The organism is Paenarthrobacter sp. CAP02 (genome assembly GCF_040137855.1).
Classification (GTDB): Bacteria; Actinomycetota; Actinomycetes; order Actinomycetales; family Micrococcaceae; genus Arthrobacter.
Window position 1 is genome coordinate 1 of the sequence record NZ_JBEEII010000009.1, and the last position, 54,321, is coordinate 54,321.

The 54,321-nt window shown below is 64.4% G+C and carries 55 protein-coding genes, 2 pseudogenes and 1 riboswitch (1 of these 58 only partly in view); of the genes and pseudogenes, 31 read left to right on the top strand and 26 right to left on the bottom strand.

Features of this window, described 5'->3' with window-relative positions; all coding sequences use genetic code 11:
- Positions 1-232: 232 nt before the first annotated feature.
- From ABHM97_RS15610 to ABHM97_RS15640, 7 genes are all read left to right on the top strand, one after another.
- On the top strand, positions 233-955 hold the full coding sequence (locus tag ABHM97_RS15610) for a TetR/AcrR family transcriptional regulator (RefSeq protein ID WP_349471407.1): 723 nt from the start codon (positions 233-235) through the stop codon (positions 953-955).
- A 23-nt stretch (positions 956-978) separates the two neighbouring features.
- Positions 979-1,770 (top strand): oxygenase MpaB family protein, encoded by a 792-nt coding sequence (locus ABHM97_RS15615; protein WP_349471408.1) that lies wholly within the window; start codon positions 979-981, stop codon positions 1,768-1,770.
- Positions 1,763-2,656: a DUF817 domain-containing protein gene (locus tag ABHM97_RS15620; protein WP_349471409.1), complete on the top strand. Its 894-nt coding sequence runs from the start codon at positions 1,763-1,765 to the stop codon at positions 2,654-2,656. Before ABHM97_RS15615 ends, ABHM97_RS15620 begins: the two co-directional genes overlap by 8 nt.
- 331 nt (positions 2,657-2,987) lie before the next feature.
- The gene (dnaK, locus tag ABHM97_RS15625) at positions 2,988-4,853 is read left to right on the top strand and encodes a molecular chaperone DnaK (RefSeq protein ID WP_349471410.1); all 1,866 of its coding nucleotides are present in this window, start codon (positions 2,988-2,990) and stop codon (positions 4,851-4,853) included.
- Positions 4,854-4,855: 2 nt separating this feature from the next.
- Positions 4,856-5,515: a nucleotide exchange factor GrpE gene (locus ABHM97_RS15630; RefSeq protein ID WP_235517783.1), complete on the top strand. Its 660-nt coding sequence runs from the start codon at positions 4,856-4,858 to the stop codon at positions 5,513-5,515.
- Between the two features lie 164 nt (positions 5,516-5,679).
- Positions 5,680-6,660: a DnaJ C-terminal domain-containing protein gene (locus tag ABHM97_RS15635; protein WP_235517782.1), complete on the top strand. Its 981-nt coding sequence runs from the start codon at positions 5,680-5,682 to the stop codon at positions 6,658-6,660.
- A gap of 10 nt (positions 6,661-6,670) precedes the next feature.
- Positions 6,671-7,099: a heat shock protein transcriptional repressor HspR gene (locus ABHM97_RS15640; protein WP_235517781.1), complete on the top strand. Its 429-nt coding sequence runs from the start codon at positions 6,671-6,673 to the stop codon at positions 7,097-7,099.
- Here the strand turns inward: ABHM97_RS15640 and ABHM97_RS15645 are convergent.
- The gene (locus tag ABHM97_RS15645) at positions 7,096-7,494 is read right to left on the bottom strand and encodes a nuclear transport factor 2 family protein (protein WP_349471411.1); all 399 of its coding nucleotides are present in this window, start codon (positions 7,492-7,494) and stop codon (positions 7,096-7,098) included. The genes ABHM97_RS15640 and ABHM97_RS15645 overlap by 4 nt on opposite strands.
- A 19-nt stretch (positions 7,495-7,513) precedes the next feature.
- Positions 7,514-7,906 (bottom strand): hypothetical protein, encoded by a 393-nt coding sequence (locus ABHM97_RS15650; RefSeq protein WP_235517779.1) that lies wholly within the window; start codon positions 7,904-7,906, stop codon positions 7,514-7,516.
- 256 nt (positions 7,907-8,162) lie between these two features.
- On the opposite strand from ABHM97_RS15650, the gene ABHM97_RS15655 reads away from it, so the two are divergent.
- Positions 8,163-8,465, top strand: a complete 303-nt coding sequence (locus ABHM97_RS15655) for a DUF3040 domain-containing protein (RefSeq protein WP_257369463.1) — start codon at positions 8,163-8,165, stop codon at positions 8,463-8,465.
- Positions 8,466-8,493: 28 nt separating this feature from the next.
- Here the strand turns inward: ABHM97_RS15655 and ABHM97_RS15660 are convergent, their stop codons facing one another.
- From ABHM97_RS15660 to ABHM97_RS15670, 3 genes are all read right to left on the bottom strand, one after another.
- Entirely contained in the window at positions 8,494-8,916 is a 423-nt protein-coding gene (locus ABHM97_RS15660) for a hypothetical protein (RefSeq protein WP_257369464.1), read from the bottom strand.
- Between the two features lie 87 nt (positions 8,917-9,003).
- Positions 9,004-9,654 carry a CG0192-related protein gene (locus ABHM97_RS15665; RefSeq protein ID WP_349471412.1) on the bottom strand — a complete coding sequence of 217 codons (651 nt, stop codon included), beginning with the start codon at positions 9,652-9,654 and terminating at the stop codon, positions 9,004-9,006.
- Between the two features lie 10 nt (positions 9,655-9,664).
- On the bottom strand, positions 9,665-10,330 hold the full coding sequence (locus ABHM97_RS15670; protein ID WP_235517775.1) for a TetR/AcrR family transcriptional regulator: 666 nt from the start codon (positions 10,328-10,330) through the stop codon (positions 9,665-9,667).
- Positions 10,331-10,412: 82 nt separating this feature from the next.
- On the opposite strand from ABHM97_RS15670, the gene ABHM97_RS15675 reads away from it, so the two are divergent.
- The 6 genes and pseudogenes from ABHM97_RS15675 to ABHM97_RS15700 all read left to right on the top strand — a co-directional run bounded on the left by ABHM97_RS15675 (position 10,413) and on the right by ABHM97_RS15700 (position 16,848).
- Entirely contained in the window at positions 10,413-11,471 is a 1,059-nt protein-coding gene (locus ABHM97_RS15675) for an agmatine deiminase family protein (protein WP_235517774.1), read from the top strand.
- Positions 11,471-13,167, top strand: a pseudogene (locus tag ABHM97_RS15680) (amidase). The gene ABHM97_RS15675 and the pseudogene ABHM97_RS15680 overlap by 1 nt, the downstream one beginning before the upstream one ends.
- A gap of 205 nt (positions 13,168-13,372) precedes the next feature.
- Positions 13,373-13,714 carry a hypothetical protein gene (locus ABHM97_RS15685; RefSeq protein ID WP_235517772.1) on the top strand — a complete coding sequence of 114 codons (342 nt, stop codon included), beginning with the start codon at positions 13,373-13,375 and terminating at the stop codon, positions 13,712-13,714.
- A gap of 423 nt (positions 13,715-14,137) precedes the next feature.
- Positions 14,138-14,938, top strand: coding sequence for a GNAT family N-acetyltransferase (locus tag ABHM97_RS15690; RefSeq protein ID WP_349471413.1), 801 nt, complete (start codon positions 14,138-14,140; stop codon positions 14,936-14,938).
- A 69-nt stretch (positions 14,939-15,007) separates the two neighbouring features.
- Positions 15,008-15,673 carry a GntR family transcriptional regulator gene (locus ABHM97_RS15695; protein ID WP_349471414.1) on the top strand — a complete coding sequence of 222 codons (666 nt, stop codon included), beginning with the start codon at positions 15,008-15,010 and terminating at the stop codon, positions 15,671-15,673.
- Complete coding sequence (locus tag ABHM97_RS15700; RefSeq protein ID WP_349471415.1) at positions 15,670-16,848, top strand: MFS transporter; 1,179 nt, start codon at positions 15,670-15,672, stop codon at positions 16,846-16,848. Before ABHM97_RS15695 ends, ABHM97_RS15700 begins: the two co-directional genes overlap by 4 nt.
- Positions 16,849-16,856: 8 nt before the next feature.
- Here the strand turns inward: ABHM97_RS15700 and ABHM97_RS15705 are convergent, their stop codons facing one another.
- The gene (locus tag ABHM97_RS15705; RefSeq protein WP_349471416.1) at positions 16,857-20,303 is read right to left on the bottom strand and encodes a DEAD/DEAH box helicase; all 3,447 of its coding nucleotides are present in this window, start codon (positions 20,301-20,303) and stop codon (positions 16,857-16,859) included.
- Between the two features lie 165 nt (positions 20,304-20,468).
- On the opposite strand from ABHM97_RS15705, the gene ABHM97_RS15710 reads away from it, so the two are divergent.
- Positions 20,469-21,317, top strand: coding sequence for a DMP19 family protein (locus tag ABHM97_RS15710; RefSeq protein WP_349471417.1), 849 nt, complete (start codon positions 20,469-20,471; stop codon positions 21,315-21,317).
- A 24-nt stretch (positions 21,318-21,341) separates the two neighbouring features.
- Here ABHM97_RS15710 and ABHM97_RS15715 read toward each other — a convergent pair whose 3' ends face one another.
- Both ABHM97_RS15715 and ABHM97_RS15720 read right to left on the bottom strand, forming a co-directional pair.
- A complete protein-coding gene (locus ABHM97_RS15715) occupies positions 21,342-21,542 on the bottom strand; it encodes a hypothetical protein (RefSeq protein WP_235517766.1) in 201 nt (66 codons plus the stop codon).
- A gap of 118 nt (positions 21,543-21,660) precedes the next feature.
- Positions 21,661-22,206: a COG4315 family predicted lipoprotein gene (locus ABHM97_RS15720; RefSeq protein ID WP_235517764.1), complete on the bottom strand. Its 546-nt coding sequence runs from the start codon at positions 22,204-22,206 to the stop codon at positions 21,661-21,663.
- A 142-nt stretch (positions 22,207-22,348) separates the two neighbouring features.
- On the opposite strand from ABHM97_RS15720, the gene ABHM97_RS15725 reads away from it, so the two are divergent.
- Positions 22,349-22,846: a sigma-70 family RNA polymerase sigma factor gene (locus ABHM97_RS15725; RefSeq protein ID WP_211713707.1), complete on the top strand. Its 498-nt coding sequence runs from the start codon at positions 22,349-22,351 to the stop codon at positions 22,844-22,846.
- A complete protein-coding gene (locus tag ABHM97_RS15730) occupies positions 22,843-23,517 on the top strand; it encodes an anti-sigma factor family protein (RefSeq protein ID WP_235517763.1) in 675 nt (224 codons plus the stop codon). The genes ABHM97_RS15725 and ABHM97_RS15730 overlap by 4 nt, the downstream gene beginning before the upstream one ends.
- Before the next feature lie 3 nt (positions 23,518-23,520).
- Here the strand turns inward: ABHM97_RS15730 and ABHM97_RS15735 are convergent, their stop codons facing one another.
- From ABHM97_RS15735 to trmB, 3 genes are read right to left on the bottom strand one after another with little or no spacing between them, the layout of a single operon-like run.
- Positions 23,521-24,009, bottom strand: a complete 489-nt coding sequence (locus tag ABHM97_RS15735; RefSeq protein ID WP_349471418.1) for a type II toxin-antitoxin system RatA family toxin — start codon at positions 24,007-24,009, stop codon at positions 23,521-23,523.
- A gap of 1 nt (position 24,010) precedes the next feature.
- The gene (locus tag ABHM97_RS15740; RefSeq protein WP_349471419.1) at positions 24,011-24,403 is read right to left on the bottom strand and encodes a hypothetical protein; all 393 of its coding nucleotides are present in this window, start codon (positions 24,401-24,403) and stop codon (positions 24,011-24,013) included.
- A gap of 21 nt (positions 24,404-24,424) precedes the next feature.
- Complete coding sequence (gene trmB, locus ABHM97_RS15745; protein WP_235517760.1) at positions 24,425-25,330, bottom strand: tRNA (guanosine(46)-N7)-methyltransferase TrmB; 906 nt, start codon at positions 25,328-25,330, stop codon at positions 24,425-24,427.
- Positions 25,331-25,504: 174 nt separating this feature from the next.
- Here trmB and ABHM97_RS15750 point away from each other — a divergent pair, with 174 nt between their 5' ends.
- Both ABHM97_RS15750 and ABHM97_RS15755 read left to right on the top strand, forming a co-directional pair.
- Entirely contained in the window at positions 25,505-26,065 is a 561-nt protein-coding gene (locus ABHM97_RS15750) for a pyridoxamine 5'-phosphate oxidase family protein (RefSeq protein WP_349471420.1), read from the top strand.
- A gap of 70 nt (positions 26,066-26,135) precedes the next feature.
- On the top strand, positions 26,136-27,413 hold the full coding sequence (locus ABHM97_RS15755) for a CynX/NimT family MFS transporter (RefSeq protein ID WP_349471421.1): 1,278 nt from the start codon (positions 26,136-26,138) through the stop codon (positions 27,411-27,413).
- A 72-nt stretch (positions 27,414-27,485) separates the two neighbouring features.
- Here ABHM97_RS15755 and ABHM97_RS15760 read toward each other — a convergent pair whose 3' ends face one another.
- Together ABHM97_RS15760 and ABHM97_RS15765 are read right to left on the bottom strand one after the other, a co-directional pair.
- Entirely contained in the window at positions 27,486-28,778 is a 1,293-nt protein-coding gene (locus ABHM97_RS15760; RefSeq protein ID WP_235517757.1) for an MFS transporter, read from the bottom strand.
- Positions 28,779-28,809: 31 nt separating this feature from the next.
- Entirely contained in the window at positions 28,810-30,027 is a 1,218-nt protein-coding gene (locus ABHM97_RS15765; RefSeq protein ID WP_349471422.1) for a M20 metallopeptidase family protein, read from the bottom strand.
- Positions 30,028-30,166: 139 nt separating this feature from the next.
- Here ABHM97_RS15765 and ABHM97_RS15770 point away from each other — a divergent pair, with 139 nt between their 5' ends.
- The 3 genes from ABHM97_RS15770 to ABHM97_RS15780 are packed head-to-tail and all read left to right on the top strand — an operon-like array spanning position 30,167 to position 32,255.
- On the top strand, positions 30,167-31,204 hold the full coding sequence (locus ABHM97_RS15770; RefSeq protein WP_349471423.1) for an Lrp/AsnC family transcriptional regulator: 1,038 nt from the start codon (positions 30,167-30,169) through the stop codon (positions 31,202-31,204).
- A gap of 57 nt (positions 31,205-31,261) precedes the next feature.
- Complete coding sequence (locus ABHM97_RS15775) at positions 31,262-31,675, top strand: hypothetical protein (RefSeq protein ID WP_349471424.1); 414 nt, start codon at positions 31,262-31,264, stop codon at positions 31,673-31,675.
- Entirely contained in the window at positions 31,665-32,255 is a 591-nt protein-coding gene (locus ABHM97_RS15780; protein ID WP_349471425.1) for a hypothetical protein, read from the top strand. The genes ABHM97_RS15775 and ABHM97_RS15780 overlap by 11 nt, the downstream gene beginning before the upstream one ends.
- 197 nt (positions 32,256-32,452) lie before the next feature.
- On the opposite strand, the gene ABHM97_RS15785 is transcribed toward ABHM97_RS15780, so the two are convergent.
- From ABHM97_RS15785 to soxR, 3 genes are all read right to left on the bottom strand, one after another.
- The gene (locus tag ABHM97_RS15785) at positions 32,453-33,181 is read right to left on the bottom strand and encodes an SAM-dependent methyltransferase (protein WP_349471426.1); all 729 of its coding nucleotides are present in this window, start codon (positions 33,179-33,181) and stop codon (positions 32,453-32,455) included.
- Positions 33,182-33,244: 63 nt separating this feature from the next.
- On the bottom strand, positions 33,245-34,591 hold the full coding sequence (locus tag ABHM97_RS15790) for an amidohydrolase (RefSeq protein ID WP_502921300.1): 1,347 nt from the start codon (positions 34,589-34,591) through the stop codon (positions 33,245-33,247).
- 119 nt (positions 34,592-34,710) lie between these two features.
- Entirely contained in the window at positions 34,711-35,235 is a 525-nt protein-coding gene (gene soxR, locus ABHM97_RS15795; protein WP_349471427.1) for a redox-sensitive transcriptional activator SoxR, read from the bottom strand.
- Here soxR and ABHM97_RS15800 point away from each other — a divergent pair.
- Both ABHM97_RS15800 and ABHM97_RS15805 read left to right on the top strand, forming a co-directional pair.
- A complete protein-coding gene (locus ABHM97_RS15800) occupies positions 35,234-36,649 on the top strand; it encodes an MFS transporter (RefSeq protein ID WP_349471428.1) in 1,416 nt (471 codons plus the stop codon). The two genes, soxR and ABHM97_RS15800, sit on opposite strands and share 2 nt — an antisense overlap.
- A gap of 424 nt (positions 36,650-37,073) precedes the next feature.
- Positions 37,074-38,792, top strand: a pseudogene (locus ABHM97_RS15805) (DEAD/DEAH box helicase).
- Positions 38,793-38,937: 145 nt separating this feature from the next.
- Here ABHM97_RS15805 and ABHM97_RS15810 read toward each other — a convergent pair.
- The 5 genes from ABHM97_RS15810 to ABHM97_RS15830 all read right to left on the bottom strand — a co-directional run bounded on the left by ABHM97_RS15810 (position 38,938) and on the right by ABHM97_RS15830 (position 42,242).
- Complete coding sequence (locus ABHM97_RS15810; RefSeq protein WP_349471429.1) at positions 38,938-39,588, bottom strand: MBL fold metallo-hydrolase; 651 nt, start codon at positions 39,586-39,588, stop codon at positions 38,938-38,940.
- 4 nt (positions 39,589-39,592) lie between these two features.
- Entirely contained in the window at positions 39,593-40,597 is a 1,005-nt protein-coding gene (locus ABHM97_RS15815) for an aldo/keto reductase (RefSeq protein ID WP_349471430.1), read from the bottom strand.
- 210 nt (positions 40,598-40,807) lie between these two features.
- Complete coding sequence (locus ABHM97_RS15820) at positions 40,808-41,173, bottom strand: DMT family transporter (RefSeq protein WP_255773722.1); 366 nt, start codon at positions 41,171-41,173, stop codon at positions 40,808-40,810.
- 2 nt (positions 41,174-41,175) lie between these two features.
- On the bottom strand, positions 41,176-41,490 hold the full coding sequence (locus tag ABHM97_RS15825; protein WP_349471431.1) for a DMT family transporter: 315 nt from the start codon (positions 41,488-41,490) through the stop codon (positions 41,176-41,178).
- A 9-nt stretch (positions 41,491-41,499) separates the two neighbouring features.
- A riboswitch (guanidine-III (ykkC-III) riboswitch) is annotated at positions 41,500-41,565 on the bottom strand.
- A gap of 56 nt (positions 41,566-41,621) precedes the next feature.
- A complete protein-coding gene (locus ABHM97_RS15830) occupies positions 41,622-42,242 on the bottom strand; it encodes a HutD/Ves family protein (protein WP_349471432.1) in 621 nt (206 codons plus the stop codon).
- A gap of 97 nt (positions 42,243-42,339) precedes the next feature.
- Here ABHM97_RS15830 and ABHM97_RS15835 point away from each other — a divergent pair, with 97 nt between their 5' ends.
- Together ABHM97_RS15835 and ABHM97_RS15840 are read left to right on the top strand one after the other, a co-directional pair.
- The gene (locus ABHM97_RS15835) at positions 42,340-42,936 is read left to right on the top strand and encodes a phosphoribosylanthranilate isomerase (protein WP_257369723.1); all 597 of its coding nucleotides are present in this window, start codon (positions 42,340-42,342) and stop codon (positions 42,934-42,936) included.
- 137 nt (positions 42,937-43,073) lie between these two features.
- Entirely contained in the window at positions 43,074-43,475 is a 402-nt protein-coding gene (locus tag ABHM97_RS15840) for a YccF domain-containing protein (RefSeq protein WP_211713733.1), read from the top strand.
- On the opposite strand, the gene ABHM97_RS15845 is transcribed toward ABHM97_RS15840, so the two are convergent.
- From ABHM97_RS15845 to ABHM97_RS15855, 3 genes are read right to left on the bottom strand one after another with little or no spacing between them, the layout of a single operon-like run.
- Entirely contained in the window at positions 43,472-45,232 is a 1,761-nt protein-coding gene (locus ABHM97_RS15845; protein WP_349471433.1) for a sialidase family protein, read from the bottom strand. The genes ABHM97_RS15840 and ABHM97_RS15845 overlap by 4 nt on opposite strands.
- A gap of 49 nt (positions 45,233-45,281) precedes the next feature.
- The gene (locus ABHM97_RS15850) at positions 45,282-46,046 is read right to left on the bottom strand and encodes a 2-phosphosulfolactate phosphatase (RefSeq protein ID WP_349471434.1); all 765 of its coding nucleotides are present in this window, start codon (positions 46,044-46,046) and stop codon (positions 45,282-45,284) included.
- Positions 46,043-46,912 carry a DUF4031 domain-containing protein gene (locus ABHM97_RS15855; RefSeq protein ID WP_349471435.1) on the bottom strand — a complete coding sequence of 290 codons (870 nt, stop codon included), beginning with the start codon at positions 46,910-46,912 and terminating at the stop codon, positions 46,043-46,045. Before ABHM97_RS15855 ends, ABHM97_RS15850 begins: the two co-directional genes overlap by 4 nt.
- Positions 46,913-47,212: 300 nt before the next feature.
- On the opposite strand from ABHM97_RS15855, the gene ABHM97_RS15860 reads away from it, so the two are divergent.
- Genes ABHM97_RS15860 through ABHM97_RS15875 form a run of 4 tightly spaced genes read left to right on the top strand, consistent with a single transcriptional unit; the run spans position 47,213 to position 50,351 of the window.
- Positions 47,213-47,623, top strand: coding sequence for a TOBE domain-containing protein (locus ABHM97_RS15860; protein ID WP_235517734.1), 411 nt, complete (start codon positions 47,213-47,215; stop codon positions 47,621-47,623).
- A complete protein-coding gene (gene modA, locus ABHM97_RS15865) occupies positions 47,620-48,411 on the top strand; it encodes a molybdate ABC transporter substrate-binding protein (protein ID WP_349471436.1) in 792 nt (263 codons plus the stop codon). Before ABHM97_RS15860 ends, modA begins: the two co-directional genes overlap by 4 nt.
- Positions 48,412-48,468: 57 nt before the next feature.
- The gene (locus tag ABHM97_RS15870) at positions 48,469-49,281 is read left to right on the top strand and encodes an ABC transporter permease (RefSeq protein ID WP_349471437.1); all 813 of its coding nucleotides are present in this window, start codon (positions 48,469-48,471) and stop codon (positions 49,279-49,281) included.
- Positions 49,278-50,351, top strand: a complete 1,074-nt coding sequence (locus ABHM97_RS15875; RefSeq protein ID WP_349471438.1) for a sulfate/molybdate ABC transporter ATP-binding protein — start codon at positions 49,278-49,280, stop codon at positions 50,349-50,351. The genes ABHM97_RS15870 and ABHM97_RS15875 overlap by 4 nt, the downstream gene beginning before the upstream one ends.
- Before the next feature lie 4 nt (positions 50,352-50,355).
- Here the strand turns inward: ABHM97_RS15875 and ABHM97_RS15880 are convergent, their stop codons facing one another.
- Positions 50,356-50,973, bottom strand: coding sequence for an MSMEG_1061 family FMN-dependent PPOX-type flavoprotein (locus ABHM97_RS15880; RefSeq protein ID WP_235517724.1), 618 nt, complete (start codon positions 50,971-50,973; stop codon positions 50,356-50,358).
- A 147-nt stretch (positions 50,974-51,120) separates the two neighbouring features.
- On the opposite strand from ABHM97_RS15880, the gene clpB reads away from it, so the two are divergent.
- Positions 51,121-53,781, top strand: a complete 2,661-nt coding sequence (gene clpB / locus ABHM97_RS15885) for an ATP-dependent chaperone ClpB (protein WP_349471439.1) — start codon at positions 51,121-51,123, stop codon at positions 53,779-53,781.
- 12 nt (positions 53,782-53,793) lie between these two features.
- On the opposite strand, the gene ABHM97_RS15890 is transcribed toward clpB, so the two are convergent.
- On the bottom strand, positions 53,794-54,321 hold the 3' portion of the coding sequence (locus tag ABHM97_RS15890) for a septum formation family protein (protein ID WP_349471440.1). 183 nt of this gene lie beyond the right edge of the window; 528 of the gene's 711 nt are visible here — the last part of the coding sequence; its start codon lies beyond the right edge, outside the window; the stop codon is at positions 53,794-53,796.

Consider the following 54,321-nt stretch of genomic DNA (forward strand, 5'->3'; position numbering starts at 1 on the left):
TGCAACCAACTAAGTTGCACTCAGCAACTAAGCGAGCAGAGGAAGGGCAGCGATGTGGCCAACGGGCCCTGCTCCTGTGACGACGTACATGGTGGCCTTCTTTCTCATTCTTCCAGCGGATTTCAAAACAAGAGCAGTGCTCTCTGAATTCAGAATGACGGCACTTTGTTCTTAAGTCAAGAGCAGTGCTCTTGTTTGTTGACGCCGCTCTCCTTTGTGGCAAGCTAGGGGCATGACGTCAGCTGCGACCAAGGCCAAGCCCCCAACTCCCAGAGAGCGCGCCCGCGCCCAAACCATTGCGGACATCATCCGGCTCGGCCGTGAGCACCTGGCCCTCCACGGCGCGGCGACACTGTCCCTCCGGGCGGTGGCCAGGGATCTCGGAGTCGTGTCCTCAGCCGTCTATCGCTACGTCGAGAACCGCGACGAGCTCCTCACGCTCCTGCTCATCGACGCGTACAACGAGCTCGGCGACCATGTAGACGCCGCCGTGGAGGCTGTTCCTGGCGCCGATTTCGCCGGGCAGTTCCGGGCGCTTGGCAACGCTGTCCGATCGTGGGCCCTTCGTGAACCGGCAAGCTACGCGTTGCTTTTCGGTAGCCCCGTCCCCGGCTACCAGGCGCCGGGCGAGCGCACCACCGTCCCTGGAACCCGTGTCATCGTCCGTCTCGTGGGCATCTTTGATGCCGCATACCGAGCCGGAGCCATGAACGCCGAGGTGAGTCCCGCCGTCGTCGTTCCTCCAGCCCTGGCCAAAGACCTGGCGGCCATCCGCGAGGACCTTAACCTCGCAGCTCCTGACCACTCCCTGGCGCGGGGCGTGCTGGTCTGGACGTCCGTGTTCGGGGCCGTTAGTTTCGAGGTCTTTGGGCAGTATGGTGCCGATACCTTTGCTGCCCGGGATGAGCTTTTTGAACACCAACTGAGCGTCCTCCAGGGTGTCGTGGGGCTCTAGGCCGCGAACGGTAAAGTATTCAGATGGTTCGTGGACTGGCTGACATCGGGGCGGAGGGCGTGCTCCTCGCCGGAGCGGGCCGCGCAATTCTCCTGCAGATCGCCGACCCCAGGGTTGGCCATGGCGTGGCTGAGCACAGCAACTTCGCCGAGCGCCCTATGGACCGCCTCCGTGCCACCATGACCTACGTGTACGCGGTGGTGTACGGCTCGGAAGACCAACTCAAGGCCGTCCGACGTTCCGTTAATCGTGCCCATGCCCCTGTCCGGCGCGGACCCGACTCCACCTCCAGCGGGTACAGCGCCTTCGACGCGGAGTCCCAACTCTGGGTGGTCGCCACTCTTTACGACACCGCAGTCACCGTTTACGAGCAGGTCCACGGACCGCTCGACGACGGCGATGCCGACCGGATCTACCGCGAGTATGCGCGGATCGGGACAGCCCTGCAGCTCCCGGCGGGCAGTTGGCCGGCCGACCGGGCCGCCTTTGCCGCCTACTGGGACTCCCGTGTGAGGGGACTTCAACCGGACGACAAAGCGGTCAGGGTTGCGCGGGACCTCCTCTACCCGGCAGGCGGCCCACAACTCCTGCGCCTGGCGATGCCGCTGGCCCGGTTCCTCACGGCCGGCCTGCTGCCTGATGATGTGCGTGCCGGTTTCGGGTTCGACTGGGGGCCGGCCCGAGCCCGGCGTTTCGAGCGGACCATGCGGATGGTTGGCCGTCTCTACCCTCGGCTGCCCCAGCGGATCCGGCATTGGCCGCGCGACTACTACCTGGGCCAACTCGGAGCCGCTCCGAAGGGTGGCAATGCGTAACTCCACACCTGTTGAACAGGCTATCGACAACCTCGCCCACCGGTATCTGGACGGCAGGAAGGGCAGCCGCCTGCAGTCCGGGCTCACCGAGTTCGTGGTGTTCGGGCTGAAGCAGGCCTGGGCTTGCGTGTTCGGCGCCGCCCTGCTCGCGGTGATCATCGCCGTCCGTCTTTGGTACCCAGAAAACGCCGCTCTCGCCCGGAACGACTTCCTCACCCTTGCCGCCGTCGTCATCCAGGTCCTAATGATCACGTTCAGGCTGGAGACGCTCCGGGAGCTGCGGGTCATCCTGTTGTTCCATGTGGTGGGAACGGTCATGGAGCTGTTCAAGACCGATGTGGGCTCGTGGGCCTATGAGGCCGAGGGCGTCCTTCGGATCGGTGCGGTCCCGTTGTTCAGTGGCTTCATGTACGCGGCAGTGGGCTCTTATATGGTGCGCGTTTTCCGCTTGTTCGACCTTCGCTTCGACAGGTATCCCCGCCGGTGGATCACGGCTCTGGTTGCTGGGGCGATCTACGTGAACTTCTTCTCGCACCACTACATCGTTGACCTGCGCTGGGTGCTGCTGGCCGCCGTCGTTCTTGTCTACGGACGGTGCGTGATGCACTTCCGGGTGTTCCGGCGTCGTTTCCGTATGCCGATCCTGGTGTCCTTCCTGCTGGTGGCGCTGTTCATCTGGTTCGCCGAGAACATCGGCACGTGGTCCCGTGCGTGGCTTTATCCGAACCAGCTGAACGGCTGGCAGGCCGTCTCGATCGACAAGCTCCTGGCGTGGTTCCTGCTGATGATCATCTCGGTGGTGCTGGTGGCGTGGGTGTACAAACCCGAGCCGCTTGGCGGTGCCGCTGACGCTACCCAAGCGGCTGACGCCACCCAAACGGTTTGACGCCACCCACATTCAGTCGTGACACCCAAATATGGGCGTCGCCACTCCGGCTGAGTGGCACAGTGGATTTTGCGCGTCGTGAGGCTTTGCTGGCAGTTCACCGAGGGCGAAACAGCCCTTCTGGCGCGGGATTCCGGGGATTTTCCTCAGCCTGAAAGTAAAGTTGAGTGCACTCGACTCAACTTTGGATTGACATCTTTCTGAGCCTGAGTACAGTTGAGTGCAGAACGCTCAACTAGCCGATTGTTGAGCAAGCTCCCGGCACAGGAACCGCCCAGCGGACCGATGCCGGACGCAATCTCCAACATCGGCCATTGAAAGGAAACAAGATATGTCACGTGCAGTAGGTATCGACCTCGGAACAACCAACTCCGTGGTCTCTGTTCTCGAAGGTGGCGAGCCCACCGTCATCGCCAACGCTGAAGGCGGCCGCACCACGCCGTCCGTCGTTGCGTTCTCCAAGTCCGGTGAAGTCCTGGTCGGCGAAATCGCCAAGCGCCAGGCCGTCAACAACATCGACCGCACCATCGCTTCCGTCAAGCGCCACATGGGCACCGACTGGACCGTCGCAATCGATGACAAGAAGTACACGCCGCAGGAAATCTCCGCGCGTATCCTCATGAAGCTCAAGAACGACGCCGAGAGCTACTTGGGCGAAAAGGTCACCGACGCTGTGATCACCGTTCCGGCCTACTTCAACGACGCCGAGCGCCAGTCCACCAAGGAAGCCGGCGAAATTGCAGGCCTCAACGTCCTCCGCATCGTCAACGAGCCCACCGCGGCTGCACTGGCATACGGCCTGGACAAGGGCAAGGAAGACGAACTCATCCTGGTCTTCGACCTCGGTGGCGGAACCTTCGACGTTTCCCTCCTGGAAGTTGGCAAGGACGAAGACAACTTCTCCACCATCCAGGTCCGCGCAACCGCCGGTGACAACCGGCTCGGTGGCGACGACTGGGACAACCGCGTAGTCGAGTGGCTCCTGGGCCAGCTCAAGGTCAAGGGCATCGACCTCTCCAAGGACAAGATCGCCCTGCAGCGTCTGCGTGAAGCTGCGGAGCAGGCCAAGAAGGAACTGTCCTCCTCCACCAGCACCAACATCTCCCTCCAGTACCTCGCCGTCACCCCCGACGGCCCGGTCCACCTGGACGAGCAGCTGACCCGTGCCAAGTTCCAGGACCTCACCAAGGACCTGCTGGACCGCACCAAGAAGCCGTTCAACGACGTCATCGCAGAAGCCGGCATCAAGGTTTCCGACATCGACCACATTGTGCTCGTCGGTGGCTCCACCCGTATGCCTGCTGTCTCCGAGCTCGTGAAGGAACTCGCCGGCGGCAAGGAGCCCAACAAGGGCGTCAACCCGGATGAAGTTGTAGCCGTCGGTGCTGCACTCCAGGCCGGTGTCCTGAAGGGTGAGCGCAAGGACGTCCTCCTCATCGACGTCACCCCGCTGTCCCTGGGCATCGAAACCAAGGGTGGCGTCATGACGCACCTGATCGAGCGCAACACCGCTATCCCCACCAAGCGTTCGGAAACCTTCACCACCGCTGACGACAACCAGCCGTCCGTGGCCATCCAGGTCTTCCAGGGCGAGCGTGAATTTACCCGCGACAACAAGCCGCTGGGCACGTTCGAACTGACCGGCATCGCTCCGGCGCCGCGTGGTGTTCCGCAGGTCGAGGTCACCTTCGACATCGACGCCAACGGTATTGTCCACGTGTCCGCCAAGGACAAGGGCACCGGCAAGGAACAGTCCATGACCATCACCGGTGGCACTGCACTGTCCAAGGACGACATTGACCGCATGGTCCGTGAAGCCGAGGAGCACGCAGCAGAGGACAAGGCTCGCCGCGAAGCTACGGACACCCGTAACTCCGCTGAGCAGCTCGCCTACTCCGTGGACAAGCTGATCGCCGACAACGACGACAAGCTGCCTGAAGAGGTCAAGACCGAGGTCAAGGCCGACGTCGACGCCCTCAAGTCCGCGCTGGAAGGCACCGACGACGCCGCCGTCAAGACTGCGTTTGAGAAGCTGCAGGCTTCCCAGACCAAGCTGGGCGAAGCCATCTACTCGCAGGCCTCCGCTGCTGATGCTCCGGGTGCCGGTGCAGAAGGTGCACCTGCCGGCGAGCAGGGTTCGGCTGACGAGGACATCGTCGACGCCGAGATCATCGACGAAGACGAAGCGAAGAAGTAGCCATGCCTCATCACGGCAACGAAGCAGAGCACTCTGAAGGCAACGAGCCGCGCAAGCCGGTGATCCGGGACAACCGCAAGGTTGACCCGGAGACCGGGGCGGCCCGCCACCCTGAGGGCGAGGCCGCGGCTCCTGCCGAAGGCAACGCTGCTCCCACGGACGGTGACGCCCTCTCCCAGGCTGAGGAAATCCTCAACGGGGTAGAGGTGCCGGCTGCAGAGTCGGTAGCCTCCGGTGCCGCAGCTGAAGCCCAGGCAGCCGAACTCCGCAACGACCTCCTCCGCCTTCAGGCTGAGTACGTCAACTACCGCAAGCGCGTTGAACGAGACCGGGCCGTAGCGGGAGAGATGGCCGTCATCGGCGTCCTGAACTCCCTCCTGCCGGTACTGGACGACATCGACGCTGCACGCCAGCACGGTGACCTCGAAGACGGCCCCTTCGCCGCCATCGCCGCCAAGCTGGAGACCGCGCTGAAGACGTACGGACTGGAGCGAATCGCGGAAACGGGTGTCGAATTCGACCCCACCGTCCACGAAGCACTCATTCAGCAGCCCGGCGAGGACATCCAGGTGGATACGGTCAGCCAGGTCCTGCGCTCCGGATACCGCTCGGGTGAGCGGGTCCTGCGTGCAGCACAGGTGATCGTCGCGGTTCCCGCATAAGGTGAGTTGACCGCAGCGCGAAGTGGAATATGGGCCCCGGGAGTGGCATCGGGCCTGCCGGAGCGTGGCGGCTCAAGTCCGTTAGGACTGAGCCGCCGCGCGTAGGGGCGGGGGCCCATATTCCGCGTAGCGCAACGTAACGACAGATTTGAAAGGAAACGCTCTTGGCCAGCCAGGACTGGGTTGAAAAGGATTTTTACGCGATCCTTGGTGTTGCCAAGGACGCGTCCGACGCGGATATCAAGAAGGCGTACCGCAAGCTTGCCCGCCAGTACCACCCGGACACCAACGCCGGGGATGCTGCCGCGGAGAAGAAGTTCAAAGACATTTCCGAGGCCTACTCGGTGTTGTCGAGTCCTGAGGACCGGCAGCAGTACGACGCCATCCGTGCCATGGGCGGCGGTGCCAGGTTCGCCCCGGGCGCCGGCGGCCGGGGCGGTGCGGGAGGCAATGGCGGGTTCGAGGACCTGTTTGGTGGCCTGTTCGGCGGCGGACCGGGTGCCCGCCAGCCCCAAGGCGGCGGTATTCCTCCGGAGTTCGCCGACCTGTTCGGTGGCGGATTCGGCGGGGCCGGGCAGACCGGCTTCCAGCGGGCGCCTCAAAAAGGTTCGGACCGCACCGCCACCACGACCATCTCGTTCGCCGGCTCCATCAAGGGCACCACGGTGAGCCTGCGTGAGAGTAACGGCAACGTCATCGACGTGAAGATTCCCGCCGGCATCAAAGATGGCCAGAAGGTCCGCCAGCGGGGCAAGGGCAATGTTGGTCCGGCCGGCAACGGCGACCTCATCATCACTGTCAACGTGAAGCCGCACGACTTCTTCCAACGCGACGGCAACAACATCCGTATCCACGTGCCCGTCACGTTCGCGGAAGCCGCGCTTGGCGCCACCATAGAGGTTCCCACGCTCGACGGCGACACGGTCAAAGTGCGCGTCCCGGCGGGCACGCCCTCGGGCCGCACCCTGAGGGTCAAGGGCCGTGGCGTGAAGACGTCCAAGGCCACAGGCGACCTGCTGGTGACCATCGACGTCGCGGTTCCGCAGAACCTCAACAAAGAAGCGGAGGAAGCCGTGAAGGCTTTCGCTGCGGCCACCACCGACGCCGATCCCCGTCACGACCTGGCCGCAAAGGCCCGGTTGTAAGGAGGCGGTGATGGGCATCGACGTCAACCAGCCGATCTTCGTCATCTCCGTTGCTGCGGAGCTTGCCGACATGCATCCGCAGACGTTGCGCCAGTACGACCGGCTGGGCATCGTCTCGCCCAGCCGTGCGCCGGGCAAGTCCCGCCGCTACTCGCAGAACGACGTCAACAAACTGCGGGAGGTCCAGCGCCTCTCGCAGTCCGGCGTCTCACTTGAAGGCATCAAGCGCATACTAGACCTCGAAAACCAGGTTGCTGCCCTGCAATACCGGGTAGCTGAACTGACAGAGGAACTGACCCGCCGTCGCGCGACAGGGGACGCCCGCATCTTCGCGGCGGGAGCTGCAGGCGACGTCGTCTCGCTGGCACGTGGCCAGCGTCCCCGGGCGCGCTCCCAAGCCGTTGTGGTCTGGAGGCCGCGGCAGGGTGAAAGCCGCTAGGCGGTCACCGTGTCGGCATGCCGGTGGGCCACTTTCCATTCCCCACCCTCACGGCGGTAGACCTGGGTGGCTCGGAGGACATACTGACGTGGCTCGCCGTTGATTGAAGCCGAGGTGTGCTCCAATCCGGCGGTGTAGGCCATGTCTCCTATGACGTCGTAGGCCTGAAGGTCGAAGCTGTACGAGAGGCAGTCAGAGAAACTCTCCGCCAGCGCAGCAAAGAGCTCGTCCAACTCCTGCTGGCCGTGGGCGTTACGGAACGCGCCGAGCACGCTGACGGGCTCATTCCGTGACCAGATGGCCCGACGTGGAGAAGCATCGCCGTTATGGAGGGCAAGTTCCGCTTGATAAAGGGTGGACCTGACCCATTCAAGGAATTCTTCGGTCCCGCTCATGCCTCCAGTATGCGCCTGTCTAGCGCTGCCGGTCCCAGCTGACCACAACGAGTACAGCCCCGTTATCGGTGCGTTCCACCTTGGTGACGATCTGCTGTTCAGCTGCACCCATGGCCCTGATCTGCTGCCGATAGTCCTCGATATGCGCCTGCAAGGACTCTTCTGTCCATTCGCCCGGCCGCATCCGGGTCGAAATCTCGACTGGTTCCTCGCGGACCAGGATCTCCTCGGGCTCGCTGGGCGGGGCAGGTTCCGGCGTCCGCGCTGGGGGCACCAGCATGCGGAAGGCGAAAACTCCGCCCGCCACGCCTGCAACAAGGCCGGCCGCGATGAGCCAGAGCGTTCGCCGGGGTCCGCGGCCCGCGGGGGTGGTTTTCTGAAGCGCCGTGTTCTTTGCAGTTTTGTGTGCCATGGGAATTCAACTTTCCTGTCGGCGATCTTTGTCCGTGCTCGTGGCGCAATGGGCCCGCAGCTCCAGCGTATGCATATTCAGGGGCTGGAGGAACCCGCGGCAGGTGGAACCACAGCAAGAACCTGTCCCAGGGAACCTGTGGCACACGCACCGAAACGGGCAGATAATGATGGCATGGCACGGCAAGCAGCGCACGTGCTGATGGCCTGAGCATCGACGCATTTTCGCGGACCTGCTCGTGTGGTGAGGAACTCCGGTGTCGTTGTCGGAAGAAGAACGCAGGAGCTTGGAGGAGCTGGAACGGGATCTTGCTGCAACGGATCCCGAACTCGCCTCGCAGCTGACGTCGGGCCGCCCGCGAGGAGAAATGGCCCGCATCATTCTGGGGAGCCTGGCTGTCCTTGCCGGGTTCGTGATGGTGATCGCGGGGATCATGACCCAGCTGGTGTTCCTGGGCGTAATGGGTTTCCTGCTTGCCAGCGCAGGAGCCTACTGGCTTTTCGCCAGGGCACCCCTTCGGCGGCGGATCCAACGGCACGACGGCGAAGCCGCACCCTAGTCGGCGCTCCTGCCGCTTGTTGGGCTGCTTAGGGAGCCGGGGGCACGGGCGGCTTGATGGGCTCAGCCGGTCGCTTGGCCGGCTCGGGTTCGCCCGGAGGCACCATGGCGCGCCACGCCAGTACGGCTGCCGCACCGACAACAGCTGCGGCCAGCGCCACCAACAAACCACCACGACGGGAGCGCCGCTGCGGGGCTTTCCGGCTCAGTGCCTGGGTGGCCCGCTTAACGGCACGCGCGGCAGTGCGTTGGGCTTCCTTGGCCGTCTTCCTGTTGCCGGTCAGGGTGAGCATCACGCCGTGGACAACGGACGGGACATCGGCGTGGTTGATCCGGGACAACGCCCATCCAACCACTGCCTCGGTTTGCGCGGATGTGCCTTCGGCAGCATGGCCTACCCATTCGCGGGCCAGGTCCTGTGCAGCGGGAATGATGTTCTGTGCTTTGTTCATGGTGCGCCCCTAACGGAGTAGATGGCTTCGTGTGCCAGCCTACGCTGGAGTCCCCTGGGCCAAAAGATGCCAGACCCGGTTCCCGGGCTAGTCGCGGACCACGGCCGCCAGCTCCACCGGGTTCTCCAGGCCGGCCCACGTGCCGCTGAGGGTCAGCTCACCATGCAACTCAGGGGCAGCAGCAGAGTTCGCGGAAACATCGGCGGCCACATCCAGGACCCTGGCTACTTTCAGCTTCAACCCACCCGCATCAATAATCGTCACGCCACTGCCCGATACCGGCGCCGAGGCACTCAGGGTGGGTACGCCGTCGTCGAGCTGTCCGCTGCCCTTGACGGTAACGGTGCTGGGGCGCGGTTCGGGCTCACCGTCGACGAACTGCTCAGCTTCCCGCTGGCCTGTCAGGATCGCGGTTGCGAGGGCCTTGACGTAGATGGGGTCGGCGCAGGCGTCGTACACCCAGCGCTTGCCCAGGACCGAGTGCTCCATGGTTCCGATCAGCCAGTCCTCGGCACCTGCGAGCTCGTAACCGCGGTAGCTGAGGGGGACCTGGTAGATGCGCTCACCAGCAGTGACCACATGGGTTTCGAGGCCCACTTCGCCTGCGGGATCGTCAAAGCGGTAGGCGCCAATGAGCTCCGGCGCGCCGTCCTGGATGAACCAAGGTTGGTTCGGCAGGTAATCAGCGATGAGTTCGAGCTTGGACGGGGACAGGGTTGCCTTGTGAATGATCGCCATGGTCTCCAGCCTAGGGCAGGGGACTGCGGTCCCTGGCACCCTGCACCGATGGCTGGCGCACGAGCGACCCGGTAGCGGCGCCCACCATTCCCTCCACTGCGCGGGCCAGGTGGCTGCCGCGGTCGTTGACGCCGTCCCAGCGGACCAAGGCCTGCGCGTTCAGGCCGTCCACCATGCCCAGGATCTGCCAGGCGACGGCGGCAGCATCGGAAACGTTGAATGCTCCGGATGCGTTCCCGTCCTCAACCACTCCTTGGAAAACCTTCTGCCAGGCGTCCATTTGCTCACGGACGGATGCGGCGAGGGCTTCGTTGCGGCGCCCGAGCGTCCATGCTTCAACCCAGATGGCCGTGACATCGAGCCTGCTGTTGTCCAAGAGCGTGTCCACCAGCAGGCTGAGCCGCTCGGAGGGCCCGGGGAGTCGGCTCAACAGGGCTGCGATTTCCTGTGTTTCCGCAGCCACGATGGTGGCAAACGTGTTGGAAACGAGTGCGTCCATGTTGGGCTGATAGTGCGCCACCAGGCCCGAGGCGACTCCAACCCGGGCAGCCACATTGCGCAGCGTCAGGGCGGTAAGGCCCGTCTCGAGTGCGATCTGGCGGGCGGCTTCCGTGATTTCTGTGGCGCGTTCTGCCGGCGACTTCCGGACCGCGCGCTTCTGTGGAGTGCTTGACATCAAGGACCAGTCTAGATTACCTTTTCAACATTATTGATCGTGCGATCAACAAGACAATGAAATGCAGACGAAGGAGTCACCCATGGCTTGGAAAATGCCAGCCGAAACCGCGCCACATGAACGCACCTGGATGGCTTTTCCGCGCCCCGGACTGACCCTCGGCGACGACGCCGCCTCCGCTGAAGAGGCCTACGCGGCCTGGACCGCCGTCGCGCATGCCGTGGCAGAATTCGAACCCGTCACCATGGTGGTTGACCCGAGCGAGCGCCAGCGCGCTGCGCGCATGCTGGGCAGCGGCATCGAGCAGCTCGAGGCCCCGTTGGATGAGTTCTGGATGCGCGACGTCGGACCCACCTTTGTGCTGGATGACGAACGTCCCGGCGTGCTTGGCGCCGTGGACTGGATCTTCAACGGTTGGGGTGCGCCCGCATGGTCCGAATGGCAGAAGAGCGCAGGCATGGGACGCTTCGTCGCGGAACAGTCGGGCGCTGAACTGGTCAGCTCGCTGTTGGTCAACGAGGGCGGTGCCATCCACGTGGACGGCGAAGGAACCGTGCTGGTCACCGAGACGGTGCAGCTGGATCCGGGTCGGAACCCCTTCGCGGACAAGGCCGCAGTTGAGGCAGAACTCGCCCGGACCATCGGTGCCACCAAGGTCATTTGGGTTCCCCGCGGGCTGACCCGCGACTACGAGGACCTGGGCACGCGCGGCCACATCGACATGGTTGCCACCTTGCCCACGCCCGGCCGTATCCTGCTGCATTCCCAGACCAACCCGGAGCACCCGGACCACGACGTCAGCCGCACGCTCCAGGCATTCCTTGAGACTCAGACGGACGCGGCGGGCAAGCCCTTCGAGATTGTCCCTCTGCCGGCCCCGGCAACGCTCCGCGACGACGACGGCTTTGTGGACTGGAGCTACGTCAACCACCTGGTGGTCAACGGCGGCGTGATCGCCTGCGGTTACGGCGAAGAGCGTGCCGACTCCCTTGCAGCTGAAATCCTGGCCGAAGCTTACCCGGGCCGCCGCGTCGTCACCGTGGACGCCCGGCCCATTCTGGCCCGCGGCGGCGGCATCCACTGCATCACCCAGCAGCAGCCGCGTCTCAACGGAACACCCATCGCCGGGGGTGCAGCGTAGTGGCCAGCTTCGACGTCGTTGAAGCCTCCATTGCGCAACTGCGCGGGGCACTTGAATCGGGTGAGGTGACCAGCGAGGAACTGACCCAGGCATACCTTGACCGCATCGAGGCCTACGACCACAACGGCATCAAACTCAACGCCTTGGTGGTCATGAATCCCGATGCGTTGGCAGATGCCCGGGCATCGGACAAACGCCGAAGCCAGGGCGCGGTGAGGGGCCCCTTGGACGGCATCCCGTACACGGCCAAGGACAGTTACCTGGCCAAGGGCCTCACTGCCGCCGCCGGGTCGCCTGCCTTTGAGAATCTGGTGGCGCAGCGCGATGCGTTCACCATCGAACGGCTTAGGGATGCCGGTGCGGTGCTGATCGGCCTGACCAACATGCCGCCCATGGCCAACGGCGGCATGCAGCGTGGCGTGTACGGACGCGCCGAAAGTCCCTACAACGCGGACTTCCTGACGGCAGCGTTCGGTTCCGGTTCATCCAACGGCTCCGGCACCGCGACAGCGGCCAGCTTCGCGGCCTTCGGCTTGGGCGAGGAGACCTGGTCAAGTGGCCGCGCACCGGCGTCGAACAACGCTTTGTGCGCCTACACGCCCTCCCGCGGCGTTATCTCGGTGCGCGGCAACTGGCCGCTGGTCCCCACAATGGACGTCGTGGTGCCGCACACCCGCACCATGGCCGACATGCTTGAGCTTCTGGACGTGATCGTGGCCGACGACGCTGAGACGCGCGGTGACTTCTGGCGCGCACAACCGTGGGTTGAGGTTCCGAAATCGTCCGAGGTCCGGCCGGAGTCCTACGTGGCGCTCGGTTCGGAAACGCTCGACGGCGGGCGGTCGGCCTTGCGGGGCAAGCGCTTCGGCGTGCCACGCATGTACATCAACGCAGACCCTGACGCCGGAACCAGCGAGCAGCCGGGGATCGGCGGGCCTACCGGGCAGCGCATTGAGACACGCGCTTCCGTGATTGACCTCTGGGAAGCTGCGAAGCGGGACCTGGAAGCTGCCGGCGCTGACGTTGTACTGGTGGACTTCCCCGTGGTCTCCAACTACGAAGGCGACCGGCCCGGTGCGCCCACCATCGCCACCCGCGGCCTGGTCAGCTCCGAGTACCTCAAACGTGAAATCGAGGACCTTTCGGCCTGGGCGTGGGACGACTTCCTGCAGGCCAACGGCGATCCCGCCCTCAACAGGCTTGCCAATGTGGATGGCGAGGCCATCTTCCCCCACCCAAAGGGCGCCCTCGCGGACCGCTACACCGGATTCGACGACCACATCGCCGGCTATCCCCGGCAGGTCCGCGAGTACGGTGTCTCCCACTTCACCGAGATCCCCGAGCTGCAAGCCGGAGTTCGCGGCTTGGAGGAGACCCGGCGCATTGATCTGGAGGACTGGATGGACGAGCTCGGACTGGACCCGACGTCGGACCTGCCGACATGGACATTAACCCGGCATCGGCGGATCTCGGTTGGCGCAACGGAGTGTGGGTATCCAACGGCAACCTCGTCCCGAGACACCTGGGCATCCCGACGGTCACCGTGCCGATGGGAACCATGGCGGACATCGGGATGCCCGTAGGCCTCACCTTCGCAGGGCGCGCCTACGACGACACGGCACTGTTGGCACTGGCCGCCGCCTTCGAAGCAACGGGTTCGCGCCGCACGGCTCCACCCCGGACGCCGGCTCTGTAGGGGATTCGCGGCCGGCCCTGCGCTCCTGCCCGGTTACTTCCGTGCTGTCATCGTAATTTTGCGGTGACTCCCGCGCGTCGGGCATCGTTTTGCGCCTGCTGGGGGAGGTAACTGGGAAGGAACGCGGGCAAGCGGCCTTTCCCCGATGCGTGAGGGGGCCGCTGCTCTGATTACAATCAAAGGGACGTCGACCACTGAGGGAATCATGAAGAAACTCACCACTGTCCTGATCGCTGCCGGGCTCATCGCCTCGGCATCCGCCTGCGCCGCCCAGCCGCAGCTGACTACAGCAGAAACCTGTGACCGGGTTGGCGTCGCCGCAGCCGGCATCCCGAGCAACCAAAGCAAGACCGCCACGACCCGCGTTGCCAACGCCATCCGACCCCTCGAAGCGGTGTCTTCCACCGAGATGAAGCCTGTGGTGACCGCAATCCTGGAGTTTATGGATGAGCAGTCCAAGGAAAGCCCGGACGAGGCCAAACTGGCCGAACTTGGTCAGGCCTACCAGGAAGCCGGCACCAAATACGGCGAGCTCTGCCGCGGCTAATGACGCCCGCACGCTGAACACGCTGAGCTGAACGCTTTGAGCTGAACTCACTGAAGGGGACCGGTTGAAGAACCGGTCCCCTTCGTGTTCCCCCAACGCTCTCTCACATCCCACCCCTTTCGCCCTGACGCTCTCTCACGTCCCGCCTGTTTTGGCCTGACGCTCTCTCACGTCCCGCCTGTTTTGGCCTGACGCTCTCTCACGTTCCGCCCGTTTGGACCTGACGCTCTCTCACGTCCCGCCCGTTTCGCCCTGACGCTCTCTCACATCCCACCCCTTTCGCCCTGACGCTCTCTCACGTTCCGCCTGTTTTGGCCTGACGCTCTCTCGTTCTCTTAACCAAAGTGGGGACTGTGGGACTGTCGGAATAACGGTGGATCCGGGATGTGAGGGAGGGTTTGGGGGGTGGAGTAGGCTCGCGGGATGACGGATTCCGATACCAAAGCCCGGCTTCTCGCTGCCTACGATGAACAACTCCGCACCGATGCCGAGACTCCAAGCGCTGTGGCGGTCAAGGAACTTGGCCCGCTCCGGTTGGTGACCTTCAGAGGTGGTCGTGGCTTCATCACGTACCAGGATCTGGCTGGCTCGGACGAGGAAGGTATCCGCAGCTTGGTGGAAGCGGCCGTTTCCTACTTCGAGGGCCAGCCGGAGATCACCAGGATCGAGTGGAAAACCCGCGGACATGACCATGCTCCCGGGCTCCACGAAGCCCTGACATCCCGGGGCTTCACCGCGGATGAGCCCGAATCGATCATGATCGGTGATGCCAGGGCACTCAACGTCGATGTCCCTTTGCCCAATGGCGTGACGTTGCGCGGGGTGTGGGAGGAATCGGATGTGCGGGCCATGAGTGCCATGCAGGACGAAGTATTCGGCGATCCTGTTTCGGATGAGATGGCGGATGCCCTGCTTCATCGGCTCTCACTGAACGACGGAATGGAACTCTGGGTTGCAGAAGCTGACGGCATTGTTGTGAGCGCCGGGCGGTTGGAACCCGTGGAAGGGACCGACTTTGCCGGGATCTGGGGTGGAGCCACCCGGCCGGAGTGGCGGGGCCGCGGGATCTACCGGGCCCTGACAGCCCGCCGCGCCCAGGCGGCTTTGGCCAACGGAAAAACACTCATTAACAGCGATTCAACCGAGTACTCCCGCCCCATTCTGGAACGCTCTGGCCTGCTCAAGGTGTCGACGACGACGCCGTACCGCTGGGCGCGTGGCTGACTAATTGCGCCCCCAAGACAGAGTGTGTATAGATGTATACAAGTACACCTTCTCTTTTGGCGGCCCTGAATGTCTGATCCACAACCCCGCAACACGGGGGCACATTTTGTCTACCTCGAGCTCAAGCGGCAAATCCTTGATCTCGAACTCAAGCCGGGATCCCGCGTTTATGAACCCGCGATGGCAACCGCGCTGGGGGTGAGCCGAACCCCACTGCGTGAAGCCATCCGCCGCCTGATCTCCGAGAGCCTCTTGGAACAGCAAGCCACAGGAGGTGTCCTGGTCCCGGCCCTCGATGCGAAAGTCATCGCCGAGCTGTACGACGTACGCGCCGCGCTGGAGTCCTTAATGGCTCGCGAAGCCTGTGCCCGGGCCACGGACCAGGACATCGAGAACCTTGAGGGAATCCTTGAGCGCAATGCAGCGATGGTGGGATTCGCGGACGAAGCCATGAAGTACGGCGTGACCCTCCACGCCACCATCGCCTCGATCGCGGGAAACTCGTGGGCCCAGCGTTTCCACCAGCAGATCGGAAGCCAGGTTGAGCGCTACCGGTACTTCACCAACAACTCGGCGGAGCGGCGTGAGGAAGCCCTGGCAAACCACCGCTTGCTCGTCGCGGCGCTCGCTGGCAAAGACGCGGACCGTGCAGCGAAGATCGCGTTCGACCACGTTATTGGCGCCCGTGACGAGACACTTCGGATGATCTCCCACAAAGGAATCGACGCCGAATGATCGGCGAACTCGGACGGCGCTCGTCCACCGCCCTCCTGGTCCACTCGGCCCTCATCCAGGCAGTGACATTCCTGGTCCGGCCGGCCGCCACATACAGGGCCCTTGAGCTCGAGGTCCCTGCGTTTGCCCTGGGTGTCCTCGCGGCCAGTTACGCCGTCTTTCCCTTGCTGCTCGCCTTGCCCATCGGCGGACTGGTGGACCGTCTGGGTGAGCGAAAGCTCATGGCGATCGGGTCCGCCGTCGTCCTTTCATGTTCTGCGTTTTTGCTCTTTTGGGGGACCTCGGTTGCTGCTCTCGTGGCAGGAACGGCGCTTCTTGGTGCGGGGCAATTGGCATGCGTGGTGGGGCAGCAGGCGGTGGTCGCGAACAACGCTGCTGCGTCCCGACTCGACTCGGCCTTTGGTTACCTGACTTTTGCTGCGTCCTTGGGCCAGGCATTGGGTCCGTTGGCGATCTCACTGGTGGGCGGCGCATCAGTCCGGCCCAATACGCAGGCGATTTTCACCCTGTCGGTGGCGATGAGCCTGGTGATGTTCCTGACCACGTTTGTCATTTCGGGAAAGGTGAGCAGGCGCAGGGGCAAAGCCAAGTCGCAGGACGCACCCAAGGGCGGTGCGGTGGCGCTGCTGAAAACGCCGGGCGTCGTCCGCGCGTTGGCCACCAGCGCCACCGTCCTGGCAGTAGTGGACCTGACCGTTGTCTACCTTCCCGCGCTCGGCGCCGAACGCGGCCTGACCGCAGCTACGGTGGGCCTGATGCTGACGGTCCGGGCAGTGTTCTCGATGGTTTCGCGCATTGGGCTGGGCAACATGTCCCGCAAACTTGGTCGGATGAAGCTGCTGGTGCTCAGCTTGGCGGTATCAACGGTGGCGCTTGCCGTGGCCGCGATTCCCATGCCCGTGTGGCTGCTCTTCGTGGTCATGGCCTTCCTGGGCCTGGGGCTCGGAATTGGCCAGCCCCTGACCATGTCCTGGCTTTCGGCCCAAGCTCCGGAAGGGCAGCGCGGACGGGCACTGGCTTTGAGGCTGGCCGGAAACAGGGTGGGCCAAGTGGTCCTGCCCAGTGCCATCGGCGTGGTTGCTGTCGGCCTTGGTGCAGCGGGGGTGTTCCTGGCGTCCGCCGTGGCTGTTGGCGGAACCATGCTGCTGCTTCGCGGGGTGCGGCTGGACGACTGACCGGGAGATCACTCCGCGAACAGCGCCGCCAGGTCCTCCGCCGTCAACGAACCACCGGCCAGGGCGTCACCTTCCATCACATCCGCGAACAGCTGCGATTTCTTGGCTTTCAAGGCCATGACCTTTTCCTCGATGGTGTCTTTCGCAACCAGCCTGTAGACCATGACGTTGCGGGCCTGGCCGATGCGGTGGGTCCGGTCCACGGCCTGGGCCTCGGATGCCGGGTTCCACCACGGATCCAACAGGAAAACGTAGTCCGCCTCGGTGAGGTTGAGCCCAAATCCGCCGGCCTTCAACGAGATCAGGAACACCGGGGCCGAGCCGTTCTTGAACTCGCTGACCACGTCTCCGCGGTTCCTGGTAGAGCCGTCGAGGTAGCAGTACTCAATGCCCTCGGCGTCCATGCGGTCGCGGACCTTGCCGAGGAAACCCGTGAACTGGCTGAAGATCAGCGTCCGGTGGCCTTCGGAGATGATGTCTTCCAGTTGTTCGAACAACACATCCAGTTTGGACGACCGCACGGCAGACAATGAAGAGTCCACCAAGGACGCGTCCAGGCTCAGCTGCCGCAGCAACGTCAGCGACTGGAAAATCGTGAAGCGGTTCTTGTTCACGTCATCGATCAGTCCCAGGATTTTCTGCCGCTCCCGCTGTAGGTGCGTCTGGTAGACCTTCTGGTGGCGCGGATTCAGCACCACTTCGAGGATTTGCTCCTGCTTGGGCGGCAGGTCCTTGATGACCTGCTCTTTGGTGCGGCGCATCATGAGAGGACGCACACGACGGCGGAGCTTACCCAGCTGCGCGGAGTCACCGTTCTTCTCAACCGGCTTTTGGTAGTTCTCCGCGAACCGTTTGGGGCTGGGGAACAGCCCCGGCGCCACGATCGAGGTCAGCGCCCAGAACTCCATGAGGTTGTTCTCCAAGGGCGTGCCGGTGATGGCCAGTTTGAACCGGGCCGGCAGCTTGCGTGCGCACTGGTACGCCTTGGATTGGTGGTTCTTCACGAACTGCGCCTCGTCCAGCATCAGCCCGGCCCACTGGAACGACGCGTAGGCATCGTAGTCAATGCGGAACAGCGCATAGGAGGTAATCACGACGTCGGCACCCGCCAACGCGTCCACGGGTGACAGTCCGCTCTTGGCAAAGGTCTCACCGACGGTCCGCACCACAAGGTCCGGAGCAAACCGCTGCGCCTCCAGGGCCCAGTTGCTCACCACACTGGTGGGCGCGACCACCAGGAACGGTGCACGGGGAGTCACGTCCGCTGACGGCCCTTGGACGGCAGTCGCGGTCTCCGCCGCCAGCTCCTTGGCCGCGCACATCAACGCGATGGCCTGCACGGTTTTACCCAGGCCCATGTCGTCAGCGAGCACGCCGCCGAGGCTGTGCTTGTAGAGGAAGCTCAGCCAGTTGAATCCCTCGAGCTGATACGGACGCAGCTCAGCGTTAAGGCTGGCCGGCAGCGGCAGTCCGGTCACGCCGTCGTCGAGCAGTCCACCGACGGCTTCGCGCCACGCGGCGGCTTGCTCGTCAACGATCCCGAGCTGTGCCAGCTCGTCCCAGAGCCCGGCTTGGAAGCGGCTGATCTGCAGGGTGCCGTCCTTGTTGTCCGGGTTGTCCTGCAGGGAGCGTGCCTCGTCGATCAGGGCACGCAGCTGATGGAGCTCGGGCAGGTCGAGCGAGAAGTAGGCGCCGCTGGGCAGCAACATGCGGCTCATGCCCGCGGCCAGGGCCGAGAACACCGCGGCAAAGGACACCGGTTCGCCTTCGAGCGTGATCACGATGCCGAGGTCGAACCAGTCGCCGCTGGCAGTCTCCTTCGTGGAAATCGAAACGACGGGAGCTTCGGCTGCTTCACGGTAGTCGGCAATGTCACCGGAGGTTTCCACCACGACGTCGGGCAGTTCCTTCAGCGCGGGCAGCACCTCCTCGGTGAATGCCAGGGTGTCCAAACCGCTGAGCTCGGCAGAGGCCGCGAGCCGCGGAGCGCCCCAGCCGCCAGTGGAGGACTCGGCCAGCGCAGATACAACGTCCCAGGGCCGCCCCAGCGACTCCAGGATCCGGGCTTCCTCCGCGTCATCCCTGTAGCCGCGGTCCTCCGGGTGCCGCCACAAAGGCTGTGCAGTGACCAGCGTGCCGGATTTGTAGTGCCATTCCCAGTGCAGCCGGACCTTGTGGTCGTTGCCGTAGTTGGCCAGCAGCGACAGCGTGGGGACCGCCAGCGTAGGCAGCTCCACAGATTCGTCCGCGGCCTGGACCGGTGTGGACTGCCGCAGCTTCGGGTAGAACGAGGTCAGGAAGCGGCTCTCATCCTCGGCAGGAATCTGAAGCGTTTGGCCATCCGTGACGAACTCCAGGAGTTCCTCGGTGACACCGCCCTCAATGGGAGCCAAGGTGATCAGGTTATTCTGCTGCGGGACACCGGGCAGGGAATCGCCCGAATGTGTGAAGAAAATGCCGTTGGCTGGCTTGCCCAGGAAGCCCACGGACGCGGCGTCAACAGGCTCCCCGCCCACGGTCACTGACGGCGCGAGCTGCAGGCCGCCGTCGTGCGTTGTTTCGGTTCCGTCCGCGTCCAAGCGCGCCAAACTCAGGCCGACGACGGCGGGTTGCGTCTCGACGCGGACGGGCTCGCTCCCAGCCGAGTGGATGAGTGGGATACCGGCTTTGGCGGCGTCGGAAAGGAGGGTCCACAGGTTCTTGGCAGCGAAGTCGTTCAGGCTCAGCCACATGGCGCCCGACGGTTGCTGGCGGCCGTTGCTGGAACCGTGGGCGGCGAGGAAAGTCTGCAGCCATTCGACGTGGATCTCGTTGAATTCGCGCCGGAAACTGATGTAGCTGAGGTTGTTCCAGGAGACGTCGCCGCGGATCCATTTGCCTTTCGCGCCCATCATGACGGGGCGGGCCTTGAGCTGGCGGACGCTGCGCATGGGGTCGCGTCGGCCTGTGTAGGAGAAGTGCGCGGCGGGCTCTTCCACCTCGAACTGGAGCGCGAGCTGAATGCCTGCCGCGCTCGGAGCAGTGCCTGGCTTCGTGATCAGCCTGTTGAGGGCTTGCTCCCAAGCCGGACGGGCGGTGCCGCCCTGCTGACCCGAGCCCAGGCGCGATGTCTGGATGCCGGGTGCCTGGGAAAGGAGCTGCGCGCGGATGGTGGGGTGATCCTCAGCCGTGAACAACAACGCTGCGACGTGCTTGCAATCCTTGCGGACCGGGCAGCTGCAGATACCCACAGTGCAGCTCCAGCCGCTGGGCTTACGGACCAGTTTTGCCGACGTCGAATAGGGCTGGGGGCCGTTTCCGCGGACCTTGCCGAGGAGGAGCCCCGTAGCCGCGTCGAAAGAAATCCCGCTCACTCGGCTGCCCATGGCATACGCCAATCCGGCCGCTAGGGAGCGGTCGTTGATGGCAGGAGTCTGAATGGCCAGTTCCCAGGTTTCGTCTGTGTGGGACGGCATGCGTCGGGCTACTTTCGGCAGGAGGTTATCTGCTCAATCTTAGTCAGCAGAAAACGGCTCCCAAACTTCGCCCTCCGTTAACCTCAACCTCGATTGCGGCGCAGCTCCCACGCGTACGTTGAAAGAGTCCGGAGCACCATCAGCTTTCAGCAGTGAGGATTCCCCATGACTACCAACGAGTACCCCGTCGTCCTGAACAAGGCCAGCTTCGAAGCAGGCAATGCGGATGTTGTGGATTCCAACGTCAACGTCGTGAACGAGATGTACCAGGAACTCCTGAACAGTGACGAAATCGCCACCGCTGCACTCAACAGCTATTTCGTGGACTTCTACCTGACCCAGGCACTGGCCGGCGGTTTCGCCCAGTACGTCTTCACCGCACCGGAACGTGAAGAAGTGGACGGGTACGTCCGGGCAGGACTTTCGGAAATGGGCGCGGTCCGCCACCTGGATTTGTTCAACCGGACCGCGGCCGCCTTCGATGCACTGACCGAGGACGAAGCTGAGGCCTACCTCGACGGGGAGCTTGACGAGTCCGAAGCACCGATCCCCGCTGTTGCGCTCCTGGATGAGCTGGACGGCGAGTTCGAAGCCCTCCTTGAAGAGGAAGACATCATCGACCTCAACGCCACCTACCTCCGTGACCAGTCCGAACTGCTGGTCCTCACTGAAGAGGACATCGAGGCACACATCGCCGAGCGGGTCGCGCAGGTTCCTGACCTTGCCGAGCGCCAGGCTGAAGCCGAGGAAGAAGCCCTCACCAACGCCCCCGAGTTCGAGATCATCATCCGCGAGCTGTGCGACGTGGCTGGCTACGCCCTGGAAAAGATCACCATGGGCGACCCCAACTACCAGCACGACGGCGTCACCACCCTCGCCTGGCACTTCTCCACCGACCACGGCGACTACATCATGGTGGAGGACGACGACGAGGCCTTCATGATCCACCCCGAGACGAAGGAAATCATCGCGGCCGTGGAGTTCGAGGAGTCCGACGAGTTCGCTGACGCATAGCCCGCTGGCCGGCTGGGTTTTGGGTTAGCTGGAGGGCCTTCGTTTCAGTTGGATGAAGCCCCAGATGATCGTCGCTTGCCAGAAGGCGAGTAAGCCGACCCAGATCCAGTCGAGGCCACCGTTCGTGGCGTTCATTACCATCGCAGTGAAACCCAGGGCCCAGGCCACTTCCTGCACGACGAGGAACGCCGGGCTGGGCGGATTCTTGGTGCCGTTTTGTGCCATCTTCCCTCCCCAATGAGTAGCCTGCAGTCTAACGGACCCCGAATTCGCTGGAACGGTGCGAGATCGCGGGTAGGCTCCGGCGATCTCGCACGATTCCCCGGGTTTCGGCGCACCAAACTCAGTAACCGGAGGCCGCGGCACCCTTGACCATGTCACCCGTGGGGCTCACCAGGTACCAGACACTACCAACGCCTTGGCCGGTCACATCGCCTGGGGCCTTGTCCTTGGCGTAGTAGTAGAGCGGCATGCCGTTGAGGGTTACCTGCTTCTTGCCGTCCGGCGAGTTGATGGTTCCCACCTTGCCCGTGACGCCTTCAACGGCGGGTGCGTCCGACGTCGTGGTGAAGATCGGCCACGCAGTCAAGCAAGCGTCGACGCAGGCGCTCTTACCTGAGTCCTTAACGTCCTTGGTGAAGAAGTAGAGGCTCATCCCTTTGCTGTCCACCACGATCTGGCCGGCACTGGACGAGGCGGTTTTCATCTCCGCAGCCGCGGAGGTGGCCATGGAGGAGGCGGACGCTGATCCCGAGGAGGCGGACGACGGCGCCGCGGACGAAGCAGGCGGGGGAGCGGACGACGTGCTGGTTCCTGGACTTCCGCCACACCCCGCCAGTGCAGCGCTCAACAGCAACGCTCCGATTCCAAGGCTGAGTCGTGTTGTCATCTCTAGCTCCTTTGCTCGGCCGGCCGGGATGAGTCGGCGCTAACCCCTACGACGCGGATGGGGGAAGAATGGTTCACGGGACTGAACCGTTTCTGCGCGGCAGGCGTCGTATGAGCGAAGGGGCAACCGGGAAGGGGTGGATATGCCGCTGGATGAGGACGTGGTGGCTGCGATCTACCGCGACCACGGCACGGCCCTGAAGCGCTTTGTGCTCAGCTGCACACCGGACGCCCACCAAGCCGACGATGTTGTGCAGGAGACCATCCTGAAAGTGTGGCAGCATGCCCCACAAATCACGGGCAGCCTCCGCAGCTACCTCTTCCGCACGGCACGCAACGTGATCATCGACAATTATCGGAAGGCGCAGCGCCGTCCTGCCGAAACCGGAGAACACGACCTTCCCGACCATGCCGCCACCGAACGCGTCGATGAGCTGCTGAACCGGGTCCTCATGGAGGAGGCCCTGCTCCGGCTCAGCCACGAACACCGCGAGGTCCTGGTGGCCTTGCACTACCAGCGGTTCACCGTCAGTGAGGCAGCACTGCAGCTGAACATCCCGGCGGGAACCGTAAAATCCCGGGCTTTCTATGCTGTGAAAGCCCTCCGAACAATCCTTGACGAAATGGGGGTGGAACGATGAACGGCAACTCCGTCCACCAATTGCTGGGCGCCTATCTTTTGGGCGGGCTCGACCCCGTGGAGGAGGCCGCCTTCCGGGACCACCTCGCCCATTGTGCCGACTGCCGTCACGAGCTGGAGGAACTGGAAAGCCTCCCCGCCTTGCTCGACGCCGTCCCCGCGGCTGACGCTGTCGCCCTCACCGCGGCGGGGGGTGCCGGCGCCCTCGCGCCGCTGGAACCTCTGCCCGAGGCGCTTCCGGAGAAGGTGCTGGTCGATTTGTCGGTCCGCAGGCGGAAATCACGACGCCGGTGGGCGGCTCTGGTGGGTGCAGTCGCCGCTGCTTGCCTGGCAGTTGGGTTCCTTGCCGGGCCGCTGCTGAACCAGGCACCGAAGCCTGATGCGAGCTACTCGCTCCAGTCGGACAGCGGATTACAGCTGACGGTGGGCATGGTGAAGAAAACTTGGGGCACCGAGCTAGAGGTGGAAGGCCGGAGCATGCCCCTCCAAGGGACGTTGTATTTGTGGGTGAAGGGCAGGGACGGGGCCGAGGAACGAACCTGTGGCTGGACAGCCACACCAAGCGGCCGGATCAAGATCACCGGCGCAACCCCGGTGCAGTTGGCGGGCATTGCCGGTGTTGAGTTGCGTGACGACACCGAGAAGACCGTGGCGTCGATTTCGGTGCCTTAGGCCTCAGCGCTCCGTGGCCTCCTGCGACCGGAGCTCTGCCACGAGGGCAGGATCCTCGCAGGCCTTGGCGAACGCCTCGATGCGTCGCTCGATTTCCCGGCCAAGCAGCCAGCTGCCGATCCGCTCTGCCACCGGCTTCAGCAGCGCCGGGCGGCACGAAAAGGTGTACTTCCAGACTGCCCGGGTGCCGCCGTCGTCCGCTGTGAACCGCCAACCGCCACCAAAGTTCTCAAAGAACCAAGGCCCGGTGACCATGGTCATGCCCACGTTGCGCGGTGGCGTGTACGAGACGTATTCGCTGACCATTTTCAGGCCCATGCGTGACACAGTCTTTGTGCGCACGCCCTTGCCGGCCGTCGTGGCGCCGTCCAGGAAGCTCTGCGAAGAGATGAATGGATCCCACTTGAGACGGAAGGCGCCAGTGGTCTGGGAGAGCGCGAAAGCTGTTTCGGGATCGAGGCGGATGAGGCGCTCGGCGCGGACCTGCGGCATCTTAGTTCCCCTGCCCCGCGCCGACCACAAGGAAGACCATGAAGACCACACCAAAAATGTTGACCGCCATGATCGCAAGCCCGATGATGCCGGTAATGCGGCCCGCGTTCATTCGCCCGGCCCGGAACACAGCGATCAGCCCACAGACCACGGCCACGATGGCGAGCAGGACAGCGACACCCGCCAGCACCAAAGCGCCGAACCACCAGGCATCGTTGCCCTGGTTGTAGCGGCTCACCGCCGAAGCGACGGCTGCTACGCCCAAGGGGATGCTGACAACGGCCGCGATGGGTGAAAGGACCGCGGAGATGATGCTGGTGATGCCGGCGCCCAGGCCACGATTGCTGGGCCGTTGGGGTTGCTGGTAGTAATCGACCGGTGGCTGGTAGCTCATGATTCCCCCAATAAGTCCTGGCTAGATCTTGCGGTATGTGAGGTCGAAAATCATGCGGCCGGCCTCATGGGCTTTGTTCTCGAAGCTCGTCCGGATGCGGCCCTCGAAGCGCGGAGCCCAGCCGCCCTCCTGGTCCACGCCTTCGTTCGGGCCCGTGTGCTCCGTGCTGACCGGGGCGCGGCCCTCCCGGACCGGAGCGCCACCCACAACGGACTCGACGCCGGATTGCCAGACTTGCGTCAGCGGGCTCTCCTCGCCACTGCGCTCGCCGTCATGCATGTTCTCAAACTCCGTGGAGCCGGCCAGGACTTCCCGGACGTGCACGGCATAGTTGGACCAGTCCGTGGCGATGCGCCAGTAGCCACCCTTTTCCAGCGCCTTGGCCGCCACGGCCGCGAACGCCGGCTGGATCAGGCGGCGCTTGTGGTGCCGTGCCTTATGCCAGGGATCGGGGAAGAACACCCAGAGTTCGCTGACCGACCCGGGCGGAAGCATGGACTCGAGAACCTCGGGAGCGTTGGCTTCCACGACGCGGACGTTGGTCAGCCCGCGGCTGTTGATCTTGATGATGGTGTTGGCCAGTCCCGGCGTGTAGACCTCGACGGCCAGGAAGTCCTTGTCCGGGTTCTGCTCGGCTGCGTGGACCACGGCATCGCCCAACCCGGAACCGATCTCGACGATCAGCGGAGCCTTGCGACCAAACACGGCCTCGGCGTCGAACGTGTAATCCGGGTGGACCGAGGTGTTGGCGACGTGGCGGGGCACCTGGATGGCCCAGCGCTCGGCGTGCTCTTCCCAAGCGGCCTGCCTGCGGCCCTGCAAGCGGGTGCCACGGCGCACAAAGCTGACCGGGCGGCCGCCGTAGGTGCCGAACGAAGCCTGGGTGCCGGGCGTGACTGGTCGCGGGGAATCTGGGGTTTCACTCATCCCTTCCAGAATACTTTGGTTCGGATGCGGGGATTCTCTGCGTTCGGGATCAGACCACCAGCGCCAGTCCGCGGCCGCGCCCGGGGGAGTTGTGCCCTGTGGATAGAGTTGCCTGATGCTGGAGATCCGCCCGAACTGTGAATGCCGCGTTGTGTCTCCCGGTTGGCCAGGGCAATGAACACAAGCGGCGAGACGCTGGAGCAGGTGCTGGGATCCTTGGTGGCGGCCACGGAGGGGCGCACCCCTTTTACGCTCGGTTTCCTGGGCACCACGGGAGCGGATGGAGGACCACGGGTCCGTGCGGTCATCGTCCGGGAAGTGGACCGCGCCGCTGGCCGGCTCATGGTGGCCACCAATACCCTGTCCCGTAAGGTCGCCGAGATTGACCACCAGCCACGGGTGGCACTGACCTTCTACGACGACGACCGCGGGGTTCAGTTGCGCATCAGAGGTGATGCCGCGGTGGTCGAAGATGAGAAGGAACGACGCCGGGCATGGGAGCGGTTCAGCCCGAGCAGCCGGCACCTTTATGCGTCCCGCCTGGTTCCGGGAACTCCCCTCCCGGATCGGCCTGCTGATGGCCCCGATGATGACGAGACGGCCGTGGAGCGTTTCGCCTGGATCAGGATCGACATGACGGATCTGGACTGGTTGGACCTCTCGGGCGACCCCCACATCCGCTGGCAGTTCACCCGCGACGGCGGTGGCTGGCACGGACAGGAAATCGTCCCCTGAGATCGGGTCACATCGGGGGCAATGGCTGCCAGCTGAAGTCCAGTAAGCACCGGCTGACAGAATAGGACGTGTGACCTCCTCCCAGAAGCCCGGCTACCCCACGGATCAAGTCCCGCAGTCAATCGCGGTAGACGCCGAAACCAACGAAGAACCACCTGCTGACCCCACGCAGTTGCGCGGCAAGAGGGGCCTGGTTTACCTGGCCATCTGCCTGGTGCTCATTGGCTTGAACCTCCGGACGGTCTTCTCGAGTTTCTCCGCGGTGCTTCCGGAAATCACGTCCGACGTCGGCCTGCCGGGCTGGGCGCTGGTTGTCCTCACCACTGTGCCGGTCACCTTGTTGGGCGTCTTCGCGCCTCTGGCTCCCATCCTTGCCCGCAGGTTCGGGGCCGAGCGGGTGCTGCTCGGGGCCATGGTTGTCCTCACCGCGGGGTTGCTCCTGCGTCCGGCCGACATAGGCGGTGCCGGACATCTCCCTACGCTCTTGATCGGAACGGCGGCGTGCGGTGCCGCAATCGCGTTGTGCAACGTGCTTCTTCCCGGCGTAGTAAAGCGGGACTTCCCGCACCGGCTGGGCCTGATGGGTGGGCTCTACACAACGGCCATCTGCGCGTCCGCCGCACTTGGTGCGGGCTTCACGTATCCGGTGTTTGCGGCTACCGGGCAGTGGACGTCGGCATTGTGGTTCTGGGCGGTTCCAGCCGCCGTCGTGCTTTTGCTTTTCCTGCCGTTGGCAGTCCGCCAGCCCACGGTTAAACACCAGGCCGTTCGCAGTGGCGCGAACGTTTGGCGTTCAGCGGTGGCATGGCAGGTCACCCTGTTCATGGTGCTGCAGGCCATGATGTCCTTCAGCGTGTTCGCCTGGATGGCGCCGATTCTGCGTGAGCGGGGAGTCGACGGCGGAACGGCCGGGCTGATCGTGTCGGTGTCGATCGTGCTCCAGATGTTTGGCTCGCTGTTTGCCCCGGCCCTGGCTACACGCTTCAAGGACCAACGGATCATCAACACGGTGGTGGCGCTCATGACGGGTGGCGGGTTTGCGCTGACGATCTTTGGCCCGACGGAACTCATCTGGGTCTGGACCGGGCTCAACGGCCTGGGTCAAGGTTCCCTGACTGCCGTGGCCCTGACCATGATCATGGTCCGAACCCGGGACTCCCACACGGCAGCGAATCTGTCCGGGATGATGCAGGGTGTGGGCTACGGAGTGGGTTCTGTTGGCACCTTGATGGTGGGCCAGCTTCACCAGGCCACGGGCGGCTTTGCTGCAGCGGGCATCCTTTTCCTGGTGATCGGGGTACTCGCCGCCTTCTTCGGCTACCGCGCTGGCCGTGACCGCTTCGTTTAATGTTGTGAGGCCCGCTCTGCACCCCAAAACCTCGGGTAAGCATGCAGGGCGGGCCTCGCAACGAAAGAGAGCCTAGACGGTGAGGTCCTTGCCCTTCGTTTCCGGAATCGAGAAGGCGAACACGATGCCCACCAGCAAGAGGATCACCGCGTAGACATTGAACAGGTAGCCCTGCCCGATGCTTCCGAGCCAGGTCTGCAGGTACGGAGCTGTGCCACCGAAGGCGGCCACGCAGATGGAGTACGGGACGCCGACGCCGATGGTGCGGATGTGCGTCGGGAACAGCTCCGCGTAGACAGCAGGAACAATGGCTGCGCTGCCTGCGATGAAGAACAACATCACGGACATGGACACTGCCAACTGCCAGGGTGAATCCTTCAGCAGCCACGTCATGGGGAAGTGCAGCAGTGCGGCGCCCGCGGACGAAGCGATGATGACGGGCTTGCGGCCGATCCGGTCGGACAGTTTGCCCCAGAACGGCAGGGCTGCGATGAAGACAACATTTGCGATCACACCCGCCCACAGGGCCGCACCGCGGTCCATCTTCAGGGAAGTCGCCGCATAGCTCGGAGCCACAACGCCCCAGATGTAGTACACAACGGTCAGGCCAACGGTGAGGCCGATAACCTGCAACGCCTGCTTGCGGTACTTGACGATCTGCGGCCAGACCGGCAGTCGCTTCTCTTTGGGGGCCTCAGCTTCGAACGCTTCGGTTTCCTTCATCTTGGCCCGCATAACCAGGGCGTAGACACCCAGCGCGCCACCCACGAGGAACGGGATCCGCCAGCCCCACGCGCTCATCTCTTCCTTGCTCAGTACAGCGGTGAGGATAGCGCCCAGCAACGTTCCCGCGAGGATTCCGGCCGTGCCGGAGGTGTAGATGAGGGTGGCCCAGAAGCCGCGCTTTTCCTTTGGAGCCATTTCAGACAAATACGTTTGCGACGACGGCAACTCACCACCGTGCGCCAGGCCTTGGATGAGGCGGGCCACCAGAAGCATCACCGAAGCGAACGCGCCCACAGCTGCGAACGTCGGTGCGATACCGATCATGAGGCTGCCCACTGCTCCCAATGCCACTGCGAAAGTCATGGATGTTTTACGGCCGATGCGGTCGCCGATCCAGCCGAAGACGAAACCGCCGAAGGGTCGGGCAACGAACCCGACGGCGAAGATCGCCAGGGTGGACAGAACGGCTGACGTGGGGTCCGCCTGACTGAACAAAGCGCTCGCAATGAAGGGCGAGAACGTGGCGTAGATGGCCCAGTCGTACCATTCGACGGCGTTGCCAATGCCCGTTCCGACGAGCGTTCGCACATGGGACTTGTGGACTTTGACCTCGGGGGTCGTTCCTACGGTAGCGGTCATGTCATTCTCCAAGTGGGGGAGGGGCTGGGAGTCAGTTGCCGGCGAGGGCAGCGATGCGGGACACGGCGAGTTCGGCGTACAGCGCGGCACCGTCGGTGAGGACGCCGTCGTCGAACATTGCGTAAGGCGAGTGGTTGAACGGCGACGTTGTGTGGTCGGCGCCGGGGGCAACGGCGCTCAGCCCCACGAATGTCCCGGGAACTTCGGCGAGGACCCGGGAGAAATCCTCGGATCCGCTGAGCGGTGTAGCCATCCGGGTGTGGCGGGAGTCGCCGAACATTCCGGCGATGACCTTCTCCGCAGTGGTGGTCTCGTGCTCGTTGTTGATGGTGAGGGGGTATTCCTCCTGGTAGTGCACGTCCACCTCCAAGCCGTGGGCTCCTGCGATGCCCTGGAGCAGCCGGGGTACCACTTCCATCATCTTCTGCCGGGACGCTTCGGAGAAGGTCCTGATGGTTGCTTCGATGCGGGCAGTCTCGGGGATGACGTTGCGCTTGGTACCGGCGTGCAGGACACCGACTGTCAGGACCACGGGATCGAACATGTTGAACTGGCGCGTGACCATGACCTGCAGTGCGGTGACCATCTCGGCCGCGGCGGTCACGGGGTCCTTCGCAGCGTGCGGGGCCGAACCGTGGCCACCCGCGCCCAGCACCGTGACCACCAGGCCGTCGGAGGAGCTCAGCATGACGCCGGGCTTGGTGACGAATTGGCCGTGGGGTTCAAGGGAGGAGAAGACGTGCATTCCGTAGGCGGTGTCCGCACGACGGCCGGCGGCGTCCAGGACGCCCTCCTTCAGCATGTAGCTTGCACCGTCGTAGCCCTCCTCGCCGGGCTGGAACATGAGGATGACATCTCCGGCCAGCTGGTCGCGACGCTCCGCGAGGATTGTTGCCGCGCCGGCAAGCATGGAGGTGTGGAGATCGTGGCCGCAGGCGTGCATGGCGCCGTCCACCCGGGACGTGTAATCCACGCCGGTGCGTTCCTGCACCGGAAGTCCGTCCATGTCCGCACGCAGCAGCACGACGGGCTTCTCGGCTGAGGCGTGGGCGGCGCCGCCGCGCAGAACCGCGGTGACCGACGTCGTTTCCTTGCCGAGCGTAATCTCGTAGGGGAGTCCGTCCAGCGCCTTGAGCACCTTTTCCTGGGTGCGGGGAAGATGCAGGCCGATCTCCGGTTCACGGTGGAGGTCATGGCGGAGTCGGACGATGTCGTCCTGCATTTCCTTGGCGTCGGCCACGATGGTCATTTGTGCTCCTGGTGCTTGGGGGGCGGGTTCCTTAAGCCATTGTGGGGTGACGTGATTCACATGCTCCTAAACATCTGAAAATATGCACTAAATCTCGCGATATTGCAGGAATCATGCACTGGTTCTGGATAATGGACTCATGGAACTCAGCGAGGAAGACCTGCGCCTGGTCAACGCACTCCAGATTTCGCCCCGGATCAGCTGGTCCGACGCCGGTCAGGTACTAGGCGTCCACGGCACCACGCTGGCTGCCCGATGGGAGCGCCTCCGGGCGGCAGGTGCAGCCTGGACCACGGCCCACCTGATGGGTGATCCGAAGGACATGTGCCTGGCCATGGTGGACATCGACTGCGAGATGCACCTCAGGCCCAACGTCACGGCCGCTGTTGCCCAGCTCCCCGAAGTGATCACTGTGGAAGAGGCGGCCAGTAACCGCGACCTCACTCTCACCGTCATCACCCAGGACCTGGAACAGTTCAGCACCCTGTTGCTTCCCAAGCTGAAGGAAATCCAGGGGCTCACCAAGTACCAAACGGCCCTCTGCACCCGGATCCACACCAGCGGCTACGCCTGGCGGCTCAACGTTCTCACCAAGGCGGAGCAGCAGGCGCTGCGGAGTCTCGCGGGGCCCGAGTCGGCCAACCCCTCAGCGCAGGACGCGATCGTGGTCCCGCTCCCGGAAAGCCACCTGGCCCTCATCCCATTCCTCGCCCGTGACGGACGCGCTACCGCTGCGGAAATTGCCCGCGCCTTGGGTCGGAATCCAGCCACCGCCCAGCGACAACTCGGGCGTGTGCTGGCCAGCCGCATGCTGTCCTTCCGCTGCGAAATTGCCCAGCAGTTCTCCGGTTTCCCTGTCACGGTTCAATGGTTCGCGAACGTTCCAGCCGGAGAACACGAAGCCGCCGCCACGGAACTCCGGGCCATCAGGAACACCCGCTTTTCGGCATCCACCACGGGACGCACCAACTTCACCATGATCATGTGGCTGCGTTCATTGGCCGACGTCATGGAGTTGGAGCTCATGATCCAACAGCGCATTCCGGGCATTGAACTGGTGGAAAGCGTGGTCATGTTGAACACGGCAAAGCGCGTCGGCTGGATGCTCAACCCCGACTCCACTGCCACCGGGCAAGTGGTTCCGGCGTATGGAGAGCTGCTTCCGGACGGCGTTTAGCTAGGACTTTCGGCGATAAATGGCGGTCTTTTGCAGCGCTGTTTGGCGTGCACGCACATGCTCGGCTCCGCCGGCATCGAAAAGGACATCCGGAACACCTCGGACCTCCATGTCCCCGCCGGACAGGTCTACGCCACCGAAGCCGCAGGTGATGGCCTGGCCCAAATGGGTCGTTTTCAGCGCCAGGACCCGCGGATGGAATCCTTCGGCGCCAAAGTATTCTCCTCAGAAACGGCCACGATCGACGGAACCGAGTATCACGGCACCACCGAACACAACACACTGGTACACGGATCAGACAAGAGCGGCTACGGCTACCTCGACCAGGACACCACCGCCCTGCATGAAGCGGCCCTCACCACCACCGGCCACGGCGACCTTATCCTGCCAGGCATGCGACCTCAACCGTCTCTGCCCTTGGAGTTGCAGGCCGTTGAACAACTCAGGGAAAGTGAACCCCATGCCCCATGAACCCAAAAACCGGCACAAGGCCTGCCGTATCCTCGCCGCGGTGGTCTTCGCGGCCATCACGCTGAGCGCCTGCACACCCAATACCACGGAGAACCCCATGAGCGGCTCAAACCCCAGCGACCCCGCGACAGTCAAAGCCCAGGTAACAGAACTCAAACAAGCCCTCGCGGACCTCCACGCCTTCAAGACCGAAACCCAACAAGTCATCGGACCTCACAAATGGGCCGATGAAGGCCTCCGAAACATGGCCTGCCGCACACCCGACGGGCAAGAAGGCGTGAACTACAGCATCCTGAGCCTCACGGCCGACCCCGTCGATCTGAAGGCTTCAACAGACGCCGTCAAGACGTTCTGGGAATCCAAGGGCTTCACCACCCGAGTCGAAACCAACCCCCAGGAGCCTGGCCTCATCCGCCTCTACGCCAACCAGGACGGCGGACACCTCATCTCCTACTTCGCAAACATCAAAGGCTCCAGCCTAGAGATGAACAGCGCCTGCGTCGCAGGAGACCAACACGCCATTTACAAAGAGCTCGATAGGCAGGAAGCAAGCGCCTCGCCCACTGAGACTGGAAAGTAGAACCTCTGACAGCGAGCGTTCCCTCAGTGCTGAATCGATGCGGGCTGACGGCCATTGCTCTCTCGGCCAGTGCCGTCCTGCTGCTGACAGCCGGATGCGCCTCCATATCCACTTCTCGTGAGTCCACAGATCAGAGAGCGATGTGACGTCCGCCCCTTCTCTCGGGCGTATATGCGTTTAGCCCCCTGGCTTCGTCGTCAGCCGCGCCCCGGGCCCAGTTTGGTGGCCTTGAGGACGGCGTCCAAAGTGGTTCCGGCTTCGCCGTGGGGCCCGGACACTGCGCGCTTTCTTTCGTCCAACACCTCTACCTGCCAGCTGTCGCTGCTGCCCACGCCGAGCTCAGCGGCCAGTTGCTCCGGGGTGAAGAACATGCCGGAATCATGGTGGTGGCTCCACTCCGGGAGCCCCTGTGGGTGGTGCCCCACGATCAACAGGGTTCCGCCGGGCGCCACGGCAGCTGCGGCCTTTACCGCGGAGTCCTGCCACGGCAACAGGGGAGAGTGCAGGAAATGGGCTGACACCAGATCGAATTCAGGCTGCGGCGCCCATTCCGTGAGGTCCTGCTGCTGCCAGGTGATCAGGTCCGCGTACTCGGTTTCCGCAGCGTGGGCTGCTGCCCGTTCAAGCGCGACGGCGGACACGTCCAGTGCCGTAACGGTCCAGCCTTGCGCTGCCAACCAGATCGCGTCCCCGCCCTCTCCGGAGCCCAGATCCAAGGCCTTGCCCGGCTGCAAACCCGTGACCTCGGCAACCAACTGCGGGTTGGGGTTCCCGCTCCAGATTTTCGCCCGCTCCCGGTACATGCCGTCCCACATGTCCACGGCATTGTCAGCGTCTTCGTGGAGGTTGAGCCCGGTCTGTTGGGCACCATCATGGGTGTGGTCGCCGTGCTGGTGGGTGCCGGCGTCGTGCAGGTTTTCAGTCATGGGACAAGCGTGCCGTGCGCGACGCGCTCAAGGCAACGGCTGTTGCCGTTTCGGCAAAAGCGCCTAAAGCCCGCCCGCCGGGTGGCCGGGCCCGCGGTCACCGCCGGCCGGTGCCTTGAGCCACGCCAGAGCGGCAACGACGACGGCGGCCGTGCCCGTCTGGAGGGTCGGGTCGATGACGGGGGCGAACCGGGGCGAATGGTTCGCTGGGATGTCCTGTGAGACGGTGCCGGCGGCCGCAGCCTTCGCGTACTGTTGCGGGTCGGTTCCACCGATACCCCAGTACGTGTACGGAACCCCCAAGGCGTTGGGAATGTCGCTGAAGTCCTCACTTGCCGATTGTCGGTCCAGGGTTATGGCCCGGTCTCCGAAATGGTCGGTGAAAGCGGCGGCAACCCTCGCTGTCACCTGAGGATCGTTTTTCGTTAGCGGGTAGTGGTCGTAGAGTTCGAATTCCGGCTCCTGGGGTGATCCGGCGGCTATGCACTCGCCGGTCACGATCCGTTTCACCGCCTCAAGGATCAGGTGGCGTATGCCGTCGTCGAAAGTGCGGATGTTCAGCTCCAGTACGGCCCGGTCCGAAATGATGTTGCTTTTCGAACCGACAGTCATTCGCCCAATGGTGAGAACGGCGAACTCCCCGGGCGGCACCTCACGGGAAACCACGGTTTGTAGCCGCAGCGCGATCGACGACGCCAGGATCACCGGATCCACCGCGAGCTGGGGCATGGATCCGTGGCTTCCCCGTCCAAACACGGTAATCCTCATGCTGTCGGCGCTGGACAGGACAGCGCCCGGGCGCGTGCCCAGGGTTCCGGAGGGGAATGCCAGAACGTGTTGAGCCAATGCGACGTCGGGCTGGGGGATTAGCGTGGCCAGGCCGTCGTCGATCATGGTGCGGGCGCCGTCGGCCAGTTCCTCCGCAGGCTGGAACAGTGCCAGGAAGGTCCCCTGCCAGGCGGGTCTTTTCGCGGCCAGCAACTTCGCCGCTCCCAGCAGGCAAGCGACATGGACATCATGGCCGCAGGCATGGGACACGGGGACTTCCGTTCCGGTGTCATCCGGAGCGGTGTCCTTGCTTGCGTAGTCCACCCCGGTTTCCTCGGCGACAGGCAGTGCATCCATGTCCGCGCGGACAAGCACTGTGGGCCCTTCACCGTTCCTCAGAATCCCGACAACGCCGGTTGTGCCGATGTTCTCCAGGACCTCGAAGCCAAAGCTCCGCAGCTCCTTGGCCACGATCGAAGCTGTCCTGACTTCCTGGTTGCCAAGTTCCGGGTGCCGGTGGATATCCATGTACAGGTCTTCCTGCCAGGCCCGGATGTCCCGCTGACCAGCCGAAACGACCGCGTTCGAACCGGCACTGCTGCTGTTGGCACCCTGCAACGGTTCGAATGCTGGTGCGCTCATGGCTGTTCCTCCCTGATGACACTGCCGGAGCCTACTTCGGCAAGTGTCCGCCCGAACATTGGTGCCTGCAAGGCCCGCGTCATCCGTCGGCGGGGGTCATCGCCTACTGCGCAAACCGGTCAGGTCGGTGCGTTCCAGCGCTGCGCCCCCGCGCCGGATGCGCCAAGTTCATCGGACGGGTTCTGCAGCGTGCACGACTTCAGGCTGAGGCAGCCACAGCCGATGCATCCGTCCAGATCGTTGCGCAGGTGTTGAAGAGCCGCGATCCGTTCGTCCAGTTCCTTCCGCCAGCGCAGCGACAGTTTGGCCCAGTCGTGCCTGGTGGGGGTGCGGCCCTCCGGCAGCGAATTCAACGCCTCACGGATGTCCTTCAGGGGCAGACCGACCCGTTGGGACGTCTTGATGAACGCGACCCGTCGGAGCGTATCGCGCCGGTACCGCCGCTGGTTTCCGGCGGTCCGCTCGGCGTGGATGAGCCCGTTGCGTTCATAAAAGTGCAGGGCCGACGCCGACACTCCGCTTCGTTCTGAAAGCTCGCCGATGCTGAGGGGCCGGTGCGTCTCAACAGGTGTCATGTGTTGCTCCGGAGAAAGGGTGTGGTGGATTGACCTCAACATTAGTTGAGGTTCTAGGGTAGCGTGCATGACCACTGACACCCCAACGGCCGGGATACTCGGCCGTCCATACCTGCTTGCCACCGTAGGGGCCTGCGCGCTCGTTTTCCTCAGCGCGTTCGAGTCCCTAGCGGTGACCACCATCATGCCGCTCGTGAGCCGCGACCTGGACGGAGCCGCCCTCTACGCGCTGGCCTTCGCCGGCCCGCTGGCTACCGGCGTGATGGGCATGGTGGGTGCCGGAAACTGGTCTGACAGGCGTGGTCCCGCAGCGCCGCTGTACTCCTCGGTGGCGCTCTTTGTTCTTGGCCTCCTTATTGCCGGGACCGCGGGGTCCATGGAGATCCTGGTGGTCGGCAGGTTGGTCCAGGGACTCGGTGGCGGCGCAATGACAGTGGCGCTGTACGTGTTGGTGGCGCGCGTTTACCCGCCTGCCCTGCACCCCAAAATCTTCGCGGCCTTCGCGGCGTCCTGGGTGGTGCCTTCCCTGGTGGGTCCCTTCGCTGCTGGTGTGGTCGCCCAGCTGAGCAGTTGGCACTGGGTGTTCCTCGGTGTCGTAGGCCTGGTGGTGCCGGCGTTGCTGATGGTGGTTCCCGCAGTGCGGGGAATGGACTCCGAACCCCCTGCGGATCCCGTTCCGTGGGCCTTCGGACGCATGGGATGGGCAGCCCTGGCGGCCGTCGCCGTCCTGGGACTCAACTTGTCCGCAGAGGTGCCGGGCGTCGGCGGGGTGATTGCCGCCGTCGCCCTTGTCCTTGCGCTGGTGGCCTTGCGACCTTTGGTGCCGCAGGGGACCCTCACCGCCCGCCGGGGATTACCCAGTGTGATCCTGGTTCGTGGGCTGGCATCGGCCGCGTTCTTCGGCGCCGAGGTGTACCTGCCGTACCTGTTGACAGAGCGGTATGCGTTCACGCCCACGTTCGCGGGCCTCACGCTGACCGGTGCTGCGCTCGCATGGGCGGGGGCGTCGGCGATCCAAGGCCGGCTTGGTGGCCGCTTGGCTGACGACCTCGCTATCAAAATCGGTGCCTCGCTGGTCCTGGTCGCCATTCTTTCGACCCTGGCGACGGCGGCGTTCGCCCTTCCAGCAGCTGTAGCCATCGGCGGTTGGATCCTGGCTGGCGGAGGAATGGGGCTCATGTATCCGCGGCTCTCCGTCATGACGTTGGCCCTCTCCACGCCGGAGAACCAGGGCTTCAACAGCGCGGCCATGTCCATTTCCGACTCCCTGGGCGGGGCGCTCTCCCTTGCCGCCACCGGGCTGGTCTTCGCGGCCTTTACGACGACGAACTCGTTTGCGGGGGTCTTCGCGCTGACGGCGGTAGTCGCCGTCGTCGGGGTTGTCATGGCTCCGAGGGTCGCCGCCCGCCCGGGCTCCTCCGATGCTCCGGGCGCGGCGGATCCCCAACCCGCCGACCCCCAAGCCGAACTCACGCGCCCCTGACGCGTTGTGAGGCCTGCTCAGCAGGGTATTCCGCCCCGAAACCCTGTTGAGTGGGCCCCGCAACGCCGAGAGGGCGAGTTGTGAGGCCCGCTCTGCACGCTATTCGAGCCCGGATGCGTGTTTAGCAGGCCCCGCAACGCACCCCTGACCTGCCCCGATGCGGGTCCCGCGCCCGGATACTGCTAAGATGGGGTTACTTGATGTGCGGTGACGCCCTGAAGCAGGTGGCCTGAAAGGCTACGCGGCGGGGCATTTTTCATGTGAGAGGCACATCCTGCGTCGATGAACGCGTTCCATTTGGTCCCGGCCACCGCTGATGAAGCGAACCGGTAGACCACCTGACTTTTCCTCGGCGAACCCCTGGCCCAACCGGCGTCGGGGGCCGATGTCCGCAATTGGACACCGCCCGAAAGACATGAAGTTTATGACTACTTTTGCTGCCCTTGGCACGCCCAAGGCCATTGCTGAATCCCTCGCTGCAACCGGCATCGAAGAGGCATTCCCCATCCAGGTCAAGACCCTCCCTGACACGCTCGCAGGCCGCGACGTACTGGGCCGCGGCCGCACCGGCTCCGGCAAGACCATCGCTTTCGCCATCCCGCTCGTGGCCCGCTTGGCCGAGCGCGAAGCAAAGCACTTCCGCAAGCCGGGACGCCCCATGGGCCTGGTCCTTGCCCCGACGCGTGAACTGGCAACCCAGATCAACGCCACCATCGAGCCGATGGCCAAGGCCATGGGCCTGAACACCACGGTCATCTACGGCGGCATCTCCCAGGCACGCCAGGAAAAGGCGCTGCGCGCCGGCGTCGACATCGTCATCGCCTGCCCGGGCCGCCTCGAAGACCTGATCCGCCAGCGCATCCTGACCCTCGAAGCCGTTGAGGTCACCGTGCTGGACGAGGCCGACCACATGGCCGACCTCGGCTTCCTCCCCGTGGTCTAGAAGCTCATGGACATGACCCCCACCCAGGGTCAGCGCCTGCTCTTCTCCGCGACGTTGGACAACGGTGTTGACAAGCTGGTCAACCGTTACCTTTCCAACCCGCTGACGCACTCTGTTGACGATCCCCAGGCCGCCGTCACCACCATGGAACACCACGTCCTGGTGGTCAACGACCAGACCGTCAAGAAGCAACTCATCGTTGAACTGGCCTCCGGCGCCGGACGCCGCGTCCTCTTCATGCGGACCAAGCACCACGCCCGCAAGCTTGCAAAGACCCTCACGGACGCCGGCATCCCCGCCGTCGACCTGCATGGCAACCTGTCGCAGAATGCCCGCGACCGCAACCTTGCCGAGTTCTCCAACGGTGACGTCCGTGTCCTGGTGGCCACCGACGTCGCAGCCCGTGGCGTGCACGTTGACGACGTCGAACTCGTCATCCACGTGGACCCGCCCACAGAGCACAAGGCATACCTGCACCGCTCCGGCCGTACGGCCCGCGCAGGTTCCGATGGCACCGTGGTCACGCTGACGCTTCCCGAGCAGCAGAGCGACGTCAAGAAGCTCATGAAGGCTGCCGGCGTTGACGTCTCCTTCGAGCGCGTCACGGCCAACTCCCCGTTGGTTGCCGACCTCGTGGGCGACATCGCGGACAAGGTTGACCCCCGCACCCGTGCAGCCCTCCTTGCAGCCAAGGCACCGCAGGGTGGCGGCACCTCCACCGGCGCCAACGCCCAGCGCAAGCGCGCCCGCCGTTCTACCCAGGGCGCACCCACCGCGGGTGGCCGTGGCGGTCGCAACGGACGCGGAAAGGTCGCGGCTGAGCCGGTTCGCACCGACGTCAACCGCGCCGAGCGTCGCGCAGCAATGAACGACGACGTCGCCCGCAGCCCCCGTGGCCGCGGCAAGGCAGGCGCCACTCACCGCAATGACGTTCCCGGCTCGCAGGGGCAGGGTGGCCGCAGTGGCCGTCCGGCTACCGGCCAGCGTGCAGCTTCGGCTCCGCGTTCGGCTTCGACAACGTCGACGCGCACCGGTGGAAACAAGGCCGTATGGTCTTCCAACACCGGTGGTACGTCCGGGGGATCCTTCGGTTCAGGTTCGGGTAACTCCGGCCGCAGTGGTTCCGGTGCCGGTCGTCCGGCTCGCAGCGGCCCGCGCCGTGCGTCTGCTCCGGCTTCGAACGAGCGTCGCGGCCGCTAGCACTGGCGTTGTGAGGCCCACTCTGCGCGCTATTCCCTGGGTTTAGGGCGCAGAACGGGCCCCGCAAATTGGGAGCCTGCGTTGCGAGGCCCACTCTGCGCGCTATTCCCTGGGTTTAGGGCGCAGAGCAGGCCCCGCAACGGGTTTACCAGCCGCGTGCGCGCCACTCCTCAAGGTGTGGCCGCTCGGCTCCGAGGGTCGTGGGCAATCCGTGGCCGGGGTGCACCAGGGTTTCGTCCGGATAGGAGTCGAACAGTCGTTCCGACACGTCGTTCAACAGAGAAGTGAAGCGTGCAGGATCTTTCTGTGTGTTGCCGACGCCTCCCGGAAACAGCGAGTCTCCACTGAAAATGTGGGCCGGCCCGTCCGGATCCTGGTAAACGAAAGCGATCGAGCCCGGGGTGTGTCCACGCAGGTGGACCGCCGTGAGCTCAAAGCCGTCGAACCGCTCAACGTCGCCGTGACCGAGCCGGACATCCACCGGAACGGGCAACGCATCGGCGTCGTCCGCTCCAGCGGAAGTGCTTGCGCCGGTGGCGGCCACCAATTCCTCCAACGCTCGGACGTGGTCCCAGTGCTGGTGGGTGGTGGCGATCCTCGCCAGTTTGGTGGGGGCCGACGAATCAACCGCGCTGTCCTGGAGGAGCTGCTGGATGGCGGGCAGGTCATCGGCGGCATCGATCAGCACCTGTGTTCCCGTGGACTTTGAGGTCAACAGGTAGACGTTATTGTTCATCTCGCTGACCGAAATGCTGCGGATGGTGACGTCACGGAGTGAATGAATAAGCGAGTCCATGCCTTCAGCCTACGTTGCCGGCTTCGCGGCCTTCCGATACCCAGTTGGGGTCGGCGGATCGTGAACCGACGACGGCGGACGCGGCCTGGTCCAGCAGCTCAACGTGCGCTTCTCCCAGCTGCAGGGAGAGTGCGCCCAGGTTCTCGTCGATCCGGTGCGCTTTGCGCGTGCCGGGAATGGGAGCCACCGGAATCCCAAGGCGCTGACCTTGGGTGAACAGCCAAGCCAGGGCTACCTGGGCCGGAGTTGCATCCAGCCCACTGGCTACCTCGCGGACCGCGGCCACGACGGCCTGGTTCGCATCAAGTGCCTCGCCACCAAAACGGGGGACCCTGTGGCGGAAATCGTTCTCGCCAAGGTCGCTCGCGCTGATGGTTCCCGTCAGGAACCCACGGCCCAGCGGCGAGTACGGCACAAATCCCACGCCAAGATCCTTGGCTGCAGGAACAACGTTGAGCTCAACATCCCTGCTCCAGATTGACCATTCACTCTGGACCGCGGCAATGGGATGGACGGCGTTGGCCTGCCTGAGCTCCTCGGCAGTCACTTCTGACAGGCCGAGGTGCCGGACCTTGCCCTCACGGACCAGTTCCGCCATGGCCTCCACGGTTTCCACTATCGGAACGCGGAGGTCACGGCGGTGCATGTAGTAGAGGTCAATGACGTCAGTGTCCAGACGGCGGAGGCTCGCTTCCACCGCCTGCCTGACGTAGGGTGCATCCCCGCGGACTCCCGTGTATCCGTCCGCGGGGTTGCCCTCAATTCCAAACTTGGTGGCCAGCTGGATCTCGTCCCGGCGATCCTTGAGCAGCCTGCCCACGAGTTCTTCGTTGCTGCCCGCGCCATAAACATCTGCGGTGTCGATGAACGTGATCCCCGCATCCACCGCGTGTCTGAGGGTTTTGAGGCCCTCCTCAGGATCGATGCCCCCGTACACCGGGGTCAGGGCCATCCCGCCGAAACCGAGGGGGCTGACAGTGAGGCCGTCGCCGAGCTGAACTGCAGTCATGACTTCTCCAATGCGCGTTTGGGTGCTCTTTATCAGTGCTCTCCTTGGCATGAACCTGACGCGACGCATGGGTATTCCTGCGCTCCCTCCCAGTTGGTCCGGTGATGCCCGGTCACCTTGGACGCGGGCTCCCGTCATTCCGGGGTTTCCGCGTGCAGTCGGCGGGGTGCGGGGGGAGGCAACTGGGAAGGAGCGGTGCGGCAGGGGCACCTACTCGGGCTTGGCCACAGGCTTCTCGGTAGGCAGGGCCTTCAACCCGGCAGCACAGCCTACGATCCCCGCGATGAAGAGCAGCTTCAGCGGGCTCGCGGACTCGACGCCCGTGATCATTGCCCAGCCAACAGTCAGCGCCGCGCCGATCCCCACCCACACTGCGTAGGCGGTACCCAGGGGAATGCGTTTCACCGCGAAGCCAAGTCCGAGCATGCTCAGGACGGCAGTAACAGCGAAGACGATGGTGGGTGCGAGCCGCGTGAAGCCGTCGGAGAGGCCCAAAGCGGTGGCCCAGACGGCTTCGAGGATGGCCGATGCCAGAAGGATGATCCAGAAGATGCCGGTGTTCTTGGTGTTGGTCATGGCTATGCCACCACCTTCAGGCCCACCACGCACGCGCCGATGCCGGCGAGCAGGAGCAGCCGGGCCGTCGTCGCGCGTTCGACCTTGGTGACCATGGCGTACGTCGCTGTCAGTACCACGCCAACACCAACCCACACCGCGTAGGCAGTGCCCGTGGGAATGGACTGCATGGCGATAGCGAGTCCGGCCATGCTGGCAATCACAGACACGAGGAACACCACGGTGGGGACGGGTCTACGGAAGCCCCTGGAACGGTGGAGTGCTGCGGCCCAGACGGCCTCAAGCGCACCGGAGAGAATGAGAATTAACCACGACATGACATTTCCTTTGGCCAGTCTTGTCGCGTGCCGGGTACTGAACCGTCGTCCGGAGGTCCCAGAGCGGAACCTTCATTTCAGGCTAGCAACTCCCGCACTGGGTGGCCACTTCCGGTGGTTAAGGTCACCAGTTACGGTTCTACGTGGTCGATCGAGATCACTGCCACGAAACCCCGGCCCGAGATCTCCGGGCTGCGTGAGTCCGAGCCCACGACGGTGTCGTAGCGGGACAACTCGACAGGTTCGCCGGCGCTGGTAGCCGCGGAGTCGCCGTCGGACCCTTCATCAGCCGCCGCACCGGGGGCAACGGTGGCCTTTCCCTCCAACAAGACAGCCAACTGGCCCTCGAAGACAGGATGCGCACGCTTCTTGGAAATTTCGACAATGGACGTATAGCCCTTGAAAGCCCCGGTCCGTGCAATGACGTTGAGGTCCCGGATGTCGCCAGTGGGAAGCGTCGCCGCGGAGGCAGCCTCGCCGGAGAAGCGGAATGGCCGGTACTTCTCCAACGGGTGCTCGGAGCCATCGACCGTGAGGAGCAGCAGTTCGCCGTCGATGATGGTGATGACGCGCTCCATGCCCGGAAAAGTGGAGAACTCGCCGGCTTTTGCGACATCGGCGATGCTGACGCGCCAATCCCAAGCGCCATCCTGTGCCGAAGCGGCCTTCGGATGGCTGGCGAGTTCGCGCGTCACCCCGCCTCCGTTGCGCCACGGTTCAGGACGGATGTCGGCAAAGCGGATGATCTCCATTCGACCAGCCTAGTGGTGGACTGCGCTTCTTCGTTGACGATCCGGCTTGCTAACGTCATATGTGGAAAACGTTGCGAAAATGGCTGGAGGCGCGGGAATGTTCGTCAAAGTGTGCGGCCTGAGCACGCCCGAGTCTGTGCGCGAAGCCGTGGATGCCGGAGCGGACGCGGTTGGTTTCGTCCTGACCTCGAGTCCCCGCGAAGTCAGCCCGGACCAGGTCCGCGTCCTGCTGCCGTTGGTTCCTTCCTCGGTCAAGGCCGTCGGAGTGTTCCGCCACGAGTCCGCCGCTGACGCCGTGGAAACGGCACGCGCCGCCGGGCTCGATTGGGTCCAGTTGCACGGTCGGCGGACCGCCGACGACGTCAAAACAGTGCACGACGCCGGGATGCGGCTCATCAGGGCCGTCACTATGGGTGCCGGCCAGGACGAGTTCGCTGATCTGGGCGAGGACCTGTTCCTGGTCGATGCCGCAGTTCCGGGGTCCGGGGAGGCCTGGGATTACGCGTCCGTGCAGGAGAAGGGGCTTGACGGCAGGGACTGGCTGCTCGCAGGAGGCCTCGAACCCGGAAACGTGGCCTTCGCTGCCACCGCGGCCGCAGCATGGGGTGTGGACGTCTCCTCGGGTGTTGAGGCATCGCGTGGCGTGAAGGATCTGGCGAAGATCCGCGCGTTCGTCGAAGCCGCCAAAGCCTGACCCTCCCTCACATCCCACCCGCTTCAGGCCAACCCTCCCTCACATCCCGGCCCAGTATGGGGCTGCACCACAAGTCAGGGAAGATTCAGGGCAGACCCCTAGGCGTTTTGTCTGACCCAGAGGGGAGAATGAAGACTATGAAAACGATCCTTAACGTCATCTGGCTTGTCTTCGGTGGGTTCTGGCTTGCACTGGGATATTTCGCCGCCGGCATCATCTGTTGCGTGCTCATCGTGACCATACCGTGGGGCATCGCCTCGTTCCGGATCGGCGCCTACTGCCTTTGGCCTTTCGGTCAGATGGTGGTCGAGAAGCCCGGCGGAGCAGGGGTTTTCGCGCTCCTCGGAAACGTCATCTGGCTGCTGGTTGCCGGTATCTGGATTGCCATCGGCCACGTGCTGACAGCTTTCGCCATGGCGATCACCATCATCGGAATACCCCTGGCGATTGCCAACCTGAAGCTGATTCCGGTTTCGCTGATGCCGCTGGGCAAGCAGATCGTGCCCACCAACCAGCCGTTCGTCAGCACCTACCGCTAGGACGCCTTCACGGCACCGGTGCGCAGATCGAAACTGAACGTCCGGTCCAAACGCACCGGGCCTGCGGTAGGTCCGGACCCGCCGTCGGCCTTTACGGTGAAGACGAGGTCCAGCGACTCCCGCAGCAGGTCTGAATCGGTGATGGTGTACGTCGGCGTGAAGTACAGGATATGGCCGCCTGGCGGCAGGTTCGTGGGTGGGAAATCCTCGGCGTTGCCGTGCGGTCCAAGAAGTACGACGCCGGTCGCCGCCTGAGTGCCGACGTTGCGGACACGTCCGGTGAAGGCCAAGATGTCCCCGGCCTTGTATCCGGGGATGATGTCGCCGTAGTTGAGGTCCTGGGCTTCGCGTGTGCCCAAAACCTGCTCTTGGTCCGCGTATCCCTGGCCGATTTCCTTCCACGTTTGGATGTCCCACTGGCCGTCACTGTTGGAAGGAACCACATGGAAGTCGCCGGCATTCTGCCAGACAGCGGGACGGCCCGGAGTGATGGAGCGCAGTTCCATGTGAAAGACCAAGCCCCCGGATTCAGCCGCGGACTCCCCAGCGGTGGACACCTCCGCCGCAGACGCCCCAGCAGCCACCAAAACCGGGTCCGGGGCCGGCCCCAACTGGCCATTCAACTGCTGCGTCAGTTGCCCGGCCGGAATCGAAGCAAAAACAATCTCCCGGTACCCTTGCCGCTCGTAGAGAACCCCGATATTTCCGTCGGGTAACCGGGTGACGGTCGAGTACGCCGAGCTTCCGGGGCACACGATGAGCTTGGCGGGCCATGTGGCGCCGTTGTCCGGCGAGAGGCCCAGGACGGTGTTCCGGCGAAGATGCGGATCCTGGTTGTTGCTGGCCAGCAGCCAACGGGTGGTGTCCGGCTGCGAGGTGCCTGGCTCGGCAACCGGAACCACAGACGGAAGTCCGTCAAAGCGGGCAACAGATCCGTTGTCGCTCGGGTCCGGCATATCCGGGATGGGCTGGAGCGGACTCCAGGAAACCCCGCCGTCCTTCGAAAACGCAGACAAGCGGTGGGGGGTTGCCCGCGAGTGCAGGAGCAGTCGGCCGTCGTCGAGGCAGACAACCTTGTTTTCGTTGGGTCCTATGCCTGAAACGCCAGGGCCGATCAGCTCTCCCAAGGCCCAGTTTTCACCGTGATCGTCACTGAACGCCGAGGCGGCCATGATGGCGCCGTCCACCAGCACGACGAACTGCTGGACCAGTCGGCCCTTGTAGGGGCCGGTATGCATCTGGATTCCATGGCCTGCGGCAGCGAACAGCCCGGTGATCCGGCCTGTTTTGAGCTGGGCGGTGAGCCGGCGGTGCTGCCAGGTGTCGCCGTCGTCGTCTGAGTAGCTGAGATCGGCGTGCTGGACGTCGTCGTCCGGCTCCATGCCAAGGACGGCTTCAAAGAATCCCGCGTGCGTTCCGGCCGCGTGGAACATGAAAATGCGGCCTGTCTCTGCGTCGACCAGCAAACTGGGGTCACCGAAACCCTGGAGCCCAGATCCTGTGCGGACCACTTGCTGAGGCCCCCAGGTGTTCCCGTTGTCGTCACTGCGGCGCAGGAGGAGGTCTATGGGGTTGGGCAGGTCGTCCAGATTTGGGCGGCCGTCGTAAGCGGCCAACACGGTTCCCCGCGTGCTCACTGCAAGTGCCGGGATGCGGTACTGGCGGTATCCGCCCACCCCGCGCAGAGCCAGGACGTGCTCCACCGACGGTTCCGCGAGCGGAGGATGGCCCTGTGACGATTGGAGGTAGGAGGTCATACCTCCTAGTCTAAGGGCCTAGTCTAGGGGGCTAGTCCAGACGGCGCGGCTAGACGGCTTGGAAAGCCCCGTCCCGCAGGAGGGTCACAGTAGAGCTGGCGTCCAGCGCGGCGGCAATTTCGACGTCGTCCGCGTAGCCGGCATCCATGAGCTCCCTCCCGCTGGAACACCCGCGCAATACAGCCGCAAGCTGCGGTTCAGCGGCGTCGAAAGCCGCCGCTGCCGCTGCCGCCTCCGGGGAGAAATTGTGCCGCCCGGCCGCTGCGAGTCCAGCAATGAACGCGCCGGCCCCGAGCTGGTCTTCCAAAGCCGGCCGCAGTGCCCCGTGAGCCCACTTCTCACCCGCTGCGATCACGGCGATGACCGCGCCCTCGGGCAGGGTGGAGTGGACCCAGTCGGCTGTCGCGGCGGCGTTGCGAAGCGACACCGCCACCACCTGCCGGGCCGAGGCCGCGAGCTCATGGCTGATCGCCGAACCATTGGGTGAGGGCAGCACCACGCGGTCCAGCAGGTGGGCAGAGAGAAGGCTTGCGGGGGACAAGCTGAGGCCTTCCGAGCCCCGCGCGCCCGCCAACGCGGCCCCGTTGCGGGTGGCGAACTCGCTGGCCCCCACGTCCCCCTGAGGGTACGGGAAGACCAGGGCCCCGCGGTCCACGGCGACACTGACGCACGTGGTGAAAGACAGAACGTCAACCACCACCGCGAGGTCAGCTCCGGGAACAACTGATCGGGCGCCGTCGAGCCCCCATTCGAACCGCACCGCGTACGGCAGTTGGCGTTGCGGCGCTCCGGGTTCGCTCAACACGCTGTTCACGCCAGTTCGCCGGCGAGGTTCCGACGGGCGGCTTCAAGCCACAGCGCCTTGGCGCGTTCGCCGTGGAACAGCGGATCCAGGCCCAGGAGGTGGCGTACGACGGCGGCGCGCCCCTTCGCGAAGTCGTCGTCGCTGACGTGCGCGTAGTCTTCCCGGACGGCGGCCAGGTAGCGCGCGTACGATGATTCATCGCCGCCGAGCACGGAGAGATCGGCATCGCAGAGCAGGGCGCCGGCGTGGTCACCGGGTTGGGGGTCGTGCGAGGAGGTGAGCCGGACCAGCCGCGCAACTTCAGCTACGTCGTCGGGAGCCAAGCCTTCCGCGGACAGTCGGGCCTCGGCAAGGAGAGCGGATTCTTCCTCGTCCTGGCCGGCCACGCCCTCATAGACGGCATCATGGAACCAGGCCGCCAAGGATACCGTTCGGGCCGGGAGGGCCGGCTCTGTGAGGGTGTCCAAGGCTTCGAGGACCGCTAGCAGGTGGGTGCGGCTGTGGTACTTCCGGCCGTCCTCTCCCCAGCGTTCCAGCAGCTCAAGTCCCAGGCTTTCATGGCCGGGGTAAATGCTGTTCCAACGCTCCATCAGTGGCACCGTCAGTGCCTTGCTTCGCTCACGGGCGGGGATGCGGAGCCCGCTGGCGATGAGCTTGCGGACCAGGATCCGTGCTTCCACCGGGATGGCGCCGGCTGCGACGAGGTCCTCGTAACGGCGTTCGGGAACGTCGTAGTGGTCGCCGTCGAAGGCCCGTTCCGGAACCCCGGCGGCGGCCGCGAACGCGTGGAGCTCTTTCAGTGACTTATCTGAAACGAGGTGCGAGAACACGGTCCCGTGGGCCGGCCAGAGTGGTGGATCGACGTAGATGGCCATGGCCAAAGTGTACCGAAACGATCCTTCCCAGTTGCCGGCCATCAGGACGTCTACCGCCGTGCTTGCCGTCCCGGAAAAACGGGCGTCTGTGCCCGTGGTTATCACGGCAACCGGGAAGGAGCGCGGTGGACCGTTGGTGGGCTCAGGCTCCCCAAGAACAGGGTACGGCTGAGGACTGCTTATGGGCCAGAGTTCGACGGCGGCCTGCCGCCTTCGAGGTGTGGGGGCGGCCATGCGTCATATTTGGTTTGCGGAACAATCTTGGGATCTGAACCGTATCTGCGGAAGTAAACTGACACCATGCCGCAAATACGAATTTCCGAGGCCGCCCGCTTCCTGGGGGTCAGTGACGACACCGTGAGGCGTTGGACCGAGAATGGAACGTTGACACCGCAGAAGGACGGAGCGGGCCGCCTTGCTGTGGACGGGCTTGAGCTCGCCACGCTTGCCAGGGACCAGTCCCATCTCCCGGACGACCCCTCCCGCTCGGGAAGTTCGGCACGGAACCGCTTCGTCGGCCTGGTTACGGGGATCACGATGGACAAGGTCATGGCCCAGGTTGAGCTGCAATGCGGGCCTTTCCGGGTGGTGTCGCTCATGAGCAGCGAGGCCGTCCGGGAACTCGGCCTGGAACTGGGATCCGTGGCCACCGCCGTGGTTAAGGCCACCACCGTCATTATCGAAACCCCGCAGGGAAAGAGCATCATATGAGGACACGCATCGTGGCCGCGGCCATCGCTGTGGCATTAGCCGCCGCCCTTGGGGCCTGCGGCACAACGGCCCCCGCAACCACTCCATCGGGCAGCAGCAACACGTCCCGGCTGAGCGGAACAGTGACCGTCTTCGCTGCGGCTTCCCTCAAGTCCACCTTCACCCAGCTGGCCAAGGACTTCGAAGCCAAGAACCCCGGCACCAAGGTGACGCTGAGCTTCGCCGGTTCCTCGGACCTGGTCACCCAGATCACCCAAGGGGCGCCAGCGGACGTGTTCGCTTCGGCCGATACCAAGAACATGGCCAAGCTTGCCGATGCCAAGCTGCTGGACGGTACCGCAACGAACTTCGCAACCAATGTCCTGGAGATCGCCGTCCCGCCCGGCAACCCGGCGTCGATCTCTTCATTTGCGGACCTCGCCAAGCCCGGCGTAAGGGTTGTAACGTGTGCCAGCCAGGTTCCCTGCGGCGCGGCGACGGACACCGTGGAGAAGGCCGCCGGGGTCCCACTGAGCCCGGTCAGCGAGGAATCATCGGTTACCGATGTCCTGGGCAAAGTCACCTCGGGCGAGGCCGATGCGGGGCTGGTCTACGTCACGGACGTCAAGGGTGCCGGAGACAAGGTCAAGGGCATCGCCTTCCCGGAGTCGGATAAGGCGGTCAATACCTATCCCATAGCCACGGTAAGCTCCAGCCAGAACAAGGAACTGGCCGCGGCATTTATCGGCTCGGTGACCAGCGAGGCGGGTAAGAAGGTTCTCGGCAACGCCGGATTCGGCGCGCCCTAAGCACCACGCCCTAAGCACCGCGCCCTAAGCACCGAGCCGCACCACTTTGAGGAGACCATGAAGACCGCCAGCGGCTACCAAGGCATCCCGCGCTGGATCTTTGCCGTCGCAGCTGTGGGCGGTCTGCTGGTGGTCCTTCCGTTGCTCGCGATGGTGGCCAAAGTGAACTGGCCGCAGTTCATTCCCCTCGTCACGTCCGATTCGTCGTTGGCCGCACTGGGGCTGAGCTTGCGGACCTCGGCGGCGAGCACCGTCCTCTGCGTCGTGCTGGGTGTCCCGTTGGCGTTGGTGCTGGCCCGCGGCGAGTTCCCCGGACAAAGGCTCCTGCGCTCCTTTGTGCTGTTGCCGCTGGTCCTGCCACCCGTCGTCGGAGGCATAGCGCTCCTGTACACGTTCGGGCGCCAGGGCCTGCTGGGGAAGTCGCTGGAAGTGGCCGGTATCCAGATTGCGTTTTCCACTACCGCGGTGGTTCTGGCTCAGACGTTCGTGGCCTTGCCGTTCCTGGTGGTCAGTCTGGAGGGTGCACTGCGATCGGCCGGAAACAAGTATGAAGCCGTTGCTGCGACACTCGGTGCCCGGCCCACCACGGTTCTCCGGAGGGTCACCCTTCCCCTGGTCCTGCCCGGGCTGGCCTCCGGGGCCGTGTTGTCGTTCGCGCGGAGCCTGGGTGAGTTTGGGGCCACGCTGACCTTCGCGGGGAGCCTTGAAGGGGTCACCCGGACGCTACCGCTGGAAATCTACCTGCAACGGGAAACCGACGCCGATGCCGCCGTCGCGCTGTCCTTGGTCCTGGTGGCGGTGGCAGTTGCGGTGGTGGGGCTCAGCTATGGTGCCCGCCGGAGCAGTGCACCTGTGGCGGTCCAGCCATGAGCTTTGAGCTGCAGGCCAGCCTCCGCGCCAGGAATTTCGACATGTCCCTGAGCCTCCGCGATGGCGAAACCGTGGCCATCCTTGGTCCCAACGGGGCGGGCAAATCCACTCTGTTGGGAGTGATCGCGGGGCTGTTGCGGCCCGATTCCGGCTCGGCACGGATCGGCGATAAAGAACTGTTCAACCTCGACGGCGGCTCCCACCATTGGAGCCCACCGCACCAGCGCGGGACTGCGTTGCTTGCCCAGGAGGCGCTGCTTTTCCCGCACCTGAACGCGCTGGACAACGTGGCTTTCGGTCCCCGCAGTGCCGGAGCATCCAAGGCGGCTGCTCGGGAAGCGGCCCAACATTGGCTGATGGAGGTGGACGCCCTGCCGCTTGCCCATCGAAAACCCTCCCAACTGTCCGGCGGGCAGGCGCAGCGGGTCGCCGTGGCCCGTGCGCTGGCCGCCGAGCCCGAACTCCTCTTGCTCGACGAACCCATGGCGGCGTTGGACATCCATGCAGCACCGTTGCTCCGCCGCGTGCTCAAGCGTGTGCTGAAGGACAGGAAGGCCATTATCGTCACGCACGACGTCCTGGACGCTTACATGCTCGCCGACAGGGTGATCGTGGTGGAGCAGGGCTGCATCGCCGAAGAAGGACCCACGCGCCAAGTCCTGGAACGCCCACGAAGCCAATTCGCGGCTGGCCTCGCAGGGCTCAACCTCGTTTCCGGGATCATCACCAGGGATGGAATCACGACGCCGGATGGCCGGGTTTTCGCCGGCCAGCACGATCCCGACTGGTCACCTGTACCCGGCCAGGCTGGCGTGGCGGCCTTCCCGCCGTCGAGCGTTTCCGTCTTTTTGGGCGACGTCCACGGGAGTCCGCGCAACGCGTTCCCCGTCACCGTCACGGACCTTGAGCCTCACGGAGACCAGATCCGCGTCCGGGCCAGTGCGGGCGCGTTAGCCCAAGCCTTGTCCGCCGATATCACGCCCGCGGCGTCGGCGGACCTGGGCCTGGTGCCCGGAATGGACGTGCGGTTCGTCGTTAAGTCCGCGTTGGTGTCGGTCTACCCGGCATGATGGGTCAGTCCCGGTACATTCCCTCGGCATAGGACGGCCCGTAGTAGGACTCCAGTTCCTCCAGTGGGGCCTCGGGTTGGGTGTAGGTCTTCGCGAGCACCGCAATGCTCGGCAAATCCCCGCTCTCCCAGGTTTCAGGCTGCCAGAGTCCGCTGCGCATGAACGCCTTGCCGCAGTGCGTAAAGACTTCCTCCACAGTCACCACGACGGCGGCACGTGGGCGGTGTCCCTTGACCACCATGTGTTCAAAGAAGTCTGCGTCGCTGACAATGCGTGCCGTCCCGTTGATCCGCAGGGTGTCGGTGCGGCCCGGGACGACAGACAGAATGCCGACGTTCGGGTTTTCCAGGATGTTGTGGAAGCCGAAGGCGAGCTTGTTGCCGGGCCGTTCGGGAATGGCGATGGTGTTGTCGTCCAGCACGTGGATGAAGCCGGCGGGGTCACCCTTGGGTGAGGCATCCACACGGCCCTGGGCATCGGTAGTGGAGATCACGCAGAAGGGGCTGGCGGCGAGCCATTGCCGGTCGAAAGCGCTGAGCTGCCGTCGCACCTTCTTCCGTACGCGATCCAAGGGGCGTCCAATGAGTTCTTCGAGTTCCTCCGCGCTGGAGATAGTGTCCATGCCCCCAGCCTAAGCGCCTCCCCAACCCGACGGCTCTGGACACTGGTTTCGCCGTGGGCAAACATGGAATACAGGGCCCCATATTTCAAAGTTGAGCGTAGTAGACTCAACTTGAAAGAATCGGTCTCACCAGAAAGGGTGCACTCTTTGGACGTCAAATTCACTACCAAAAGCCAGGAGGCCCTTTCTGCGGCCGCCATGAACGCCTCAACCGCGGGCAACCCGCAGCTCGAGCCCGCACACTTGCTCAAAGCACTCATGGACCAGCGCGAAGGCGTCGCAGTGGCGCTCCTGCGTGCCACGGGCGCGGACCCGGATGCCGTCAGCGTCCAGGCAAGCTCTGCCATCAAGGCGCTACCGTCGTCCTCGGGCAGTTCGGTCCAGCAGGCGCAACTCTCCCGCCAGTCCGTGCAGGCCATCCAGGCCGCCCAAGGCGAGGCCGACAAACTCGGCGACTCCTTCGTCTCAACCGAGCACCTGCTGTTGGGGCTCTCGGCCGGAAGTGACGCCGTCGGGAAACTACTGCGCGACGCCGGTGCCTCCCATGAGGCGCTGCTCGCCGCCCTCCCGGGTGTCCGGGGCGACAGGAACGTCAATTCGCCCGACCCGGAAAACACGTTCCAGGCCTTGGAGAAGTTCGGCACCGACCTCACGGCAGTAGCGCGGTCCGGCAAGCTCGACCCCGTCATCGGGCGCGACAGCGAAATCCGCCGCGTCATCCAGGTCCTGAGCCGCCGCACCAAGAACAATCCGGTGCTGATCGGCGAACCCGGCGTCGGTAAGACGGCCGTCGTGGAGGGCTTGGCCCAACGCATGGTAGCCGGTGACGTTCCTGAAAGCCTTCGCGGCAAGACCCTGATCGCCCTGGACCTCGCTTCCATGGTGGCCGGGGCCAAGTACCGTGGCGAGTTCGAGGAGCGGCTGAAGGCTGTCCTTGAGGAAATCAAGAACTCCAACGGCCAGATCGTCACGTTTATCGACGAAATCCACACAGTCGTAGGTGCCGGGGCCACCGGCGAGAGTGCCATGGACGCCGGCAACATGCTCAAGCCCATGCTTGCCCGTGGGGAACTGCGCCTGATTGGTGCCACCACCCTGGACGAATACCGCGAGAACATCGAAAAGGACCCGGCCTTGGAGCGCCGCTTCCAGCAGGTCTACGTCGGCGAGCCCAGTGTCGAGGACACCATCGGCATTCTTCGTGGCTTGAAGGAACGCTACGAGGCGCACCACAAGGTAGCCATTGCCGACTCCGCACTCGTGGCTGCCGCCACCCTGTCCAACCGTTACATCTCAGGCAGGCAGCTGCCGGACAAGGCAATCGACCTTGTGGACGAGGCCGCGTCCCGGCTCCGCATGGAGATCGATTCCGCGCCGGAAGAGATCGACCAGCTCCGCCGCGCCGTCGACCGTTTGACCATGGAGGAACTGGCTCTCCAGAAGGAGACCGACCCGGCCTCGGTGGAGCGGTTGGCTGCGCTGCGTGCCGACATGGCCGATAAGAAAGAGGAGCTCAGCGCCCTTAATGCTCGCTGGGAGGCCGAGAAAGCGGGCCTGAACCGCGTTGGTGACCTCAAAGCCAAGATCGACGAGTTGCGTTCCGCCGCGGACAAGTCGCAGCGCGAAGGCGACCTGGAATCGGCGTCGCGCATCCTCTACGGCGAGCTGCCCGCACTGGAACGGGAGCTGAGTGCCGCGGCCGAAGAAGAAGCCCGCACCAGTGCCGACAGCAAGCCGGAACTCATGGTGGCCGAGGAGGTGACCGCGGACGACATCGCCGAGGTCATCTCCGCGTGGACGGGCATCCCGGCGGGGCGCATGCTTCAGGGCGAATCGCAGAAGCTCCTCCACATGGAAGAGGAACTCGGGAAGCGCCTGATCGGCCAAAGCAAGGCTGTGCAGGCCGTGTCTGACGCTGTCCGCCGGGCCCGCGCAGGCATTAGCGATCCCAACCGGCCCACGGGTTCGTTCCTGTTCCTGGGCCCCACGGGCGTCGGTAAGACGGAGCTGGCCAAAGCGCTGGCAGACTTCCTCTTTGATGATGAGCGCGCCATGATCCGGATCGACATGTCCGAGTACAGCGAGAAGCACGCCGTCGCCCGCCTGGTGGGTGCCCCTCCGGGATACGTGGGCTACGAGGAAGGCGGCCAGCTGACCGAGGCTGTTCGCCGCCGCCCCTACTCGGTGGTGCTGCTGGACGAAGTGGAGAAGGCCCACCCCGAGGTCTTCGACATCCTTTTGCAGGTGCTCGACGACGGCCGCCTCACCGACGGCCAGGGCCGCACCGTGGACTTCCGCAACACCATCCTGGTGCTGACGTCCAACTCCGGAAGCCAGTTCCTGGTGGACCGGTCCTTGGACGCACGGGCCAAGCGGGAAGCCGTCATGGCCGTGGTGCAGGCATCCTTCAAGCCAGAGTTCCTGAACCGGCTGGATGAAATCGTCCTGTTCGAGCCCCTCTCCGTTGAGGAACTGGCCCGGATCGTTGAGCTGCATGTGGCAGAGTTGGGCAAGCGGCTCCGTGATCGACGCCTGAGCCTGGAGGTCACCGACGGAGCACGTGCGTGGCTGGCCATGTCCGGCTACGATCCCGCGTATGGCGCGCGGCCCCTCCGCAGGCTGGTCCAGCGCGAGATCGGAGACCGGCTCGCCAAGGAGATCCTTGCAGGGGAGATCAGCGATGGTGACACCGTGCTGGTAGACACTGCCGCGGACCTGGACGAGCTCACCATTGAGGGGCTCGAAGCCATGGCAGGGGACGACGGCGGAATGCCGGTGGGTTCCGGGCTTACGGTCCGCAGGAAGTAAGGAAGCCGGCAGCTACTTCCCGAGGAGGTTTTCCTTGATGGTATTGCCGGAATCCACCACGATGAAGCAATCAACGCGGCGGTCGCCACGGTCCCAGCTGGTGGTGCTGGGGTAGACGTTCTGCTGAAGGAGGACGTAGTTGTCGGCCGCGGCGTTGAGCTTCACTGTCCGGCACACTTCGCGGCCCTTGTCACGCAACGCATTGGTCCCGGGGAAAGAATCGTCGGCAGGGTAGGTGAAAACAGCGCCAAGCTGGGCCGAGTGCTCAGTATCACACGCCACGGCCCGCGCCTTGGATGCATTGGGATCAAAGTCGGCGAAGCAGTCGCCCACTTGGAAATCCTTGGCCTCGGCATCGCGGGGGAGGGGGCCGGGTGTTGCTGTAGCGCTGGGGGTGGTTGTAGCCGCTTCCGGGCGGGTGCCAAGCAGGTTGAGCAGTACCCAAATCACCACACCGATAAGCACAAGGACACCCAGGACGATCCCGCCGATGACCAGCCGCTGCCGCTTGACCGGGTCCCCGTGCTGCTCGGGCTGCCA

Excerpts from the sequence above, each read along its gene's own strand:
- ABHM97_RS15720 (WP_235517764.1), bottom strand. The coding sequence starts at position 22,206 with ATGACAACACGACTCAGCCTTGGAATCGGAGCGTTGCTGTTGAGCGCT.
- ABHM97_RS15800 (WP_349471428.1), top strand. The coding sequence starts at position 35,234 with ATGACCACTGACACCCCAACGGCCGGGATACTCGGCCGTCCATACCTG.
- modA (WP_349471436.1), top strand. The coding sequence starts at position 47,620 with ATGAGGACACGCATCGTGGCCGCGGCCATCGCTGTGGCATTAGCCGCC.
- ABHM97_RS15610 (WP_349471407.1), top strand. The coding sequence starts at position 233 with ATGACGTCAGCTGCGACCAAGGCCAAGCCCCCAACTCCCAGAGAGCGC.
- ABHM97_RS15860 (WP_235517734.1), top strand. The coding sequence starts at position 47,213 with ATGCCGCAAATACGAATTTCCGAGGCCGCCCGCTTCCTGGGGGTCAGT.
- ABHM97_RS15835 (WP_257369723.1), top strand. The coding sequence starts at position 42,340 with ATGTTCGTCAAAGTGTGCGGCCTGAGCACGCCCGAGTCTGTGCGCGAA.
- ABHM97_RS15670 (WP_235517775.1), bottom strand. The coding sequence starts at position 10,330 with ATGTCAAGCACTCCACAGAAGCGCGCGGTCCGGAAGTCGCCGGCAGAA.
- ABHM97_RS15825 (WP_349471431.1), bottom strand. The coding sequence starts at position 41,490 with ATGTCGTGGTTAATTCTCATTCTCTCCGGTGCGCTTGAGGCCGTCTGG.
- ABHM97_RS15740 (WP_349471419.1), bottom strand. The coding sequence starts at position 24,403 with ATGAGCTACCAGCCACCGGTCGATTACTACCAGCAACCCCAACGGCCC.
- ABHM97_RS15675 (WP_235517774.1), top strand. The coding sequence starts at position 10,413 with ATGGCTTGGAAAATGCCAGCCGAAACCGCGCCACATGAACGCACCTGG.
- ABHM97_RS15690 (WP_349471413.1), top strand. The coding sequence starts at position 14,138 with ATGACGGATTCCGATACCAAAGCCCGGCTTCTCGCTGCCTACGATGAA.
- ABHM97_RS15725 (WP_211713707.1), top strand. The coding sequence starts at position 22,349 with ATGCCGCTGGATGAGGACGTGGTGGCTGCGATCTACCGCGACCACGGC.
- ABHM97_RS15765 (WP_349471422.1), bottom strand. The coding sequence starts at position 30,027 with ATGACCATCGTGGCCGACGCCAAGGAAATGCAGGACGACATCGTCCGA.
- trmB (WP_235517760.1), bottom strand. The coding sequence starts at position 25,330 with ATGAGTGAAACCCCAGATTCCCCGCGACCAGTCACGCCCGGCACCCAG.
- ABHM97_RS15730 (WP_235517763.1), top strand. The coding sequence starts at position 22,843 with ATGAACGGCAACTCCGTCCACCAATTGCTGGGCGCCTATCTTTTGGGC.
- ABHM97_RS15785 (WP_349471426.1), bottom strand. The coding sequence starts at position 33,181 with ATGACTGAAAACCTGCACGACGCCGGCACCCACCAGCACGGCGACCAC.
- ABHM97_RS15710 (WP_349471417.1), top strand. The coding sequence starts at position 20,469 with ATGACTACCAACGAGTACCCCGTCGTCCTGAACAAGGCCAGCTTCGAA.
- ABHM97_RS15640 (WP_235517781.1), top strand. The coding sequence starts at position 6,671 with ATGGGCATCGACGTCAACCAGCCGATCTTCGTCATCTCCGTTGCTGCG.
- ABHM97_RS15815 (WP_349471430.1), bottom strand. The coding sequence starts at position 40,597 with ATGACTGCAGTTCAGCTCGGCGACGGCCTCACTGTCAGCCCCCTCGGT.
- ABHM97_RS15645 (WP_349471411.1), bottom strand. The coding sequence starts at position 7,494 with ATGAGCGGGACCGAAGAATTCCTTGAATGGGTCAGGTCCACCCTTTAT.
- ABHM97_RS15620 (WP_349471409.1), top strand. The coding sequence starts at position 1,763 with ATGCGTAACTCCACACCTGTTGAACAGGCTATCGACAACCTCGCCCAC.
- ABHM97_RS15750 (WP_349471420.1), top strand. The coding sequence starts at position 25,505 with ATGAACACAAGCGGCGAGACGCTGGAGCAGGTGCTGGGATCCTTGGTG.
- ABHM97_RS15840 (WP_211713733.1), top strand. The coding sequence starts at position 43,074 with ATGAAAACGATCCTTAACGTCATCTGGCTTGTCTTCGGTGGGTTCTGG.
- ABHM97_RS15760 (WP_235517757.1), bottom strand. The coding sequence starts at position 28,778 with ATGACCGCTACCGTAGGAACGACCCCCGAGGTCAAAGTCCACAAGTCC.
- ABHM97_RS15615 (WP_349471408.1), top strand. The coding sequence starts at position 979 with ATGGTTCGTGGACTGGCTGACATCGGGGCGGAGGGCGTGCTCCTCGCC.
- ABHM97_RS15845 (WP_349471433.1), bottom strand. The coding sequence starts at position 45,232 with ATGACCTCCTACCTCCAATCGTCACAGGGCCATCCTCCGCTCGCGGAA.
- ABHM97_RS15715 (WP_235517766.1), bottom strand. The coding sequence starts at position 21,542 with ATGGCACAAAACGGCACCAAGAATCCGCCCAGCCCGGCGTTCCTCGTC.
- ABHM97_RS15780 (WP_349471425.1), top strand. The coding sequence starts at position 31,665 with ATGCCCCATGAACCCAAAAACCGGCACAAGGCCTGCCGTATCCTCGCC.
- ABHM97_RS15665 (WP_349471412.1), bottom strand. The coding sequence starts at position 9,654 with ATGGCGATCATTCACAAGGCAACCCTGTCCCCGTCCAAGCTCGAACTC.
- ABHM97_RS15855 (WP_349471435.1), bottom strand. The coding sequence starts at position 46,912 with ATGGCCATCTACGTCGATCCACCACTCTGGCCGGCCCACGGGACCGTG.
- ABHM97_RS15880 (WP_235517724.1), bottom strand. The coding sequence starts at position 50,973 with ATGGACACTATCTCCAGCGCGGAGGAACTCGAAGAACTCATTGGACGC.
- ABHM97_RS15650 (WP_235517779.1), bottom strand. The coding sequence starts at position 7,906 with ATGGCACACAAAACTGCAAAGAACACGGCGCTTCAGAAAACCACCCCC.
- ABHM97_RS15875 (WP_349471438.1), top strand. The coding sequence starts at position 49,278 with ATGAGCTTTGAGCTGCAGGCCAGCCTCCGCGCCAGGAATTTCGACATG.
- ABHM97_RS15630 (WP_235517783.1), top strand. The coding sequence starts at position 4,856 with ATGCCTCATCACGGCAACGAAGCAGAGCACTCTGAAGGCAACGAGCCG.
- ABHM97_RS15660 (WP_257369464.1), bottom strand. The coding sequence starts at position 8,916 with ATGAACAAAGCACAGAACATCATTCCCGCTGCACAGGACCTGGCCCGC.
- ABHM97_RS15735 (WP_349471418.1), bottom strand. The coding sequence starts at position 24,009 with ATGCCGCAGGTCCGCGCCGAGCGCCTCATCCGCCTCGATCCCGAAACA.
- ABHM97_RS15870 (WP_349471437.1), top strand. The coding sequence starts at position 48,469 with ATGAAGACCGCCAGCGGCTACCAAGGCATCCCGCGCTGGATCTTTGCC.
- ABHM97_RS15820 (WP_255773722.1), bottom strand. The coding sequence starts at position 41,173 with ATGACCAACACCAAGAACACCGGCATCTTCTGGATCATCCTTCTGGCA.
- ABHM97_RS15810 (WP_349471429.1), bottom strand. The coding sequence starts at position 39,588 with ATGGACTCGCTTATTCATTCACTCCGTGACGTCACCATCCGCAGCATT.
- ABHM97_RS15790 (WP_502921300.1), bottom strand. The coding sequence starts at position 34,591 with ATGAGCGCACCAGCATTCGAACCGTTGCAGGGTGCCAACAGCAGCAGT.
- dnaK (WP_349471410.1), top strand. The coding sequence starts at position 2,988 with ATGTCACGTGCAGTAGGTATCGACCTCGGAACAACCAACTCCGTGGTC.
- ABHM97_RS15700 (WP_349471415.1), top strand. The coding sequence starts at position 15,670 with ATGATCGGCGAACTCGGACGGCGCTCGTCCACCGCCCTCCTGGTCCAC.
- soxR (WP_349471427.1), bottom strand. The coding sequence starts at position 35,235 with ATGCACGCTACCCTAGAACCTCAACTAATGTTGAGGTCAATCCACCAC.
- ABHM97_RS15830 (WP_349471432.1), bottom strand. The coding sequence starts at position 42,242 with ATGGAGATCATCCGCTTTGCCGACATCCGTCCTGAACCGTGGCGCAAC.
- ABHM97_RS15770 (WP_349471423.1), top strand. The coding sequence starts at position 30,167 with ATGGAACTCAGCGAGGAAGACCTGCGCCTGGTCAACGCACTCCAGATT.
- ABHM97_RS15705 (WP_349471416.1), bottom strand. The coding sequence starts at position 20,303 with ATGCCGTCCCACACAGACGAAACCTGGGAACTGGCCATTCAGACTCCT.
- ABHM97_RS15685 (WP_235517772.1), top strand. The coding sequence starts at position 13,373 with ATGAAGAAACTCACCACTGTCCTGATCGCTGCCGGGCTCATCGCCTCG.
- ABHM97_RS15775 (WP_349471424.1), top strand. The coding sequence starts at position 31,262 with ATGCTCGGCTCCGCCGGCATCGAAAAGGACATCCGGAACACCTCGGAC.
- ABHM97_RS15695 (WP_349471414.1), top strand. The coding sequence starts at position 15,008 with ATGTCTGATCCACAACCCCGCAACACGGGGGCACATTTTGTCTACCTC.